This window comes from Pseudomonas sp. KH_024_B2 (assembly GCF_057839965.1).
This window is the reverse complement of sequence record NZ_CM174502.1, coordinates 1858618-1916288: the sequence shown is the minus strand read 5'-3', so window position 1 is coordinate 1916288 and position 57671 is coordinate 1858618. Positions and strand designations below refer to the sequence as shown.

46 protein-coding genes (1 of these 46 running past the window's edge) are annotated in these 57671 nt (G+C 58.7%); 27 read left to right on the top strand and 19 right to left on the bottom strand.

The window, feature by feature from the left end; genetic code table 11:
* The first annotated feature begins 119 nt into the window (after positions 1-119).
* The 5 genes from hutU to AC3I0A_RS09035 all read left to right on the top strand — a co-directional run bounded on the left by hutU (position 120) and on the right by AC3I0A_RS09035 (position 6363).
* Complete coding sequence (hutU, locus tag AC3I0A_RS09055) at positions 120-1799, top strand: urocanate hydratase (RefSeq protein WP_489377352.1); 1680 nt, start codon at positions 120-122, stop codon at positions 1797-1799.
* A 25-nt stretch (positions 1800-1824) separates the two neighbouring features.
* Positions 1825-2991, top strand: coding sequence for a CaiB/BaiF CoA transferase family protein (locus AC3I0A_RS09050; protein ID WP_489377350.1), 1167 nt, complete (start codon positions 1825-1827; stop codon positions 2989-2991).
* Entirely contained in the window at positions 2981-4123 is a 1143-nt protein-coding gene (locus AC3I0A_RS09045; RefSeq protein WP_150802787.1) for an acyl-CoA dehydrogenase family protein, read from the top strand. The genes AC3I0A_RS09050 and AC3I0A_RS09045 overlap by 11 nt, the downstream gene beginning before the upstream one ends.
* Before the next feature lie 95 nt (positions 4124-4218).
* Entirely contained in the window at positions 4219-5646 is a 1428-nt protein-coding gene (locus AC3I0A_RS09040; protein WP_093425600.1) for a purine-cytosine permease family protein, read from the top strand.
* Positions 5647-5748: 102 nt separating this feature from the next.
* A complete protein-coding gene (locus AC3I0A_RS09035) occupies positions 5749-6363 on the top strand; it encodes a TetR/AcrR family transcriptional regulator (RefSeq protein ID WP_489377349.1) in 615 nt (204 codons plus the stop codon).
* A gap of 385 nt (positions 6364-6748) precedes the next feature.
* On the opposite strand, the gene AC3I0A_RS09030 is transcribed toward AC3I0A_RS09035, so the two are convergent.
* The 5 genes from AC3I0A_RS09030 to AC3I0A_RS09010 all read right to left on the bottom strand — a co-directional run bounded on the left by AC3I0A_RS09030 (position 6749) and on the right by AC3I0A_RS09010 (position 14208).
* Positions 6749-8497 carry an acyl-CoA dehydrogenase gene (locus tag AC3I0A_RS09030; RefSeq protein WP_489377348.1) on the bottom strand — a complete coding sequence of 583 codons (1749 nt, stop codon included), beginning with the start codon at positions 8495-8497 and terminating at the stop codon, positions 6749-6751.
* A gap of 42 nt (positions 8498-8539) precedes the next feature.
* Positions 8540-9781, bottom strand: a complete 1242-nt coding sequence (locus AC3I0A_RS09025) for a thiolase family protein (RefSeq protein ID WP_489377347.1) — start codon at positions 9779-9781, stop codon at positions 8540-8542.
* Positions 9778-11661, bottom strand: a complete 1884-nt coding sequence (locus tag AC3I0A_RS09020; RefSeq protein ID WP_489377346.1) for a feruloyl-CoA synthase — start codon at positions 11659-11661, stop codon at positions 9778-9780. The genes AC3I0A_RS09025 and AC3I0A_RS09020 overlap by 4 nt, the downstream gene beginning before the upstream one ends.
* A 158-nt stretch (positions 11662-11819) precedes the next feature.
* On the bottom strand, positions 11820-13268 hold the full coding sequence (locus tag AC3I0A_RS09015; protein ID WP_489377344.1) for an aldehyde dehydrogenase: 1449 nt from the start codon (positions 13266-13268) through the stop codon (positions 11820-11822).
* Between the two features lie 109 nt (positions 13269-13377).
* Positions 13378-14208: a p-hydroxycinnamoyl CoA hydratase/lyase gene (locus tag AC3I0A_RS09010; RefSeq protein ID WP_489377343.1), complete on the bottom strand. Its 831-nt coding sequence runs from the start codon at positions 14206-14208 to the stop codon at positions 13378-13380.
* A 213-nt stretch (positions 14209-14421) separates the two neighbouring features.
* On the opposite strand from AC3I0A_RS09010, the gene AC3I0A_RS09005 reads away from it, so the two are divergent.
* Positions 14422-14910: a MarR family winged helix-turn-helix transcriptional regulator gene (locus AC3I0A_RS09005; protein WP_489377342.1), complete on the top strand. Its 489-nt coding sequence runs from the start codon at positions 14422-14424 to the stop codon at positions 14908-14910.
* Positions 14911-14971: 61 nt separating this feature from the next.
* On the opposite strand, the gene AC3I0A_RS09000 is transcribed toward AC3I0A_RS09005, so the two are convergent.
* Positions 14972-16294, bottom strand: a complete 1323-nt coding sequence (locus AC3I0A_RS09000; RefSeq protein ID WP_489377341.1) for an OprD family porin — start codon at positions 16292-16294, stop codon at positions 14972-14974.
* A 332-nt stretch (positions 16295-16626) separates the two neighbouring features.
* Between AC3I0A_RS09000 and mhpT the strand changes: the two genes are divergently transcribed.
* Positions 16627-17844 carry a 3-(3-hydroxy-phenyl)propionate transporter MhpT gene (gene mhpT, locus AC3I0A_RS08995; RefSeq protein WP_489377340.1) on the top strand — a complete coding sequence of 406 codons (1218 nt, stop codon included), beginning with the start codon at positions 16627-16629 and terminating at the stop codon, positions 17842-17844.
* Between the two features lie 166 nt (positions 17845-18010).
* Here the strand turns inward: mhpT and AC3I0A_RS08990 are convergent, their stop codons facing one another.
* Positions 18011-18436 (bottom strand): ester cyclase, encoded by a 426-nt coding sequence (locus AC3I0A_RS08990; protein WP_448722955.1) that lies wholly within the window; start codon positions 18434-18436, stop codon positions 18011-18013.
* Between the two features lie 238 nt (positions 18437-18674).
* Here AC3I0A_RS08990 and AC3I0A_RS08985 point away from each other — a divergent pair, with 238 nt between their 5' ends.
* Positions 18675-19625 carry a LysR family transcriptional regulator gene (locus AC3I0A_RS08985; protein WP_489377339.1) on the top strand — a complete coding sequence of 317 codons (951 nt, stop codon included), beginning with the start codon at positions 18675-18677 and terminating at the stop codon, positions 19623-19625.
* A 162-nt stretch (positions 19626-19787) separates the two neighbouring features.
* On the opposite strand, the gene AC3I0A_RS08980 is transcribed toward AC3I0A_RS08985, so the two are convergent.
* Positions 19788-20384 carry a TetR/AcrR family transcriptional regulator gene (locus tag AC3I0A_RS08980; RefSeq protein ID WP_489377338.1) on the bottom strand — a complete coding sequence of 199 codons (597 nt, stop codon included), beginning with the start codon at positions 20382-20384 and terminating at the stop codon, positions 19788-19790.
* 158 nt (positions 20385-20542) lie between these two features.
* Between AC3I0A_RS08980 and AC3I0A_RS08975 the strand changes: the two genes are divergently transcribed.
* Both AC3I0A_RS08975 and AC3I0A_RS08970 read left to right on the top strand, forming a co-directional pair.
* Positions 20543-21283: an SDR family NAD(P)-dependent oxidoreductase gene (locus AC3I0A_RS08975; protein WP_217856386.1), complete on the top strand. Its 741-nt coding sequence runs from the start codon at positions 20543-20545 to the stop codon at positions 21281-21283.
* Positions 21280-22473 carry an MFS transporter gene (locus tag AC3I0A_RS08970; RefSeq protein WP_489377337.1) on the top strand — a complete coding sequence of 398 codons (1194 nt, stop codon included), beginning with the start codon at positions 21280-21282 and terminating at the stop codon, positions 22471-22473. Before AC3I0A_RS08975 ends, AC3I0A_RS08970 begins: the two co-directional genes overlap by 4 nt.
* A 233-nt stretch (positions 22474-22706) precedes the next feature.
* Here AC3I0A_RS08970 and istB read toward each other — a convergent pair whose 3' ends face one another.
* A complete protein-coding gene (gene istB / locus AC3I0A_RS08965) occupies positions 22707-23462 on the bottom strand; it encodes an IS21-like element ISPsy14 family helper ATPase IstB (RefSeq protein WP_489374734.1) in 756 nt (251 codons plus the stop codon).
* A 19-nt stretch (positions 23463-23481) separates the two neighbouring features.
* Positions 23482-24996 (bottom strand): IS21 family transposase, encoded by a 1515-nt coding sequence (gene istA / locus AC3I0A_RS08960; protein WP_489374736.1) that lies wholly within the window; start codon positions 24994-24996, stop codon positions 23482-23484.
* A 285-nt stretch (positions 24997-25281) separates the two neighbouring features.
* On the opposite strand from istA, the gene AC3I0A_RS08955 reads away from it, so the two are divergent.
* Complete coding sequence (locus AC3I0A_RS08955) at positions 25282-25542, top strand: hypothetical protein (protein ID WP_489377336.1); 261 nt, start codon at positions 25282-25284, stop codon at positions 25540-25542.
* A gap of 273 nt (positions 25543-25815) precedes the next feature.
* On the opposite strand, the gene AC3I0A_RS08950 is transcribed toward AC3I0A_RS08955, so the two are convergent.
* Positions 25816-27777, bottom strand: a complete 1962-nt coding sequence (locus AC3I0A_RS08950) for a hypothetical protein (protein WP_489377335.1) — start codon at positions 27775-27777, stop codon at positions 25816-25818.
* Positions 27778-28148: 371 nt separating this feature from the next.
* Between AC3I0A_RS08950 and AC3I0A_RS08945 the strand changes: the two genes are divergently transcribed.
* The 3 genes from AC3I0A_RS08945 (at position 28149) to AC3I0A_RS08935 (ending at position 32138) form a co-directional block, all read left to right on the top strand.
* Positions 28149-28472, top strand: coding sequence for an alpha-hydroxy-acid oxidizing protein (locus tag AC3I0A_RS08945; protein ID WP_489377334.1), 324 nt, complete (start codon positions 28149-28151; stop codon positions 28470-28472).
* Between the two features lie 212 nt (positions 28473-28684).
* Positions 28685-29683: a hypothetical protein gene (locus AC3I0A_RS08940; protein ID WP_489377333.1), complete on the top strand. Its 999-nt coding sequence runs from the start codon at positions 28685-28687 to the stop codon at positions 29681-29683.
* A 103-nt stretch (positions 29684-29786) separates the two neighbouring features.
* Positions 29787-32138 carry a hypothetical protein gene (locus AC3I0A_RS08935; protein WP_489377332.1) on the top strand — a complete coding sequence of 784 codons (2352 nt, stop codon included), beginning with the start codon at positions 29787-29789 and terminating at the stop codon, positions 32136-32138.
* Positions 32139-32519: 381 nt separating this feature from the next.
* Here AC3I0A_RS08935 and AC3I0A_RS08930 read toward each other — a convergent pair whose 3' ends face one another.
* On the bottom strand, positions 32520-33695 hold the full coding sequence (locus AC3I0A_RS08930) for a DUF8462 domain-containing protein (RefSeq protein WP_489378458.1): 1176 nt from the start codon (positions 33693-33695) through the stop codon (positions 32520-32522).
* Between the two features lie 538 nt (positions 33696-34233).
* Here AC3I0A_RS08930 and AC3I0A_RS08925 point away from each other — a divergent pair.
* A complete protein-coding gene (locus AC3I0A_RS08925) occupies positions 34234-35190 on the top strand; it encodes a DNA-binding protein (RefSeq protein WP_489377331.1) in 957 nt (318 codons plus the stop codon).
* Here the strand turns inward: AC3I0A_RS08925 and AC3I0A_RS08920 are convergent.
* The gene (locus AC3I0A_RS08920; protein WP_489377330.1) at positions 35171-36028 is read right to left on the bottom strand and encodes a hypothetical protein; all 858 of its coding nucleotides are present in this window, start codon (positions 36026-36028) and stop codon (positions 35171-35173) included. The genes AC3I0A_RS08925 and AC3I0A_RS08920 overlap by 20 nt on opposite strands.
* A gap of 353 nt (positions 36029-36381) precedes the next feature.
* Between AC3I0A_RS08920 and AC3I0A_RS08915 the strand changes: the two genes are divergently transcribed.
* The 6 genes from AC3I0A_RS08915 (at position 36382) to AC3I0A_RS08890 (ending at position 44489) form a co-directional block, all read left to right on the top strand.
* Positions 36382-37425, top strand: a complete 1044-nt coding sequence (locus AC3I0A_RS08915; RefSeq protein ID WP_489377328.1) for a hypothetical protein — start codon at positions 36382-36384, stop codon at positions 37423-37425.
* A 239-nt stretch (positions 37426-37664) separates the two neighbouring features.
* Positions 37665-38327 (top strand): TnsA endonuclease N-terminal domain-containing protein, encoded by a 663-nt coding sequence (locus AC3I0A_RS08910; protein ID WP_489377327.1) that lies wholly within the window; start codon positions 37665-37667, stop codon positions 38325-38327.
* Positions 38320-40209 carry a hypothetical protein gene (locus AC3I0A_RS08905; protein ID WP_489377326.1) on the top strand — a complete coding sequence of 630 codons (1890 nt, stop codon included), beginning with the start codon at positions 38320-38322 and terminating at the stop codon, positions 40207-40209. Before AC3I0A_RS08910 ends, AC3I0A_RS08905 begins: the two co-directional genes overlap by 8 nt.
* Positions 40206-41177: a TniB family NTP-binding protein gene (locus tag AC3I0A_RS08900; protein WP_489377325.1), complete on the top strand. Its 972-nt coding sequence runs from the start codon at positions 40206-40208 to the stop codon at positions 41175-41177. Before AC3I0A_RS08905 ends, AC3I0A_RS08900 begins: the two co-directional genes overlap by 4 nt.
* The gene (locus AC3I0A_RS08895) at positions 41174-43141 is read left to right on the top strand and encodes a hypothetical protein (RefSeq protein WP_489377324.1); all 1968 of its coding nucleotides are present in this window, start codon (positions 41174-41176) and stop codon (positions 43139-43141) included. The genes AC3I0A_RS08900 and AC3I0A_RS08895 overlap by 4 nt, the downstream gene beginning before the upstream one ends.
* Before the next feature lie 601 nt (positions 43142-43742).
* Entirely contained in the window at positions 43743-44489 is a 747-nt protein-coding gene (locus AC3I0A_RS08890; RefSeq protein WP_489377322.1) for a 3-oxoacyl-ACP reductase family protein, read from the top strand.
* Between the two features lie 80 nt (positions 44490-44569).
* Here AC3I0A_RS08890 and AC3I0A_RS08885 read toward each other — a convergent pair whose 3' ends face one another.
* The 4 genes from AC3I0A_RS08885 to AC3I0A_RS08870 all read right to left on the bottom strand — a co-directional run bounded on the left by AC3I0A_RS08885 (position 44570) and on the right by AC3I0A_RS08870 (position 48100).
* Positions 44570-45265, bottom strand: coding sequence for an HAD-IA family hydrolase (locus AC3I0A_RS08885; protein WP_489377321.1), 696 nt, complete (start codon positions 45263-45265; stop codon positions 44570-44572).
* Between the two features lie 221 nt (positions 45266-45486).
* A complete protein-coding gene (locus tag AC3I0A_RS08880; protein WP_489377320.1) occupies positions 45487-45972 on the bottom strand; it encodes a GNAT family N-acetyltransferase in 486 nt (161 codons plus the stop codon).
* Between the two features lie 128 nt (positions 45973-46100).
* On the bottom strand, positions 46101-47423 hold the full coding sequence (locus tag AC3I0A_RS08875; RefSeq protein WP_489377319.1) for an ATP-binding protein: 1323 nt from the start codon (positions 47421-47423) through the stop codon (positions 46101-46103).
* A 2-nt stretch (positions 47424-47425) separates the two neighbouring features.
* On the bottom strand, positions 47426-48100 hold the full coding sequence (locus tag AC3I0A_RS08870) for a response regulator (protein ID WP_489377317.1): 675 nt from the start codon (positions 48098-48100) through the stop codon (positions 47426-47428).
* A gap of 174 nt (positions 48101-48274) precedes the next feature.
* On the opposite strand from AC3I0A_RS08870, the gene dsbD reads away from it, so the two are divergent.
* Genes dsbD through dsbG form a run of 3 tightly spaced genes read left to right on the top strand, consistent with a single transcriptional unit; the run spans position 48275 to position 51627 of the window.
* Positions 48275-50011, top strand: coding sequence for a protein-disulfide reductase DsbD (gene dsbD / locus AC3I0A_RS08865; protein WP_489377316.1), 1737 nt, complete (start codon positions 48275-48277; stop codon positions 50009-50011).
* On the top strand, positions 50012-50884 hold the full coding sequence (locus AC3I0A_RS08860; protein ID WP_489377315.1) for a TlpA family protein disulfide reductase: 873 nt from the start codon (positions 50012-50014) through the stop codon (positions 50882-50884).
* On the top strand, positions 50860-51627 hold the full coding sequence (gene dsbG / locus AC3I0A_RS08855) for a thiol:disulfide interchange protein DsbG (RefSeq protein ID WP_489377313.1): 768 nt from the start codon (positions 50860-50862) through the stop codon (positions 51625-51627). Before AC3I0A_RS08860 ends, dsbG begins: the two co-directional genes overlap by 25 nt.
* A 293-nt stretch (positions 51628-51920) precedes the next feature.
* Here dsbG and AC3I0A_RS08850 read toward each other — a convergent pair whose 3' ends face one another.
* Both AC3I0A_RS08850 and AC3I0A_RS08845 read right to left on the bottom strand, forming a co-directional pair.
* Positions 51921-52721 carry a substrate-binding periplasmic protein gene (locus tag AC3I0A_RS08850; RefSeq protein ID WP_489377311.1) on the bottom strand — a complete coding sequence of 267 codons (801 nt, stop codon included), beginning with the start codon at positions 52719-52721 and terminating at the stop codon, positions 51921-51923.
* Between the two features lie 94 nt (positions 52722-52815).
* Entirely contained in the window at positions 52816-53448 is a 633-nt protein-coding gene (locus AC3I0A_RS08845; protein ID WP_489377310.1) for a TetR/AcrR family transcriptional regulator, read from the bottom strand.
* A gap of 161 nt (positions 53449-53609) precedes the next feature.
* Between AC3I0A_RS08845 and AC3I0A_RS08840 the strand changes: the two genes are divergently transcribed.
* The 3 genes in view from AC3I0A_RS08840 to atuC are tightly spaced (at most 12 nt apart) and all read left to right on the top strand, a layout consistent with a single transcriptional unit that may run on beyond the window.
* A complete protein-coding gene (locus AC3I0A_RS08840; protein WP_489377308.1) occupies positions 53610-55400 on the top strand; it encodes an acyclic terpene utilization AtuA family protein in 1791 nt (596 codons plus the stop codon).
* A gap of 12 nt (positions 55401-55412) precedes the next feature.
* On the top strand, positions 55413-56282 hold the full coding sequence (locus tag AC3I0A_RS08835; RefSeq protein WP_489377307.1) for an SDR family oxidoreductase: 870 nt from the start codon (positions 55413-55415) through the stop codon (positions 56280-56282).
* Between the two features lie 3 nt (positions 56283-56285).
* Positions 56286-57671, top strand: the 5' portion of a protein-coding gene (gene atuC / locus AC3I0A_RS08830) for a geranyl-CoA carboxylase subunit beta (protein WP_489377306.1). The gene runs 231 nt beyond the window's last position; only the first 1386 of its 1617 coding nucleotides appear in the window; it begins with the start codon at positions 56286-56288; its stop codon lies beyond the right edge, outside the window.

Below are 57671 nucleotides of genomic sequence, written 5' to 3'. Positions count from 1 at the left end.
AACAAAACCTGTTTTGGCCCTTCGCTTGCATTCACTTGTACATACAGGCTGGTATAAGCATATATGTACATCACAAACTGCGACTGCCAACCCGCTAGCCACTGAATGAGGAGATGACCATGACCGCCAAGACCACCCGCCTGCGCGATGTCGAAATTCGCGCCGCCCGCGGCAACCAGTTGACCGCCAAGAGCTGGTTGACCGAAGCGCCGCTGCGCATGTTGATGAACAACCTCGACCCGGAAGTCGCCGAGAACCCAAAAGAACTGGTGGTATACGGTGGCATCGGGCGTGCCGCGCGTAACTGGGAATGCTACGACAAGATCGTCGAAAGCCTGACCAACCTGAATGACGACGAGACCCTGCTGGTGCAATCCGGCAAGCCGGTCGGCGTGTTCAAGACTCACAGCAACGCTCCGCGCGTACTGATCGCCAACTCCAACCTGGTGCCACACTGGGCGAACTGGGAGCACTTCAATGAGCTGGATGCCAAAGGCCTGGCCATGTACGGCCAGATGACTGCCGGCAGCTGGATCTACATCGGCAGCCAGGGCATCGTTCAGGGCACCTACGAAACCTTCGTCGAAGCTGGTCGCCAGCACTACAACGACAACCTCAAGGGCAAGTGGGTACTGACCGCCGGCCTGGGCGGCATGGGTGGCGCCCAGCCATTGGCGGCCACTCTGGCCGGCGCCTGCTCGCTGAACATCGAATGCCAGCAGAGCCGTATCGACTTCCGCCTGAGCAGCCGTTACGTCGACGAACAGGCCACTGACCTCGACGACGCGCTGGCCCGTATCGCCAGGTACACCGCTGAAGGCCAAGCGATTTCCATCGCCCTGCTCGGTAACGCCGCTGAAATCCTCCCGGAAATGGTTCGTCGCGGTGTGCGTCCGGACATGGTCACCGACCAGACCAGCGCCCACGATCCGCTCAACGGTTACCTGCCGGCCGGCTGGACCTGGGACGAGTACCGCGCCCGCGCCAAGACCGAGCCGGCTGCCGTGGTGAAAGCCGCCAAACAATCGATGGCCATCCACGTCAAAGCCATGCTGGACTTCCAGAAGATGGGCGTTCCGACCTTCGACTACGGCAACAACATCCGTCAGATGGCGCAAGAAGAAGGCGTCGAGAACGCATTCGACTTCCCGGGTTTCGTACCGGCCTACATCCGTCCGCTGTTCTGTCGTGGCATCGGCCCGTTCCGCTGGGCTGCGCTGTCGGGTAACGCTGAAGACATCTACAAAACCGACGCCAAGGTCAAAGAGCTGATTCCGGACGACGCCCACCTGCACAACTGGCTGGACATGGCGCGCGAGCGCATCAGCTTCCAGGGTCTGCCGGCGCGTATCTGCTGGGTTGGTCTGGGTCTGCGCGCCAAGCTGGGCCTGGCGTTCAACGAAATGGTCCGCAGCGGCGAACTGTCGGCACCGATCGTGATTGGTCGCGACCACCTGGACTCCGGTTCCGTGGCCAGCCCGAACCGCGAAACCGAATCCATGCAGGACGGTTCCGATGCCGTGTCCGACTGGCCACTGCTCAACGCCTTGCTCAACACCGCCAGCGGCGCGACCTGGGTTTCCCTGCACCACGGCGGCGGCGTCGGCATGGGCTTCTCCCAGCACTCGGGCATGGTGATTGTCTGCGACGGTACTGACGAAGCGGCCGAGCGTATCGCTCGCGTGCTGCACAACGATCCGGCCACTGGCGTTATGCGTCACGCCGATGCCGGTTACCAGATCGCGATTGATTGTGCCCATGAACAAGGCCTCAACCTGCCGATGATCGGCAAGGCGTAAGCCCTACCCTCGAGGAGCCTGCAACATGACCAGCAGCCCGTTTACCCAGCAGCTACAGGGCGTTCGCGTTCTGGACCTGAGCCGCGTATTGGCCGGTCCGCATTGCACCGCCATGCTCGCGGATCTTGGCGCCGACGTCATCAAATTCGAAGTTCCCGGGCACGGCGATGACAGCCGCCACCTGGGTCCATTCAAGGATGGCGAAAGCGTCTATTTTGGCCTGATCAATCGCGGCAAGCGCAGTGTCGAGATGGATTTCAAGTCCACCGCCGAACGTGCGCGCTTATATGAACTGGTGCGTGACGCCGACGTCGTCGTGGAGAACTTCCGCCCTGGCGTAACACGTCGCCTGGGCATCGACTTCGACACCCTCAAGCAATACAACCCCAAGCTGATCTATGCGAGCATTTCTGGCTTCGGCCAGCACGGTCCGCTGTCGTGCAACCCAGCCTATGACATCGTCGCCCAGGCGATGTCCGGGCTGATGAGCGTCACCGGCTTTGCCGAGACAGGACCAACCCGCAGCGGCGAGGCTATCGGCGATCTATGTGCTGGCGTTTATGCCGCCTGGGCGATCAGCTCGGCGCTATTCGCTCGCGAGCGGCATGCGCCAGGAGCGCAATACATCGACGTCGCCATGTTCGATGTATTGTTCAGCCTGCAAATGACCGGCCTGTCCAATCTCTTTGCCAATGGCGTAGCGCCGGGGCTGGTCGGCAACCGTCACCCGGTTTCGACACCCTTTGATACTTACCGCGCCGCCGATGGCCAGGTGGTCATCGCAGTGGCGAGCAACAAGCTGTTCCAGCGCTTATGCGAATGCTTGGGCAAGCCTGAGCTGGGCAACGACACGCGCTTTGCCGATGACCCGCAACGTACGTTGAACGAACCCGCGCTGCGCGCTGAAATCGAAACCTGGACGCGCCAGCTGAGCGTCGACCAGGTCTGCGACATCCTGCTCGATGCCGGCGTGCCGTCCTCCCCAGTGTGGAACCTCGCCCAGGCCGCCGAAAGCGAACAAGCAGAAGTCCGTCAGCTGCTGATTCGACCCGAGGGCTCAGCGCAGCCGCTAGTACCGCAACCGGTTTTTTTCAATGGTCACAAACCCCATACCCTTACCCTCGCCCCACGCTTAGGCGCAGATAACGAGGCATTCGGACTGCACAAACAGGAGCTCTCCCATGAACTTTGAATTGGATCTGGTCGAACTGGCCGTTGTCGAAACCGTCGAAAAACTTGCCCGTGAGGTGATCCAACCACGCGCCCAACATTACGATGAAACCGAGACCTTCTGCGCCGAGAGCCTGCAGGCTTTGGCCGAGTTGGGTGGCATGAGTATCAACCTGCCAGAGGAATACGGAGGACTGGGTATTGGCAGCCTGGCCATGAGCCGCGTGGTTGAAGCCGTGGCGGGTGCTTGTGCCTCGACTGCATCGGCCTTGACCGCGCATTTCCTGGCGACCGATTCGATCCTGATCGGCGGCACCGAGGCGCAGAAACAACACTGGCTGCCTCGTGCCGCCAGCGGCGAATTGCTCGGCGCCTTCGCCCTGACCGAGCCGGCAGCCGGCTCCAATCCGGCCGACATGCGTTGCCGGGCGCACCGTGAAGAGGGCGGTTGGCGAGTGCGCGGCAGCAAACATTACATCACCAACGCCCGCGAGGCCGGCTTCATCGTGCTCTATGCCAAGACGGACGCAGACGCCGGGCACAAGGGCATCAGCGCCTTCATGATTCCCCAGGGCACCGCAGGCATCAGCTTCTCCAGCCCGGAAAAGACCATGGGGCTGCGTGGCAGTACGATCTATGAACTGGCCCTGGACTGCTGGTTGCCCGATTCGGCATTGCTCGGCAGCGAAGGCGCCGGCTTCAACACCGCCATGGCCGTGCTCGACCGCGGTCGGGTCGAAGTGGCAGCCATGTCATTGGGCATCGCCAATGCCGCCTTGCAGGCGAGCCTGAACTGGGTCCGCGAACGGCAGATCGGACCCAAGCCGCTTGCCGCCTATCAAGGCACCCAATGGCGCCTCGCCGATATGTACGCGCAGCTGGAAGCGGCCCGCATGCTGACCTGGAAAGCCGCCGCCCGCCGCGACAGCGGTGAGCGCTTCAGCCTGGATTCGGCGACCGCGAAACTGGTCGCTGCCGAATGTGCCGGCTTCGTCACCGATGCCGCGCTACAGCTCCATGGCGGCTATGGCTACATTCGCGACCTGCCGCTGGAGCGCTACGTGCGCGACGCACGCATCCTGCGGATTTTTGAAGGGACCTCGGAAGTGCAGAAAATCATTATTTCGCGAAGTCTGCTCGACGCCCAGCGCTAACCGAGCGAAAAACCGGGGCCTGTCCTACAGGCCTCCTCCTTAGTGTCTCAACCCGAGAAGGCTGTCGTATCCAACGACACCCGAGAGGAACCGCCATGTCCGCCTCCAAAGAAAGTGCGCAGCGCAAGACGTATATAGAACGGCGATCAATCGATTACATCCCCGAGTCGGAGCGCCATGGCCGACTGCTCAGCCAGTTCACGCTCTGGTTCGGTGCCAACCTGCAAGTCACCGCGATCGTCACCGGGGCGCTGGCCGTGGTGTTGGGCGGTGATGTGTTCTGGTCGCTGATCGGTCTGCTGATCGGGCAACTGCTGGGCGGCGCGATCATGGCGCTGCACGCTGCCCAAGGCCCGCAGCTGGGCCTGCCACAAATGATCTCCAGTCGCGTGCAATTCGGGGTCTACGGCGCCGTCATCCCCATCGTCCTGGTCTGCATGATGTATGTGGGGTTTTCGGCCAGCGGTTCGGTGCTCGCCGGCCAGGCCATCAGCCAACTGGTCAACGTCAGTGACGCCACCGGCATTCTCATTTTTGCGGCGATGATCGTCGTGCTGACGGTGCTGGGCTATCGGACCATCCATTGGATCGGACGGTTGTCGAGCCTGATTGGCGTGGTGTCGTTCTTCTATCTGTTCTACCGGTTGCTGTCAGCCCATGACATCAGTGAGCTGCTCGGCAACCGACACTTTTCGCTGAGTAGTTTTCTGCTGGCGATCTCATTGTCGGCGTCTTGGCAAATCGCATTCGGCCCTTACGTAGCGGACTATTCGCGCTACCTGCCGCGAAAAACCTCTGCCTGGAAGACCTTTCTCGCCGTGGGCCTGGGCTCAGTCATCGGCACACAAATCTCCATGGTCTTCGGCGTCTTCGTCGCGGCCCTGGCAGGTGACCAGTTTGCTGGCCACGAGGTTTCCTACATCGTCGGAATGGGTGCCAGTGGCATCGTGGCTTCCCTGCTGTTTTTCAGCATTGTGTTCGGCAAGGTGACCATTACCACTCTCAACGCTTACGGCAGCTTCATGTCGTTGGCGACGATCGTCAGCGGCTTTCGCGGGAACCAGGAAATTTCCAAAACCTTGCGCATGATCTATATCCTGGTCATGGTCGGGCTCGCGACGGCACTGGCACTTCTGGGAAGGCACTCGTTCCTTCACGATTTTTCCGCCTTCATCCTGTTCCTGCTGGCCTTTTTCACCCCTTGGAGCGCCATCAACCTGGTGGACTTCTACCTGGTGACCAAGGAGCGCTATGACATACCCGCGCTCTCCGATCCGGATGGCCGCTATGGACGCTGGAATGTGCCGGGTATTGCGGTCTATGTCCTCGGCGTGCTGATACAGATGCCGTTCATTGCCACCAGTTTCTACACCGGTCCTTTGGTAGAAACCCTGGGCGGGACCGATATTTCATGGCTGATCGGGCTGACGGTACCTGCCCTGATTTACTACCTGGTGGCACGCGGCTCGCGGCAACGGATCCCCGCACAACTGATTCTTCCGCAAGAGACCAGCCCGGCCTGATTCACCCTCACCACAGGGCGGCCTGCCAGGGCCGCCACTGCTCATCTGACTGACCAACGCCGAATGATCGCTCGCTCATTTTCCCTCATTGATGGATCCACCATGCTTGCAGCCATCGCATCAGCCAATCCGGCACTCAGCGCTCGCGACCGTCTTCTTGACGCCGCGATCGAGCTTTTCGCAACACACGGCTTTCAGGCAATCGGCTTGCGCGATCTGGCGGGCCACGTGGGACTGCATGCCGGGTCCTTGTACCATCACATCGAAAACAAACAAGGCTTGCTGTTCGAGCTCATTGAGTCAGCCTTGTCGGACTTGTTGGTCGATACCAAGCGTCGGATGAAAGGCGCCAGGACCGCCTCTGAACGTGTACGCCGCTTTGTCCACGCCTTCGTAACCTTCAATCTGAATGAAAAGCACCGATTGGTCCTGGTAACCCGCGAGTTCGTGAATCTCAACGAAGAACACAAGTACCAGGCTAACCAACTGAAAAATGCCTACTGGTCTCTATTGAGCGCAATTATCGCCGATGAGTACGAGGAGAAAGGCAAGCTCGATGGTGAGATCGGCCTGATCACCAATGCAGCCATTGGAATGCTGTACGGCCAGTCACAGTGGAATGATGTGGAGATAACCGAACAGCACCTGACAGAAGTACTCACAAGCTGTGTCATGTGCATTATCGCAAGTGGCAAGAAAACTACGGACCAGACATGACTATCATGCATCGTCAACGACAAGTCATCATATGGCGTCCCCTACGCTGTCTCAGAGGCAGTCATCAAGGCCGCTAGTTGCCGTTCGAAAAAGACAGTTATGGGTCGATTTCGGTCAGTCGCGACTGGCAGAAAACGGCCAATAGTGGACAGTCACGCAATTGCCCTCCCTACTTCATAGCGCAAGTGCTCTGCACTGGATAACGTGCTTCGGACCAAGGTGGCGGCCAGTCTTCATCTGCGAGAGAGCGGGACAACTCGCCATAAGCGTTAGCTTGATCCAACAGCGTCTTAGCTTTTGTTTCGAATACTTGAATATGCTCTACGGTTGATGTCGCGCGGGGGGGCAGACGCAACTCACCCTCGTTCCTGGCGCTAACTAGAACTCACCTCAGAAACGGCAGGGGGGCCTTGGCCGCACGAATGGCAGCGATCCGGTGATCCGCTTCCGGCAGCAAGTAGGCAAAGAAAAAGCCGGCTGTTTCCAGTTTACTGGCGCGCAGTGGATCGCTGTCGGGTAACAACCGAGAGACACGCGCCGCTCGAGCCCAGGAATAAGCCAAGAGGGCCACGCCACACAGACGCAGAAAATCGCCAGCGGCCCGATAGGGGTATTCGCCCTCCTCGACGGCCAGGTCACGTATTTCTATTTGCAAACACTCGAGTTTATTGCAAAGCAGCGCCAGCTCAGCGCAAAAGCTGGCGGTTTCGCAGGTCTGCCCGGCTTCTTCGCGCATAACCGCCAACAATTGACCGAAGGCGCGGCCTTCATCACCCAGCACTTTGCGTAGCAGCAGATCATTGGCCTGAATTTCGTTACTACCCTCATAAATCATTGCGATACGGCTGTCGCGCAGGGTCTGCTCAATGGCGAATTCGGCGACGTAGCCGTAGCCTCCGAATACCTGCAAGGCGTTGCTGGCCAGACGAAAACCCTGTTCGGTGAAAAAAGCCTTGATCACCGGAGTCAAGAGCTCCGCCAGTTGCAAGGCACCCTGCCGAGAGGCCAGGTCCGTGGCGTGCTCGGCCTGATCGAGCAAATGCGCAGCCCAATAACCGACGGCGCGCATGCCCTCGGCGTAGGCCTGTAACTCCAGCAACACGCGGCGCATGGCCGGATGATAGTGAATGGGGTCGACAGTTTCGGCCGCAACACCGACAGGGCGATTGGGCGCACGCATTTGTTTGCGCTCCTGCACATACGCATAGGCGTTCTGCCACGCGGCCTCGGCATGCCCCAGCCCCTGGAGGGCAACATGCAATCGCGCCGAATTCATCATCACGAACATCGCGGCCAAACCAAGATTCGCCTCGCCAATCAGCCAACCCTGAGCGCCGTCGAAGACCAGCGAGCAGGTGGCACTGCCTTTGATGCCCATCTTGTGTTCAATACCATCGCAGCGCACCGCGTTGGCATGAGCGTCATCCAGGCGTTTGGGTACCAGAAACAGCGAAACACCACGACTACCGGTGGGCGCCCCGGGCAATCGAGCCAGCACCAGATGCAGGATGTCCTCGGTCAGGTCATGTTCGCCTCCGGAAATGAATAGCTTGCTGCCGCTCAGCCGATAACTGCCGTCGCTCTGCGGTTCGGCGCGGCAGCGCAGCAGACCGACGTCGCTGCCAGCTTGGGGTTCGGTCAGGCACATGGTAGGCAGCGCCTCACCACTGACGATCTGAGGCAGATAACGGTCCTTGATCCACTGCGGTGCGTGGGTCTTGAGGCACAGGTAAGCGCCATGGGCGATCCCCGTGTACATGGCCCAACCGTGGTTGCTGGCGTATAGCATTTCCTGCAATGCGGCATCGAGCAGTTGCGGCAGCCCCTGGCCACCGAAGGCTTCATCACAGGCCAATGCCGGCCAGCCACCTTCGGCGAAAGCTCGGTATGCCTGTACAAAACCATCCGGAGTACTGACCCGGCCATTGTGGAAGCGGCAACCTTGGCGATCGCCACTGCTATTGAGCGGCGCCAATACATCCGAGCTGAAACGTCCGGCCTCTCCCAGCACCTGGAGTGCCAGCGGCAAGTCCAGAGCCTGAAATGCAGACATTTGACTCCATGCCCGGGGTGCCTGCAGCCAATGTTCAAAGATAAATTGCATGTCGCGCAACGGCGCCTGGTAGTACCACATGGCAAACCTCGTATCGTCCAAAGGGAACAACACCGCAACGGTTCAGCCGCGAAATCCTGGATTTTCGATCAGCACGGCCATGCCCTGCCCGCCGCCGACACAGGCAGCGGCGATCCCGTAACGCAGATGTTGCTCGCGCAACTGCCGCGCCAAGGTCATTACCAAACGCAGGCCGGTGGCTGCCAATGGATGTCCGAGCGCGATCGAACCACCTCTGCGGTTAAGCCGATGGCTATCCATCTCCAGCATCTGAGCCACAGCCAGCACCTGCGCGCCTTGAGCCTCGTTGACTTCAAACAGAGCGATATCTTCCTGGACCAGCCCACTGCGCTGCAGCAACAACTGGATTGCCGGAACCGGACCGATCCCCATGAACTCCGGCGCCACACCGACCACAGCAGTCGCCAATAAGTGTGCCAATACCGGACGCGTACTCACTGACGCTCGGCCGACCAGTGCGGCCGCTGCGCCGTCCACCACCGCACAGCTGTTGCCGGCGGTTTGCACACCCTCGACGTGAATCGCCTGCAGCTTGGCCAGCGCGTGGGAATCGGTGGGTCGAGGATGGCTGTCCAGGGTGACCCCGTCACATCGACGCGGCAGGGCAATACCCCGAGGCTGATAGCCTTCCAGTTCAAACAACTCATTACGCACCGGGACGATTTCATCGCTGAACCAGCCGGAGGTTTGCGCGTCCAGCGCTCGTTGGTGACTGTTGAGGGCATAGGTATCCACCGCCTCGCGACTCAGGCCGTGACGCCTGGCGAGATTTTCTGCTGTAGCGATCATGTCCAGTCCCGGAGCCGGGTCGTACAGCGCTTCCCAAAGAAAATCTTTGAAATCCACCGGTGCCCCGAGGCGAAACCCGCCCCGATGTGTGTAGGCGGCAATCGGGTTGCGCGACATGGATTCGGCGCCCACACACAAAGCCAGTTCCGCGCCACCGCTAAGTTGCTCGCCGGCCTGGCGCAACAGTTCGAAACCGGTCGCGCAAATGCGCTGCACCGCCAGTGCCGGTACCTGTTGCGGCACACCGCAGTAAAGACCGATATGGCGTGGCAGCATGTAAGCGTCAAAGCTGGCCTGGGCCATGGAGCCGGCCAGCACAGTGTCAACTACCCCCGGATCAAGCCCGGCACGGGCCAACACTTCACGACCAACCTTTATGCCCAGATCGATGGGAGAGACCTGGGCCAGCGCGCCGCCGATATCAACCCAAGGCGTTCGTACGGCTTCAAGAATCGCCACATCCCTGAATGACGAATATTGCCCCGCGCAACTCAAGACCGTGGACCGGCGCGCAGGATCGAGTGGTCGTCACCGCGATACATCGCCTCGACTTTGGCCGCACGCCATTGCAAGACCGCGCGCTGGTTGATCGAGCCTTTGTCGGTGATTTCACCGCGATCAATGGACGCGGCCTCGTCGAGCAACGCGATCCACTCCAGACGACTGGCATTGCCGCTGGCTTCGCGATTGAGCCGCTGCAACCAGTCGGCGAACCACTCGCGCACCGGCGCGCTGTCAAGCACTTCGGCATCGCTGGCACTGGCCGCGAGCCCCGCCAGACGTCGGCATTCGTACAATCGCGGGAACACCAGCCCCCCCAGGCATTCACGATCCGGCGCAGTCACTACCAAGTCCTGGACATAAGGCGAGCCCTCCAGCACCGCACGATTGCGCAGCGGGCCAACACTGACGAACACCCCGGAAGACAGTTTGAAGTCTTCGGCGATGCGCCCATCAAACATCAGCCCCAGTTGCGGATCACGCGGGTCAGCAAGCTTGAGCGCATCACCGGAACAGTAAAAGCCCTGCTCGTCGAACACCTCGGCGGTCTGCTGCGGAGACCGCCAGTAGCCAGGCATGATGTGCGGCCCACGAAAGCGCCCTTCCAGCTTGCCGTCCTTCGGCACCAACCGGACCTCGCAACCTGGCGCCGGCAAGCCGATGTAACCGGCCATGGACAATGGCCCGGTAGTAAAGGTGCAGGATGGCGCTGCCTCGGTCATGCCGAGCCCGGCCATCATCCGAATACGTTCGCCGCAGTGTTGTTCGGCGATCCGGTCAAGGCGATCCCAGACACTTTGCGATAACCCGGCAGCGGCGAAGAAAAACAGGCTGATGCGCTTGAAAAAACACTCCCGTAGCTCCGCGTCCTGTTCCAGGGCCGAGACCAGTTCTTCCCAGCCCTTGGGCACAGTCAAGTAGGCGGTGGGGGACACTTCCTTGAGGTTGCGCAGGGTTTGGGTAAATCCCTGCGCAGTAGGTTTTCCGTCGTCCAAATAAAAACTGCCGCCATTGTAGAGCACAATGCCGAGGTTGTGGCTGCCGCCGAAAGTGTGGTTCCACGGCAGCCAGTCCACCAGCACCGGAGGCTCTTCGCCGAACACCGGAAAAGTCTGCAACAGCATCTGCTGATTGGCGCAGAGCATGCGTTGGGTGGTGATCACTGCCTTGGGCAACTTGGTCGAGCCGGAGGTGAAAAGAAACTTGGCGATGCTGTCGGGGCCGGTGGCGGCAAAAGCGGCTTCAGCCTCGGCACCGCCCGGTCGCTCAAGCAGGCTGGCAAAGCTCGCCTGGCTACGTCCCGCGACTTGGCCACGCACGGTAATCAGTGGCGTATCGGCCGGTAACACGGCGTCGATGGCACGCTGGTACGCTGAGGCGTCACTGACGAAAACCAAGCCTGGTTGCAGCAGGTCGCAAACGTGGCGCAGCTTGGAGAAATCCTGGGAGAGCAGCGAATAGGCCGGCGACACCGGGCAGTAAGGAATGCCCGCATACATGGCGCCAAAAGCTACTTGCAAATGCTCGATGTCATTGCCCGAGAGAAGCGCCAGGGGTTTGTCTGCCGACAGACCATAGCTCAGCAAGCTTTGAGCAATAGCCCGAACACTGTCGAGCATTTCGGCGTAACTCACCCGACGCCAATCACCGTCGTCCTGGCGGGCGGCGATAAAGGTCTGCTCGGGACGCACTTGGGCCCAATGCACCAGACGGTCGAGCAACCGTTTGGGCATCTCGGCCAACGGTTCCAGGGAGCGCATGTGCAGTACGCCCTGCTGCTCGGTGACCTCGACCGCCGTGCAACCGATGGACACGTGGCGATAGCGCGGTGCGCTGGCTGGGGCATGGGATTGCAAACTGAATTCGGAACTCAAGTGCTTGTTCTCCGTCGAGGCACGCTAAGACCAAGCCACACACAGATGACTCACGATAGCGTGGCAGCCGTTGGCTGCAGCCTTGTTATTGTTATTTCGGCCTTGCACACGGGCGACTCGCTTCCAGGGAAGTCGATGCCCGACGTGGCGACGCCTGTTCAGATCGGGTAGTGCCGCGGTCCATTCTGCAAGGTGACCCAACGCAATTGGGTGAAGTGTTCAATGGATGCCTTGCCACCAAAACTCCCGTAGCCGCTGGACTTGACCCCGCCGAAGGGCATTTGCGCCTCGTCGTGCACGGTCGGGCCATTGATATGACAGATGCCCGACTCGACCCGTTGGGCCAAAGCCAGGGCACGCCCGGTATCGCGACTGAAAATCGCGGCAGACAAACCGAACTCAGAGTCGTTGGCCAGGTGCAACAGCGCTTCATCCCCCTCACCGCGCAGCAACACGGCCACCGGACCGAAGGACTCCTCGCGGTACAGACGCATGCTCTCGTTGACGCCGTCGAGCAGGGTCGGCTGTAAAATGCTGCCGTCCAGTTGCCCGCCAACCACCAGTCGCGCCCCGTTGGCCAAGGCATCGTCGATCAATCCCTTAATGCGCATACCGGCGCTAGCGTCCACCAGCGAACCGAGCACCGATCCGGCGTCCGCAGGGTCACCCGCGCGCAGCGTTGCAACCTTGGCCGCCAACTTGGCGACAAAAGCGTCGGCAACCTTGGCATCGACGATCAGACGCTCGGTGGACATGCAGATCTGCCCCTGATTGAAGTAGGCGCCAAAGGCGGCCGCTTCTACCGCAGCATCCAGGTCGGCATCATCGAGAACTAACAACGGCGCCTTGCCACCCAGTTCCAGCAATGCCGGTTTGAGGTGGCGCGCCGAGAGTTCACCAACAATGCGCCCGACATGTGTCGAGCCAGTGAAATTGACCCGTCGCACTGCAGGGTTGGCAATCAACCGCTCGACAATCGCCGCGGCATCCACCGGAGCGTTGCTGATGACATTGACGACGCCATCGCCCAAGCCTGCGTCTTGTAATACCTGACCGATCAAGCGGTGCACCGCTGGACTAATCTCGGAGGCCTTGAGCACGACGGTGTTGCCGCAAGCTAATGGCATGGCGATAGCGCGGGTGGCGAGAATCACCGGTGCGTTCCATGGAGCGATGCCCAACACTACGCCGCAGGGTTGGCGCAGGGCCATGGCGAAACTGCCAGGCACATCCGAGGGGATGACTTCGCCATTGATCTGAGTGGTCATCGACGCCGCCTCACGCAGCATATTGGCCGCCAGCTGCACGTTGAAACCGTACCAGTTGGCCATGGCCCCGGTCTCGCCGGCAGCCTCAATGAACTCGGCGCTACGCGCTCGCAATTGCTCCGACGCTTTGAGCAAACGGGTCCGACGTTCATTGGGCGCCAGGGCAGCCCAAACGGGAAACGCCTTCTGAGCAGCGGCCACCGCAGCGTCGGCATCTTCCAGGGTGGCGGCGGCAACCCGCGACACCAACTCGCCAGTCACCGGGTTACGGCGTTCGAAGGTTCGACCGTCGCGAGCGGGGCACGACTGGCCGCCAATCAGCAGGGGCACGTCCAGCATGGTGATTCCTCTTTATTGTCTTTATCGGGAATGCATAAGAGCGATGTAACCGCAGCACCAGGGCGCAACCGCCAGTAGCGGGATGCGCCCGGTTACTGGCCGCAGCACCTCAGCGTTTGTACGCTTGCAGGCCGGGTTTGATGCTTTTGTCGTCGAGGAATTGTTTCATGCCCTGCTCACGGCCGCCTTCGGTGTCAAGCAGGCGTGACTGATCGAGCTTGGCGTACAGGTAATCCTCGTTTTGCTCCCACGTCAGTTCACGGCAGCGTTTGAAACCATGCTTGGCCGCACGCAGCACCACCGGGTTTTTCTCCAGCAGGTTACGCGCCAGCTCCACAGTGACTTCACGCAGATGCGCCAGGGGTACGCTTTCATTGACCAAGCCCATCTCGGCGGCTTTCTGCCCACCAAAGGTCTTGCCGGTCATGATGTAGTACAGCGACTGGCGATGGCCCACGGTGTCGGCCATGGCTTTGCTTACCAGGTTGCCCGGCGGGATACCCCAGTTGATTTCCGAAAGGCCGAAGGTCGCTTCGTCGGCGCAGATCGCCAGGTCGCAGGCCACCAACGGACTGAAGCCACCACCGAAGCACCAGCCGTTAACCATGGCAATGGTCGGCTTGGCGTACATGCGCAGCAGTTTCCATTGCCATTGCGACGCTTCGCGGCGGATTTTTTCCTGAAGGATCTCCGGGCCGGCGTCCACTTCGCGGAAATACTCCTTGAGGTCCATCCCTGCGGTCCAGGCCTCACCGGCACCTGTCAGCACCAACACGCCAGCGGCCGGGTCTTGCTCCAGGGTTTCCAGTACATCGATCATTTCCCGGTTCAGCGTCGGGCTCATCGCGTTACGTTTTTCAGGACGATTGAGGATGACCCAGGCGATGCCCTCGTCGATTTCAACCTTGACCGTTGTCCAGCGACCTTCGTAGTTACTCATGACGATGCTCTCTTGTTCTTGGTTTGAAGTTGACTGAAAATTAAACCAGAAAATTAGTTATGTCAATTAACTATTAATAAAATTAACCAATTCGCTAACTCTTTGAAAAAACCTTCGTTGCTACCTGAAATCAACATTGACCATAGCTATCAGCGACCTACATCGGCAAAATAGATAGCCTTGTTAACCTCCACTCTTCAGGACTTACCTGTAATGGCCAAGCATTCCCCCCTCGCCGACCTGAACGAGTCCGCGTCGACCAACGCCGAGATGCAGGCGCCACTGGACTCGGCGCTGGACGACCTGATCGGCTATGCCATGCGGCGCGCGCAGCTCAAACTATTCCAGAACCTGATTAGCCACCTCTCTGCCCACGATCTACGCCCCGCGCAATTCTCGGCCCTGGCGATCATCGATCAGAACCCCGGATTGATGCAGGCCGATCTGGCCCGGGCACTGGCCATCGAGCCACCCCAAGTGGTACCGCTGCTCAATAAACTGGAAAACCGTGCACTGGCAGTGCGCGTGCGTTGCAAGCCGGACAAGCGCTCTTATGGGATCTTCCTCAGCAAGACCGGCGAGACCCTGCTCAAGGAGCTGAATCAGATTGCCGCGCAAAGCGACCTGGACGCCACTGCTGCATTGGACAGCAAGGAACGCGAAGAGCTGCTGCGCTTGCTGAAGAAGGTTTATCAAGATTGAATGCGGTTCGCCGGCACGCCCCAAAAGGGGCGGCCGGTGAGAAGTCTGGATGATCCTGGAGTTACCAGATCGGCAAGGTGTAGATCACCAGGAACCGAGTCTGGTTTTCATCGCGGAATGCGGCGCCGGCCGGGAAATCATTGCGGTAGATCGACTTGCGCGCCAAAAGTGCAACGTTTTTCAGTGGACCGCTCTGCACTACGTAGCCCATTTCCATCTGGAACTCGCGCTCTTTGCGGTCCTCGGCGTTGAAGGCTGTCAGCTCAATATTGTCGCCGCGCAAATAACGCAGCCGGCCCCTCAGCCCCGGCACCCCGGACGCTACAAAGTCATAGTCATAGATAGCTTGCCACGTGTGCTCTTTGGCATTGAGAAAGTCCGAACTCATCGTCAGCTCACTCATACCCATCAACTCCGTTCCGGAGATGTAGGGTGTCGCCGTGTCGCCACTGGAGTGCATATAGCCGACGCCAAAACGGTGCCCACCATAGCGGTAGCTGAACAATCCAGAGACGTTGCTATTGTCCACTTCACCGGCCTTGGCACTGCCATCCTCTCGGCTAAAAAAACTGCGCAGGTCGCTGGTTAATACCCCCCCTCCGAGCGGCAGGTCATGCAGCAACGCAAAAGTGTCCTGTTGGTACAAGTCGGTGACTTCGGCGTGGTAGGCACGCAGGCTCAGCTCCTTGTTGACTTGATAATCGCCCCCCAGATAGTCCAAGTGCGAGGTCGTGGCGGCACCGTTGAATCGCCGGTTGGGCGAAGCGATGGTCATCGCCTGATAACTTGTGGAGTCACGCTTGTTGATGCGATCGATATACCCGGTATTCAGCGTCAGACCGTCAATATCCTTGGAGCTGAGGGTGGTACCGCGAAAGGTTTGTGGCAGCAGTCGCGAGGGGCTGGCAAAAGCGAACGGCAGGAAGATCGACACATCCCCTGACTTCACCGTGGTTTGGGCAAAACGCAGTTTACCGGTCGGGGCCAGACGGGAGTAATCATCCGCCGCACGCTTGTCGCTGGCCGACACCGGCAACAGCTCGGTGCCGCTGCGATCCGGCGAGGAATCGAGCTTGACCCCTAACAGCCCCCGAACATCCAGCCCAAAACCTAGCGGTCCCTCGGTAAACCCCGACTCCATGTTCATGATGAAACCCTGGGCCCATTCCTGCGCGGCCGTCTTGGCCCCATCGTCCTTGTATTGGCGGTCCAGGTAGTAATTGCGCAGGGTCAAGGTGCCATGGCTGTCGTCGATAAAGCCCGCAGCTCGAAGCTGGGTGGGCAGAACGCTCAAGCCGAGCAGCGCCAGGACCAAGCCTCGGTTGACACTGGGCACACAGGTGGCTGACGCCGTCGCAACAGCGTCCACGGGGAGTTTTGGCATGTTCAATATCCCATTTTTTATTGTTGTTTGTGCTACCGGGTGAGCGCAGTGCAGCCGGCTTCGCGAACAAAGAATGGGAACCACCAATGGTCCTTGTCAATCGCAAGTGTCCGATAATCGGACATTAATATTATTATCTAATTTAATACATGATTCTTAATTCATATATAACTTATTGATTTAAATAGTTAATTTTATGTTTTTTTCTATTTAAATGGATTGCTTTATTTTTTAGTTATATTTGTTATCTTAATAATCAGTAGCCACCCTCAGCGTACCCAGTGCGATGGGACGGCTCGACGCCACAACAAAAACAACAATGAGGTTTACCCATGGACAGCCCATCGCGTCGTTCGACGCTGACAATCGCTTTGTGCTTTATCGTTGCGCTGATCGAGGGTTTCGATCTGCAGGCCGCCGGCACCGCTGCCGCCGGACTGCGCCAGAGTTTTGCCCTGGACCCGAAGATGATGGGTTGGGTGTTCAGTGCCGGGATCATCGGCCTGCTGCCCGGGGCGTTTTTCGGCGGCTGGGTCGCCGATCGCATCGGCCGCAAGAAAATCCTCGTCAGTGCTGTGCTGCTGTTTGGCTTGTTTTCCCTTTGCACAGCCTATGTCGAGAGCTACTCCAGCCTGTTGCTGGTGCGTTTCATGACCGGCTTGGGCCTGGGTGCTGCACTGCCCAACTTGATCGCGTTGTGCGCCGAGGCTGTGAGCGAACGCAATCGCGGCACCGCCATCAGTGTCATGTACTGCGGCGTGCCCTTGGGCGGTGCGCTCGCGGCGGTGGTGGCGATGTTTTCAAGTGAACACTGGCAAACCACTTTTATCATCGGCGGCCTGGTGCCCTTGTTGGTAGTACCACTGATGGCTTTGCTGCTGCCAGAATCCACTGCCTTTCGCCTGCAACATTCAGCAACTGGCAGCCTACGGCCATCCACAGCACAGGCGCTGTTCGGCGAAGGCCGCACACGCAACACCTTGGCCTTATGGCTGAGCTACTTCTTCACCTTGACCGTGATGTACATGCTGCTCAACTGGCTACCTTCATTACTGCTGGAACAGGGCTTCAGCAAACCCCAGGCGGGCATGATCCAGATGCTGTTCAACATTGGTGGCGCTCTCGGTTCGCTGCTCGGCGGCCTGCTTCTGGATCGTTGCAACGGCCTCAAGGTCGTGCTGTTCGTGTATGCCGGGTTGCTGACGGCGCTGGCTGGGGTCGGCTTGTCGATCGGTATCGTGCCGATGGCGATCGCCGGTTTTGCCGCCGGGTTGTTCGTCATGGCTGCACAACTGGTGCTCTACGCCCTGGCACCGCCGTCCTACCCGACCGCAGTGCGCGCCACCGGTGTCGGAGCGGCCGTGGCGATCGGCCGCCTGGGCTCGGTGGCAGGCCCCTTGGCCGCAGGGCAGATCCTTGCTGCCGGTGCGGGCACCACTGGCGTGCTGCTGGCGACCTCACCAGGTCTGGTGATCGCCGCCCTGTCGATCCTCACTGTAATCGCCCGCTCCAGATCGACCGCCGAAGTGCAACTGAAGACCGCCAACTAAGCGGCTTATCCCCACACAAAGAGGCAGCTGAGCAGAAGGAGGTATAAATCCCCCAGGCGACGGTCGTAACTAAACCGTCGCTTTCCGGCCAATAGCGGCCTCTGACCACCGTAGAGAAAATAATTTCACCACGGTGGATTTAGCTCCCTTGAGAATTAACTAAGGGTTACTCGTAACTGATGATTCCGAGTTGCTTTGCCATGAACAGTTCGTTCCGTTCAACGATCTCCTCGATCACTTTACCCTCTTTGTTGAAACGGAAATACGTCAGGGCCGTCCACGTCAAGCTCTTGCCTTCTACGTTAAAGCCGTGCCATGTATTGGAGCCAGTTGCACAGTGTGTCAACGCGACTACAACAACGTCATCTGTGACAACTTCCTTGCTGAACGTAGTTTTAATTGTCTTATATCGTTCGAGAACATTTGCGCTCAAGGCTCGCTTGAAATTTTCCAAACCACCTATCGGAGCATCGCAGTCCGGCCGATGCACGACCACGTCGACATCGAAATACTCGGAAACTCGCTCAACATCCTTACCATCCACACAGTATTTAAAGTAGCTCTTCACCGCTTCTAGATTTTTGACGTTCATACGAACCTTACTCCTCTCACATTGATAACAGGCAATAAATTCAAAGATTTTATAAAAGGCCGCCCCGCTTAAAAGGAGTCGTATCCCAGAGATGTTAAATCAATACGGACAAGACCTTCTGCACACTTCGCAAGTGTTTAATTGGAACGACCCAGCGCGTCAGGCTCATTCTAGGAGGGCTTATGGTATTCGTAAATCTATAATATAGTTGGTGTGATATCGATTATAGGAATACCACATGAGTCTGGACCGGTTGGAAAAATGGGCGACAGTCAGGCATTTCCGCTTGGCGATTGCATTGTTTGAATATGGCAGTGTTTTGCACGCTGCACGCTCGCTGAACCTCTCACAGCCTACAGCGAGCAAGCTGCTACAAGATCTGGAAGAGGCTGTAGAAGCTCAGCTCTACACTCGGAATCGCAGGGGGGTTACGCCTACAGAGCTTGGTCGGGACTTTGTGCAGCGCAGCCGGATGATCCTTGCCCAGCTGGATCATGTATCCCAAGCAATCGACGCTCTTGGAAAAGGGCATGCCGGGCGTGTTGCCATAGGAAGCGTGTTAACAGGGTCAAGTTATCTTGTGCCTGCAGCCATCGCGCGACTCTGGGCCAGCCGACCAAGCATCCGCATCAAAATCGTCGATGGTGTGAGCGGAGAACTGATACCTCGGCTTATCTCAGGCGAATTGGACTTCTTGATTGGGAGACTTTCCGATGTCAGCTCAAGCGTCGTTGTCGCTCAGGAAGCGCTCTTTAGCGAAAACGCCATCATCGTTGCGCGCCGTGACCACCCTCTTGCTCAGCAACCTGGGGTTAAACTGGAAGAGCTCGCGCGCGAAGCATGGATTCTGCCGCCAATAGAAACTACTTTACGGAAGCAGTTCGATAACATTTTTCATCGAAAGGACATTGACCCACCACATGCAACTATAGAAACAGTATCATTCTTTAATATACTTTGGTTATTAAAGCAGACCGATCTTCTTGGAATTTTACCTCAATCAGTTATTTCTGACCCAGCACATAGTAATGAGCTAGTTCGCCTCCCGGCTTTCGAACCTCTAATTCTGGAGCAAATCGGTGTTTCCCGACTAGGAGACGCTACATTGTCACCTGCCGCTTCCGCTTTATTGGACGCACTAAGAGAGGTTATGCACAGCCCCCCAAAAACGGGGGAGCACCTTGTGTAAGAGAAGGAGTTCTAATCTTTGCAATAGCCCATCGTATGGATGGATAGCCTTGAGAACAGGAAGCAATCGGCCATTAGCGGACACTCTCCGGCGGCGCCCCCCTGTTGGCAGAGCCGTCCCCCACTCCAGTCGTACTCTGCTGTCCAAATAATGCGAACACTGTCATGAGTGCGTTCGAAGAACAGTGGTGTCACGGTTTTGTGCCAATGAATCATCCCTCGTCAGTGCCTGCCACGCGACGAGCGCGCTGTGGGCGATTTCCTCGAGTTTTTGACGCCTCGCGCCATCGCGCGCTTGAATCGACATACCTTGTTGAACCGTGATGAGAAAACGCGCTACCGCCTCAACGTTTACCCCTTCGTCAATCTCACCACTCTGCACACCTTGAGCGAGCTTTTCGGCAAGGATCTCGACGTTGCGCGCTCTTTTGGCTGATACCTCGGCTCCGACAGCGGCGCTGGCCTGCGTCGAGTGCAAGGCTGAAAGGATGATGAAGCACCCGCTTGGCTTGTCGATCCTGCTGAATTCGCGGGCTGAAGACATCAGGAACGCCTCAACAGCGCCATATGCCGAGGTCGCGGCAAGTGTCTCTTGCCAAACCGCGGCTCCATCGGTCGCGCGATAAAGATCCACTGCTTCCCTGAAGAGTCCTTCCTTGGAGCCGAACGCTGCATACAAGCTCGGCGAGCCGATGCCCATTGTGGCAGTCAATTCCGCCATCGAAGCGCCTTCGTAACCCTTCTCCCAGAAAAGTTCCATTGCCTTGGCAAGACTTTTCTCTCTATCGAAATTCCGGGGCCGTCCACGATCCGCCATGTGTTTTCACCATTTATGTGTTGATCGTTATATTAATTGTTGACGCATGTTTTCGGAGAATTATATTCTGTATCGATCATCACATAAATAGAGGACTCACCATGTTGTCACTTATCGGTAAGCGCGCATTTGTCACCGGTGGAAGCCGCGGTATCGGTGCGGCCATCGCTCGCAGGCTCGCAGCAGAGGGCGCTGACGTTGCGATTGCTTATGAGCAATCAGCGGATGCCGCCCAGGTCATCGTCGAAGAGCTAAACAACGCCGGCCGCCGCGCGGTCGCGATCCAAATGGACGCAGCATCGCCAGATTCGATCCGACAGGCAGTCGATCGCGCAGCTGCTGAACTGGGTGGGCTCGATATCCTGGTCAATAACGCGGGCATCATCCGTGGTGGCCCGGTTGAAACTATGAGCGTTAAAGACATCGATGACACCCTTGCAGTCAACGTAAGAGCGGTGCTGCTGGCCTCGCAAGCAGCACTGGTTTATCTGCCAAAAGGAGGCAGAATCATTTCCACCGGCAGTAACCTCGCCGAACGAGTGCCTGACGCGGGTATGAGCTTGTACTCGATGAGCAAGGCGGCATTGATCGGTTGGACCAAAGGTTTGGCACGAGACCTCGGGCCCCGAGGCATCACCGTCAATATTGTGCACCCTGGCTCTACTGACACGGACATGAACCCCGCCAATGGTCCGCGTTCTGAAGCCCAGCTTAATCGCATGGCGATCAAGAGTTACGGCCGAGTGGAGGATGTTGCAGCGCTGGTTGCATTTGTTGCTCGAGACGAAGCTCGCTCGATCAACGGCAGTGGTTTGACCATCGATGGCGGTGCCAACGCGTGAACGTCGCCACCATCTCTGCCGATGCACGGCTCAAGCAAGTGCTCTGGGTACTTGTGCCCGCCATCAGCGTGGTGGTGGCAACTGAGTTCATTGTGGTCGGTTTGCTGCCACTGATCGCCAACGATCTAGGCGTTTCGCTTGCAGAGGCGGGACGCCTGACAGGATTGTTCGCGCTATCCGCGGCGGTGGCCGGCCCTGGACTCATGCTGCTGAGCAGTCGTTGGTCTCCACGCTCCGTGCTGGTGTTCACGTTGTTGCTTTACAGCGTCGGCAACACAGTGATGGCATCTTCATCAAATTTGAGTGTTCTGCTGACCACACGCATTATTCAGGGCGCAATGCTTCCGGCATTCGTCAGCGTGGGTGCTGCGGCCGTGGCATCACTCGCCATGCCGGATCAAAGAGGTCGAGCGCTGGCAAATGCCAACCTGGGCTTTGTCATTGGAGTATTGGTCGCCCTGCCTGCGGGTGTTGCACTGGCGAAATGGGGCAATTGGCGACTGCCATTCGTGCTGCTGTCGTTGTTTTCCTTGGTGGCAGCCGCAGTGACATGGGGTCGCTATCCCAACTATCGAGTCCCGGAGATTCCCAGCATCGCTTTGCCGCTTAACTTGCTACGAAACGCCCTGTTCCTGGGACATCTGCTGCTCTCCGTCCTGCTCTTCGCCTCCATGTTTGCCGCGTACACCTTTCTCGCCGCCTGGCTGGACGGGTATCTGAATCTCAGTGGCTCACAGATTGCACTGACGCTATTGCTGTTCAGCGCCATTGGGCTGGTGGGTAACAGTGTCGCAGCTCGGGTAGCTGATCGTGCACCCGTTATCGCGACTGTGGCGAGTGCGGCCGCCCTTGTCGTGGCAGTCAACCTGGCCGGAGCGTTTCATAATGTATTGCCGGTCATAGCCGTGCTGCTCGTGATCTGGAGTGTCGCCCACACTGCCGGAGTCACGCTTAGCCAAGTGCGGGTAACGATGGCCGGAGGACAGGCGCCAGCGTTCGCCATGACTATGAACTTATCCTGCGCGAACCTGGGGATAGCGATTGGAGCTTTTTGCGGCGGATGGGCCATAGATCGTGGGGGAGTTGCTGCAATCGGCTGGGTACCAGCCATTTTTGGGGCGCTGGCGACAATACTATGCATCGTACTCGCCCGAGCTGGCCTAGTAAGAAATCACCGTTGCATTGAATGAGACGATTCAATTTCACCTGTTGTTGTATTAACCAGGATTGTCATCATTGCGTTTAGTGGGCGCTGGAAAGTCCGATCCTGTTGATTTTTTGCCATTCCCAACGACAGCTATGGGTCGTTCTCTGCCGATTGCGGATTCCACGACACTTGGACACTCAGCCCACGATCATTTGGACACTCATTCCACGCTCACTTGGACAGGCAGTCGGAGCGCAGCGACGCAGGTTCGCATTGTTAGTCTGAAGTCCCGGTTGCAGTCAATTTCGTTGCGCGCCTGCGCATCGATTCGCCCTTCAGTTCGATGCGGTAAGCGTTGTGCACCAGCCGGTCGAGGATCGCATCGCCCAAGGTCGGATCACCGATTAGCGCATGCCATTTATCCACCGGCATCTGGCTGGTCACCAGCGTCGAGCGGTTTCCGTAACGGTCGTCCAGCAGTTCCAGCATGTCGCGCCGCTGCGCGGCGGTAAACGGTGCAAGGCCCCAGTCGTCCAGGATCAGCAGATCGGTCTTGGCATAACCCGCCATGAGTTTGGCGAAGCGACCGTCGCCGTGGGCCAGGCCCAGTTCTTCCATCAAGCGAGGCAGACGCAGATAACGCACGCTGTAACCGTCCCGGCAGGCCTTATGGGCCAGCGCGCAGGCGAGCCACGTTTTGCCTACGCCTGTCGGGCCGCCGATGATCAGATTCAGGCCGTCGCGCAGCCATTGGCCGCTACCGAGTTGCAGGATCAGGGCCTTGTCCAGGCCGCGCGGGCTGCGGTAATCGATATCTTCCAGGCAGGCGTTGTGGCGTAGTCTCGCGGCTTTGAGGCGAGTGGTCAGCCGAGCATCTTCACGCTCGGTCACTTCGCGGTCGACCATCAGGCCGAGGCGTTCGTCGAAGCTGAGATCGCTGATGTCGGGCGTTGCGTGTTGCTCGCTCAGCGCTTTGATCATGCCGTGCAGCCGCAGGGTTTGCAGCTTGTCCAGAGTCGGGTTGGGTAGCATCTTGATGCTCCTTTTCAGGTCAGTGGTAGTAGTCGGGGCCACGCAGGTTGATGTGTTCTTCGGGCAGCAGTGGCAGGTTTTGCTGGGTCAGCGGCAGCCGTTCCAAGCCTTGGCGCAGGATCGATTCGAGGCTTTTGTAACTGCATGCGCCGAGTGCCAGCGCACGCTGGCAAGCGGCTTCCAGCCGCTCTTCGCTGTGCTGTTTACTCAGGCGCAGGATGCCCAGACAGGCACGGAAGCCGTGCTGCGGATGAATTCGGCGCTCGAGGATGTAGGCGATGACGCCGGCCGTGTTCGGGCCGGTCTGCTCTGCCCAACGGATCAGCCGTTGTGGCGTCCACTCGGCATGTTCGCGGTGGCTCTTGGGCATGTGCTCGGTGTGGGTGGTGTGGCGACCTTTGTGCTGCGAGCGCAGATGACTGGCCACGCGCTGATTGGCGTGGAAGCACTCGACAGTCTGCGCGGTCAGCCGCACTTCGAGTTGGTGCTTCACCAGCTGGTACGGCACCGAGTAGTAATGGCCGTCGACTTCGACGTGGTAGTCGATGTGTACCCGCACTTTTTTCCACTCGGCGTAAACGTAAGGATGTTCCGGCAGCGGTTGCAGCACGGGCCGGTCGATGTTCTCGAAGGCCGACCGGCGCGAGCCGGGCAGCTTCTTGAAGGGCTTTTGATTGAGGCGATCCAGCAGCAGTCCGATTGCTATGTTGAGTTCGCCGAGAGAGAAGAACTGGCGGTCGCGCAAGACCGCTAGGATCCAGCGCTCGACCACTTGCACACCAACTTCAACCTTGGCTTTGTCCTTGGGTTTTCGGGATCTCGCGGGCAGCACCGCTACGCCGTAATGCTCGGCCAGATCACGGTAGCTGGGGTTGATGTCGGGCTCGTAGCGATGTGCTTTGGTGACGCCACTGCGTAGATTGTCCGGCACCAGAATCTGTGAGGTGCCGCCCAGAAAAGCGAAGCACCGAGTGTGCGAGCCCAGCCAGTCTGGGAGTTTTTGCGACCAGGTGGCCTCGGCGAAGGTGTAGCTTGAGGCGCCCAGGACGGCGACGAAGATCTGCGTCTGACGGATTTCGCCGGTTTTCCGGTCGATAACTGGCACGGTTTGGCCAGCGTAATCGACGAACAGTTTTTCGCCAGCTCGGTGCTCCTGACGCATGACCACATCGACCTTGGCGGCCCAGAGGCGGTAGTGCTCGCAGAACCAGCTGTACTGGAAGCCTTGCGAATGGCTGAGCCGATACTCTTGCCAGAGCAGAGCCAGAGTCACGCCGGGGCGGCGCAGTTCTGCGTGAACATGAGCCCAGTCGGGCATCGGCCGTTGATCGCTGGGAACCGTCGGCGCTGGCGGGAACAGACAGCGTTCCAGTTCAGCATCCGACAACGCCGTCGGCCAGGTCAGCCCGCAAGCGTTGAAGCGATGCAGGTAGTTGCCGGCGCTGCCACTGCTGATGCGAAGGCTGGTGGCGATCTTGCGCACGGACAGGCCGGCGTCGAACTTTAGGCGTAGTACCTCTCGGATTTTACGCATGGATATACGCTCCACGACGACCTCTTCGCTTCGAGAAAAGAGGTCGATGGTAGTGAATAATCCTGCGTCGCTGCCTGCCTGAGCATGGGTTGGGTCAGTGGAAAATCACTGTCCAAGTGCTCGTGGAATGAGTGTCCAAGTCAGCGTGGAATCACTGTCCAAGTGTTCGTGGAATGGGTGTCCAAGTGCGCGTGGAATCCCCAGGGTCAGAAGCGGACTGCACCCGTAGCGTTTCCCCGCCACGATCCGGCTTACGCCCTGTTGAAAGACGCTGGAGGAGAGAAAGTGATCCAGGCTCAGTTCTCCGTTCGGGGCCTGGAAGACGGGAGTCGGAGTGCCTGGAAGATGCAGGAGGTGGGCCGGTTGCCCCATCGGGTGCTCCGCCAGTTTGGCCCAAAGGCCGTCCTCGCCTACCACGACGGTTTCATGGTCGTCCTGCAAGGTCTGCAGGAATACTGCTGCGGAAACACCGGCACCGATGATCAGTCTGGTGGGCATGTCATCCTTTCCATCGCTCGAAATCCAGTGCTGGAGCGAGCGCAATGAGTGTCCATGCCGCGCTCGCGTTCATTGACCCACTCCATCCATTTCCCCATCGCTGGGGCGTTGGTGCATTCGCGATATCTCGCTTGCGTAGCGTTGCACCTGGCCAACATCTCTTTACGCTTGCCGGAGCGAAACCGAACTGTCTATTCCGCCGTGTGACGACCGTGACGCTTCTCCAGCCTGGACGAGACGATGCCTTCCGGCATCGTCTCGTCCAATGACCGTTCTGGAAACGTTTCCGCGTCCTCCGGAAGCCCGTTTTCGAGCCGTTCTCTATGGCGCACTGCGGGTTTGAGCCGCCTTGGCCTGCTGCCACATGGGAATGGCCTTGAACGCCGTGACCATGTCGTAATCCAGTGCCACCGGGGCCTTTCCGTTCGCGCTCGGACCCATCGGCGTCTTGCCGTTGCGGCTCTGGAACCATTGCATCCACAGTTGCGAGCCAGGATCGGCCATGACCAGCGCAGCGGCACTGTCGTTGCTCGAGAGCGGTGGGTCGATGGCCTGCGGCGGCTGGCTGCTGGTCGGTAGCAGGAAGGAGGTCATCGGGTACTGAGCGCTGCTATGACATCCCAGGCAACCCGCGCTGGCCAGACCGGCTGGGTAGTAATGCGTGGCGGTCCAGGCCGGAGTGACCACGGCACCGTCATTGGGGCCCGAAAGGCGTCCGTCCCAGCCCAGCGTGGATGTCGAGTAGGGAGGCGCTTTCGGGTTGATCCAGTTTTCGCTGAGCTTCGGATTGACGGTGACCGGCGGTGTCAGCGCTTGCGGATCGGTGTTGATGACGTCCGGGTTGCCGCCCCAGGTCGCTCCCAGCGGGATCATCTTGTCCCAGGCATCCTTGCCGGGGGCGTTCTTGTCGTAGATCAGCGTCGAGAACACCCAGCCCGTCTGGGGAGCGGCAACGCTGTCCTTGACGATGATGTCGAACTGCATCAGATAGACATTGGTCATGGAGGATAGGGTGGCACTGCCCTTGGAACCGTTGTCGACGCATTTGGAGTTCGGGTCCTGGGCGCTGCCGTTGCTGATATTCGTTGGCGCGTAGATCTGCCATTGCGCGGCGTTTTCCATCGGCGCCCAATCAGCGCCACAGGCGGTGACCAGGGCGAACTTGACGATGACACTGCCTTCCGCGAACTGTGCCGCCTCGGTGGTCAGTACGGGATTCATCGCTCGTTCGGCGGTCGTTCCCCAGATGTTGCCCAGGGTCTTCGCGGCTCGGGTGTCGTAGAGCGTCAGCACATAGGTGGTCAGAGGTTGCTTCTGATCGGTCAGGGTGCCGGCCGGGAAGCCTGATCCGACATAGACGCCACGAATAGGCTCGCGCTCGACGCCTAGCCATATGGAGTCATACCAGCCGCTGTTCTGGTAGTTCCAGTTGGCATAGTCGAAGACGATCTTGCGCATGTCCGGAGAGACATAGTCCTTGAGGGCTTGAACGTAGGCATTGGCATTGGCCTGGGTGATCCTGCCGTTGTTGGTCGTCTTGCTCCAGGGGAAGGAAGTGGCTGCGGGCAACTGGCTTGGATAGTCGTGGCTGAGGGTGAACAGTGGCCCTTTGTAGTTGGCCGGAGGTGAAATGGCGGAGGGTAGAAAGGGATCTATCTTGAGCTTGGAGTCGCTCAGCTTTTCAGCGGTGGAGGTGAGGAAGGGGACCTTGCCCACCAGTGATCTGTCGGCGAATGGGGTTTCCGCCTGGGCCGTCAGGGACGGTAGTGTTGCAGCTATCAACAGACTCATCGGGTAAATCAGGGTTTTTTTCATGACGTGCTCCTTGTATGTAGCGGAAGTGACTTCCGGCTGGTACGTCCTTGGCGCGCAAGTGCTCCAGGGATTCAGGGTCTCGCCGCCCCGGCTGCGCGCGGTTGTGATCGGGTCCAGGGTGGCGATGTGCAAGGCGACGGTGTTGCGCGCCGGCACCCGGAGCTTTTGCGCTTTGCACGCCTGCGTGACTTCGCGATAAAGCGCCGCCAGGCTGCGCTTCTGCCGGGACAGGAAACGCTTGTGCAACAACTCGCGAATGATGCGCTCTACCGACTCCGGCAAGCGGCCCTTGCCTTTGCCGCCGTTCGATTGGCCTGGCGCGAGGTCCGTGACCAGGCCGGAGCCCTGCCGAGCACGCCGGATCAGGACGTAAATCTGTCGCCGGGACAGGCTCAGTGTGTGGGCGGCGGCATCGGCGGCCTGGTGGCCGACGATCTCAAGCGCCGCCAGCCGCCCTATGACCTCCATTCGTTGCCGTGCCGCTCCCAGGCCGCATCGGGCAAGGTCAAGATCCCCTGCTCGGCAACGCGCTGCACTTCCGCCGTCATGCCTGCACCTCACTTTTGTGCACAGGAGTTTTGAGCATAGACGACGATGGTGCAGGCAACTACTGATCATCCGGTAATCAGAAGTCCTGTGCACATCAGGTGTTTCAGCCAGCAAGACGGTGCAATTGTCTTCTGAAAATGACAGCTTCCGTTGGGCGGGTGGCCATCGTCCAGCAAACCAGTGTTTGCCGGTGATGGCGTAGTTAGGTCGAAAACCGCCGGCTTGAGCCCCCTAAATCTTGCCCGAAAAACCCTGTCGGGTAGCGGAAATAGCCGAAAACCATCCTGCCAATGTTTTCCGGCGGAGTTTTCGGCGGTTCCGGCTTACAACCCCTGATTCTGGACAGCGGCATTTGCCGCGGCACCGACGTGGTGAAGGCGCTGGCGCTGGGCGCCAACGCGGTAGCAATCGGCCGACCGGTCATGTTCGGTTTGGCCCTGGGCGGTGCGAGCGGCGTCGACAGCGTGATTGACTACTTGCGTAGCGAAACCGTGAACACTCTCCTACACTTGGGTGCCAACGGCCTCGGCGAGCTGCGCAGCGAGCACGTACGCCAGTCCGCTGCGCCGGGTACGCATGGGCCGGTAAGCGTTGGAGCGGAGCGGCTGGGCTGACGAAACAGCGTGCGGCGGGACTGACCGTGCGCCCGCGTGTCCTTTACGGCCCCGCGCGGCACAGTCTCGCTGCGCGTAGCGATTCAGCGGAGGCGAAGTGCCCAGAAAATGCTGCGCGGCGGCTGCGCGCTGAGCCGAGCGGTGCTGGCACGGCGCTCTTCGCTCGCTCCTACGTGTTGTGTCAGCCTCAACGGTTAAAAAGGAATGACGCGATGCCTGATCGTGACACGCTCGCCCGATTGCTTGTCAGCCGGAGCGCCGGGCTCAGCCCCGGACCCGGCTCCACCCGCCAGACTCTCGAAGCGCTGCGCTTCGCTATCGCGAACAGCCTCTCTGGGGAGACGGTTCTCGAGGACGCACCACAAGTCAGCAAAGAGCAGCTCGCCTCTGCTCAAGCCTACTTCGATGCTGAGGGCGCGAAGCCAGCGTTGAACGCGCTCGGCATCGAAGGCAGCTTCACCCTCGAGCGCACAGACCCGCTGCAGTTCCTCACCAGCCCGCAACAATCCGTGTTCCAGGGCCAGAAGAAAGCAAGCAGCGTCGGCCCCTTCCTGGATGCAGACGGACGCGAGATCTGGTTCAACATCTACGGGTCGGCGCAGGGGCGAACGGTATACGTGCCTGGGGTCGCGCGCCCCGTGCTCGTCATGACTTCCGCACGTCTCCCAAACGTGGCGCTTGCGCGATTCCGCCTCACACTCGATCCGGGAACGGTCTGGGTGCTCGCGCGATTGCTCGACCCCGCCGCGCCCGAGGACGGTTACGTCGGGTTCAATGTCACGAGCGGCTCAGTGGGATTGCCCGCCGTGCCAACCATCGCCGGCGACCGCTTGACGCTCGCAGCGCCAGGCGTCATCGACCTGTCGCTCACTCTCGCTGCTCCTCCTCCGCCTCCAGCAAACCCCGAATGCGCTTTCGGATCGCTCACCGCGCCGGTGGAGATCACGATAACGCTGTCCCTCCCACCAACTTTCACCGGAATCCAGGGCAAGCTCGTCCTCTCCGAATCGACATTCGATATCGCAGCGGGCGAAGGCATCGCGTTCGACAGCACGTGGAACATGATCGCGTTTCGCGGCCGGCCGCAGCCCGAGTGGCTGGATCTTGCCGACATCGCTCACGCGATCGCACAGTTCAGCGGCGAGGTGGAGATCGAGCGCGCCGCGTGGGCTGCCCCTGTCACGCGTCGCCGATCCAAATGCGCTGGGTGAGGCAGACCCGGCAAGCTCGGGATGCCTTCTCTACCTGGGCGCGGGAGGTTTCGTCAGCTGGCCAGAGAGCAACGTCGGGCCCGTTCGCCTCGATAGCCTGTCGATGCTGGCCAGCCCCGCGCGTCTTCTCGTCCGTGCGACCAGCAACGATCCCCTCGCGTCCCAGGCGAAACACCAGTTCGGACTTTGGAGTCTGGAGCAAAGCGGCCTGCCGCTCCCCGTCACCGTACACACGGTGGTGCCACTCGAGATCGCGTTTGTGTGCGACGCGCAGATGGGCGAAGCCCTTTCGCTCACCGCGCAGGCATCGATCTCACTTGATCGGCCGCTCTCGGCCGTAGGCAATCCGCTTCCCGCGCTGGATGCGCCGGTGCATCTGATTTTCACCGAGAAAGACGCGCTCCGGAAGGTGACGCTGCTCACGCGAGGGCTCCCGGCAGCGCCGGTCGCAGCACCCTGGCCGCTTGCGCTGGAGAACGGCTTCTTCCACGTGCGCTCGCCGAAGCTCGTTCTCCTCACTGGAGCGCTGCAGAACGGCGGCGCGCTGCGCGACGGACGAGTCTCGATCCATCTCGATGTGCACGGCTTCCTGCCGACACTGCCGGATCCGTATGTCGCGAACGTGCAGGCGCACGGCGAGTTCGGGCGTGGCGGCGCGAGTGGTGCGCTGATTGCCACAATCGACTGGACCGCGAACGAAGCTCCTCGCCTCTCTTTTCGCGGCTCCACCGGAACGGGCGGCCTCGCACTAACAAACTCTTCGCAGCAAGGGTCGCGTCCTGCGCCAGGTGCAACGCCGCCCGACCCCTGGTCCGCCACGGATCGGAGCGTGGCGTTGGCCACCGCCCGGCGCAAGCGCGAGGCAACTCTCGGACATGTTGTCGAAGAAGCACGCGCAAAGGATGCGCGGAACCTGGAGGTGCTGGGCAGGCACGCAACGGAAGCCGGCATCACGTTCGGCGCCGGAATCCGCCTGCTCGACGTGTCGACGAACCGCCATCAGGTTGGCGTTCAGATTCGAGGCGCAGGGCGCGCCGTTTCGGCGAGCACCGCCGCACTCACCGTCGATGGCCTGCACGTCACCACTTCGCTCGCCGGCGTGCAGGTGTTCATGCTGCCGCAGGTGCAGTGGGAACCGGTAGCGACGCTCGACCGCGACCAGGATCTCACGAAGTTCGGCTACTTTCCGACCCCGCTGGCGTCCGCGAACGACGGTGGCGCAACGCTCATCGGCTCGCGCTCCCTGAAGCTCGCCCCGGTGATCCCGGATCTGGCACTCGACCGCTTTATTGAGACGTTCTCCGCCGGCGAGCGCCTGGGTCTCGTAACCACGTTGCCGTTCGGCATTCGCGCGGTGATGGCACTGCGGTCCGGACCCGGCGGTGACACTCTGGCTCTCAACAACGCGAGCTACAGCGGCCCACTGCCGCTTCAGAACGCACTTCAGCTCAGCGCGCGCGCCCTCGGCGGCACGAGCGTTCCGGGCCTCGAGAGCCCGAGTTTCGAAGGCGCAGCGGTCCAGCTCCTCAATGGCGTAAATCTCGTTTCGGGTGCACCGGAAGGGATCAGCGTGCTCGGCTCGCCGAACGACCCGGATGAATGCGTCGAGGGTATGTTCAACAACGAGTTCGCCCTCGCGAGGCCACGCGTCCCCGTTAGCCGACTGGACCTTTCAGGCTATGGCGCTTCGACGTTCAGCGACTGGGCCAATCCCTACGCGGCGTTCGCCGAAGCCAGCAAGGTGCACTTCAACGTGCTCGTGGGGCGCACGGCCCTGGAGATCGTGAAGTTCAACAGCGTGCTCTATCCGTGGGGCATTCGCGTCACACGCATGGTGACGGTTGAGCGGGGACGAAACGCAGGCGTGATTCGCCGCGACACCGGTTGGCAACCCGAGTCCAACGGCATCTTCGATTTCCGCTACAAAGACAAGACAGGAACGCCGAAAGACTCACCGTACGTAGTGCATCCCGGCGTGTTCCGCGGCCTGTTTGCTATCCGGAACATCCGGCCCGCGCCTGGAGCGACGCCCATCTCGTTCACTTCATCGAAGGGCCCCGCGCAGGTACTCGCCTATCACTTCGACTGCGAAGCGATCATCGAGAGTGCAGCGGGCGAAGTTCGCACGCCCGCGAATGGAATGACCGGCTTCCTTCACATCCTTCCGGTAGGCGAGCCGCTGGCGGACAAAGATCTGGCCGCACTGCTTGCCCAGCAATCTGCGGTGGGCGGTCCGGTGGACGCGGAGATTGTCGTGGCCGCATCGGGGCTGCGCGTCCGCGCACTTCGTGTCGAGGTCGATACAGCCGGAAGCGGCGTCGTCATAGGAAAGACCACAAAACGACCCGGTGATGGTTTTTTTGAAATGGCAAAAAAGTGCGGTGAAGACATCCGCGATCGCGAGACGTTTTACCAGTCAGCCAAGCAACACGTTCTCGCTTGCTGGCGGGATTGACTGGCTTCTTGAGGTATCTGAAAGCCCTCTTCAGCCTGAGTTTTTGCAGACGTAATCGTCAATGGCCGGTGAAAGGTGACAGTATACCGATGGCGCAAACGACCACTGTTTACCCTCGCGTCCACTCCCGCTAGACTTTACGCAGGGTGGCTACAGGGGTCATTTGACAGCGCCCCGCTGACCAGTAAGCGAATCAATCGGCTGCACAGCCGCTTAGCGAAGTGACTGGTTCGTCCATGACGAGTTGCCAGCGACCTGCCCCATCGCCAACAAGCGCGCAACGGCGATGGCTGAGGCCGCTTCCCCTGAGTTGGGGGGAGAGGTCGTCTCACAGATGTCCTACCTTGATTCGATTTCCAACTCTTTTGGAAAAAACGCTCATTAGCTGATTCTATGCCAGTCATTGTTCGGCATGATCCGCTTCATGAACTCGTCAAAAAACGGCACCGTGAATGCGGTGTCCCCATGATTGGGACTCCAGATCAGCCCTTTGCCGATCAAGCTATTCCGGACCGGCGCGACGGCTTGGACTCGACGGCCTTGACGCTCGGCAATCTCGCCCGAGCGGTGCGGACCCGGGCCAAGCTCAGCCATCGCTCGCAGGTACTGCTTTTCCATCGGCGTTAGGCGCTCAAAGCGGCCCCGAAAAAAACGCTCGTCGAGTGTCTTGATGGCTGCAGTCGAAGCCCGCTCCACGTCGGCCAGCGTAATCGGATTGGCTACGGCTACGTCCCACGCGTGGCTGGCCAACGCCTGAAGAAAAAACGGACTGCCTCGTGTCTTCTCGACGATAAGGTCGACCGCCTCCGCGTCGAAGGCCACCCCCTCCTCTGCAGCCGGCTGCACAATGGCCAAGGCAGCCTCGACCTCAGACAGTGGGCTAATAGCCGGATAGTCAAACAGCCGTTCAGCGTACGCCTTGGCGTTGCCCACTCGAGCCCGAAGCTGGGGCAGGCCAGCGCCAACCACGATTATGGGCAAACGGGATTGTGCGCAGCGATGTAAGACTACGATCAGACCGGAGAGTTGGGCCGCTTCGATACAGTGAAACTCATCGATAAACAGCACCACCGCGGAGCCGGCCTGCTTAGCCGCCAAGCCGGCGCGTTCCAGCAATGTGGTGAAACCGCCCTCCAGGTGGCCGTGGTCAGCCAAGCCCGCCGCTTCGGTGTCAAAATCCAGGTCAATCAGCCTGTCGTTGAACGGGCCCTCCAGTGCCTTGGTAAACCCCGCCAGTGCGCTTAACGCGCGCAGGGCAGTGTCCTTCGCCGCCCCGATTTGACTGAGGTGCAGCAGCACCAGTCGTAACTGGGGCGCCAGTAAGGCCGGCAGCGACCTCTGTTCAGGGTCTTCAATACAGAGGGTGTGCACGCCCTCGCCTTCCGCATCGAGGCGCATTTGCTCGAGCAGTACGGTTTTACCGACGCCGCGCAGTCCGACCATTAGTACGCTCTTAACCGATCGGCCCAGCCGCAGTCGTGCCATGCCAATCCGCACCCGCTCACGCAAGGCCTCACGCCCCGCCAGTACCGGGGGTGGCAGGCCTGAACCTGACATGTAGGGGTTGCTAATGGGGTTCATAAGCCCGACCCAAGTTAGTGAAATTATGCTGACAACATAAACTAACTAACATCTTTATAAATTCGTAATTTTTGAACATCAAAAGAGCAGACAGGCCCCATAAAACCAGGTCAATATTTGTCTCTACCAGTCGAAACTCGACATATCCAATCAGTCGACTAACGTTGTACCGCCAGCAGATTGTTTGGCTAGGAACTCCGTCATTCTAGCCGGCAACTCCGGTAGTCGTCTGTGCCTACTCGAGCGATGGACAAATAACAAATACCGGAGAAACGTCCTCAGCAAAGACAACTACGCTAATACGAAGCAGCTCATCTTATTTAGCTCAATTGGGCGGTTAATACGCGGTGCCGTACCGAGCTTAACGGCAAAAACGCTAAATAAATTCGCTGGCACGGGGTAACTCCGGCTTACCCCGTGTGAGCAATCACCTGCGAAACAACCACCAGGGAAGGTTTGATAGCGCGTAATTACATGACTCATGACACAGTACGAAATCGTCGGGAGGGCGAGCATGGCCCGGGGTGGGATTAACAAGGCGCTGGTGCAAGCCGCCTGCACGGCCTTGCTTCAGCGTGGGCGCCATCCCAGCATCGACGCCGTGCGCATCGAGCTCGGCAACACCGGCTCGAAAACCACCATCGCCCGCTACCTCAAAGAGCTGCAGCTGGCGCCGACCACCGCCGTGCTCAACCCACAGGAACGCCTCAGCGCGCCGCTGCTGGCGGTGGTCAACAATCTGGTCGAGCAGCTGGCGGGCGAGGCCGAAGTGACGGTGACGCGGGTGCGTGAGCAATTTGACGCAGAACGGACGGCGTTGCGCGCGAGTCTGTCCCAAAGCACCAGCGAGCTGGAACAGGCGCAGACGCAAACACATGGCGTGACGGCAGAACTGGGGCAGGCACGAAGCCAAAGCGAGGCGCTGCGCACACAGTTGACGGCTGAGCAGCAGCTGACGGCGACACTGCAGGCCAAAGTGCAGGAGTTGCTCACGCAACTGGCCGAAAAGCAGAGCCAGCTGCAAACCCTGAATGAGACCAGCGCCCATGCCCGGGAGTCCTTGCTGCATTTTCGCGATGCGAGCAAGGAGCAACGCGACACCCTGGTGCGCCAACAGGAACAGCAAGTCCAGCAGGTCGAGCAGCAGCTGCGGGTGTTGGCCCGGACACTGGACAGCAAGCAGGACGCGGTCATTGGCCTTAACCGGGACAATGAACGCTTAACCAGTGAGCTGGCGGCCAGCCGCAAGCAGACCCAGCACGGGGAGCGGCAAGTGGAACGCCTAAACCAGCAATTGGCCGAACGCACCCACGCCCAGGATCAGATGCATGCCCAAGTCATCAGCCTCACCTCGCAGCTAGAACGTGCGAGCGCCCGAAACGAAGCGTTGCAACACACGCACACCAGCACCTTGCTCGATAATGAACGATTGAAGCAGCGTCTGATGGAACTCACGCCGGTGCAACCTTGAGCTTCGACTTGTGTAAGGCGCGGCGGATCGCCACGTCGACGCGGTGCAGCTCCGCGCAGTTCCCAGGGCGTTTGAGCGCGCGCATGGCTGCCACCATCTTTTGCCGTTCCTCCAGATGATAGCTTTGGAAGAGTTGAGAAAAAATCGCCCGTTGTGGGCTATACACCTGCGGAATCACATGACTGTTAACGGCCAGAACGGACAAGTCATGCCAGGCCATCATCGACTCATCGACAGCGACCACCGTACGCGGCCACGGGTCAACATCAGCTTCGTCCGCATCGTCACCAAACATCTCCCAGACTAGCGACCACAACTCATAACGCACAAAGCACAAAGGTCGGTTGCAGCACGCCAATGCCATCAATCTCGGCAGCATGCGCGCGCAGCGTTGGACCAGCCAGGGATTGAATGGCCTCAGTGCACCGCGTCCCAGAGCAATGACCAAGGCCAGGTCCACGTCGTCCGATACTACGGGCAGCGCGTCAAGGATCGCCCACGGGTCAGCGAGGGACACACTAAATCTCGCGAACAGCGTGTCCATGCGCTGTCGCTGCGCTCGTGCGTTGGCCAACTCAGGTGCCAAGACGAGGGGCAGTGGATGCTCAATCCAGTGCGTCAACTGTGGATAGGTTCGCGATGGCCCCTGCAGCCGTTGCTTTCCGAGTACACGACCGTGGAGCGCAGCGCGCCATGGCTCTTCATGCTCGGGCAAGCCGTTGCCACGCCAACCTGCCAACCCTGAAGACGTATGCTTGACGTTGGCAGCGTCGGCGACGGCATGCACAATCAGCATACCCTTGAACTGTTGGCTGGCAGCACGAGTACTTGTCAACATAGAAATATCCTATCAGCAATGGCTGATGATCTATCCCCCGTTCACCACCTTAGCACCAGTTCGTTACATGCCATCTTTATCTACACAGATGCACAAACTTTTTTTTCGACAGAAGTCTTGAGTTAGAGCCCTAATACGGGCACTAACCGATCGGCCGGGTGTGCGTATTAATTACGGCCCACCCGGGAAACAATACACGTGAGAGCACAGCATATTTTCGTTAGCGAACATGTTTAAAGCGCTACACATCGAACACATTCAACACTCAGAGATTGTCAACTTGAGTGAGACAGTGCTCCAGCGGTGCACTCAACGTTCACCGCGTTTTCACTCTCCTCGAGGAGGGTTCTGTCATGTGGAACAAACACCATTGGTTGAACCGCGGGCGGGCACCGGCGGACTCAATCCGTCACGGCCATGCGGGGTATCAGCAGATCGATGATCCTTCGCGGCATAGACATGCCCCCATGCTGTACAAAGGTGCGCTGGAAGCCGCTTATTGCCTGCGGAGCGGGTGGGACGCCGACTTCACCGCGCATTGCGCACCACCGCACTCCTTCGGCTGCCAGGCTACTGCTCGGGAACGCAGCAAAGCCTTCCCGCCAGTATCGGTAACGACAGCCCACCTCACGGACGGTCAACGGTATCAGGGGATGAAAACCATCCCGGGGCTGATTTCCGTTAGAGACCGGGAGAGCAAATTTTATCTGTGTCTTTCCCCCACAGACTTTCAAACAACGCCGCGTCAGAAAAAAACTGGTCTCATCAGCAACGCCCTGACGAAAAGCGCCAAGATCAGAGAGTTTCTAAACTCGAAAGACCCGCAGGTGATTGCTGCGCAGCGCAAGTACCATTATGTCGAGGGTATTAGAGACGCATTGCGGGGTGCGCTGCCGAGGCAACGGTGCCTCGCAGAGTTGCAATGGCTAGCGCGCGAAATTGAAGATCCCTGCCCTCCTAGTTATACCTCCTTGTGGCAATGGACCCAGCGCTGCAAACGGGAGAACTGGTCGCCATGGGCGTTGATCAAACAAAAACCCAGGAGCCGTGAGAACACTCCTATGAGGTTTAAAAAACCTTTGGACTTCAACGGTCACATGGGAGAAATGCAGAATCGGGTACTCACTCAGGCCTTAGCTGCAATGGATACCCACGCACATTCAGGCGTGTGCCAGTGGTATGTCCATGCGTTACCTCTTGACGTATTGGTTGTTGATACAACCGGTAAACCGCTTGGTACTGCTCTTTTTCTCCAGACCATCAGCGATGCTCAAAGCCGGACAATTGTTGCTCATGGCTTAACGCCGGCAGTCGCCAAATCGGACAGGCGCCACGACCAATCCGCGCCTGACAACCGGAGTTCCAAGCCGCGGCGCCCGCGCGTAGACAGACACTGAGATACAACCGAAAGCCCTGCGGTCGGCGATCTGGCCGCAAGGCTCCGAGGGGGAAAATCTCTCACTGAATGCTGTCTCCCAAGATCAATACTGCTGGGTGGGAGTGGGAATCCCCTAAGCACGACTCAGGCAATGCTTATGGGCCTGTCAGGGAGCGTCTATGGGTAGCAGACGGGAATTGCGCGCCCATCGGCCATCGCGAAGGCACCACTGTCAGCAGTGCAACAGGAGGACTCCAGATGATCATCACGTCTGGTGAAATGAAACTTGATGAGGGACCTGCACGGCAATGGCCACGCCGGCGACATCAAAATTTCATCGTGGATTTTCCATCGCTGAAGAATGGTCACTCGATGGAGTGCGACGCGGTGCTGGAGTCCGCGTACTGCATCTGGTTAGAGCACGATCCAGAGGTCGTCAGGTACTACACACAACCTCATACGTTTACCTGGGTGGACGACGGTCAGAGCTATCGCTACACACCGGATTTCCTTGTGGTACTGACGCACGGTGAAAGTTACTTCACTGAGGTGAAGCACGACTTCAGCACACAACGGTCGAATCGTCTGGCCAAGCTAGACAGCTTCGATGCCCTCTGCTTTCAAGAGGGGTGGTGTCTTCAACGCCGCGACCAGCAGAGCATCACTGGATCAACCAAATTTCATACATTGAAAGCGCTGTACAGCCGGTCGCGACCGTACAACGAACAACGGCAAATGTATTTCTATCACTACCTGCAGCAACGTGATTGGCCTGCGACGCTGGGCGATCTGGTGCAGGATCGCGACGCGCCGGACATTGGAACGATCTGCTACAACCTGTTCACGGGACGCTTGGTCGCTGACCTGGCCCAACGCTTGACGCTAGACCTCATGGTCGATCGGGGTCGGCCGTATGAATAAGAAACCTTCAGCCGCTACGGTTGGCAGTCAATACCTGATCAATGGCCGGACGATGCAGGTCATTCATGTCGACGAGGAACTGGTGACACTCAGGAGTTTGGAGCGGCTGCATACGCTCTCCATGACTGTTGATGTGCTGATGACGGGAGTGGCCAAACAAACCATCGTGCAAGTCGCGCGCTCGCCCGGAGCCGGAACAAAAGCCTTGGCCTTTCTCGAGCCAGATAATCCCCACGTCATCGCTGCCGAGCGTAAACTCCGTTACGTCAATGCTGCGCTTCAGCAATTTGGCGGGCCATTGCCCGAAGCCGCAACCATAGCCCTGATATCCAAGCTTGCGGTTGAAACAAACGACCCTTCCCCGCCCTGCTACAACTCGGTGTACAAATGGTCAAAGTTCTATCGAGAACACAATTGCGACCGTTTCTGTTTATTGAAAGATCAGAGTATTGCCCTGCGTGGTAAACGCCTAGATCCGGACGTTGAAAAACTCATCCAGGAAATGATTGAGCAGTATTATCTCGCGCAGCCGCCTGCAACCGTAAAAAGCATTCATAGTTTTATCCACGGCCAAATCATTTTGATTAATCGCGGCCGTGTTGGTTACTCGACCCTACTGCTGAAAAGTCCATCGCTGTCTACGATCCGGCGCAAGATAGCCAAGTTGTGCTCGCAGTCCACCGATAAAGCGCGGTACGGCTCGGACTATGTAAAAAAGCATTACCACTCAAGCAAACACACTGCTGAGCCCGCCGAGGTGCTGGATTTAGCCGAAATTGACTCTCACCTGCTGAACATCAACATCATCGATGAGGATGGCAAGCTGCTAGGACATATCCTCTGGTGGGTCGTCATTCTGGAGATTAAGACGCGGAGCGTGATCGGCTGGGAGCTCTCGGCAACCTACCCCTGTGCAGAAAAAACCATCCGCGCCCTGAAGACGGCGGTGCAAGCAGAGCCCGGAGAAGAACGCCGGCGCGGTAAACCCATTGCAGTGAGTGGTGATAATGGGTCCGAAATCAAAAACGCGCGAGTCCGCGACACTCTGGATCGGCTTGGCATTATTCTTAGCCGGGGCCCGCCCTACGCACCTAATGCGCGGGCGCGCATCGAACGTTTTTTCGAAACGTTTGAGCTGTGGTGCAATCAACAGGCGGGAACGACGATGACCTCCCCTATCGAGCGTCAGTACTACGACGCGGTCGGCGAAGCGGCCTTTACCGCAGCAAATATGAATGAATACGTCAAGGACTGGATTGAGAACATTTATCATCAAAAAAAACATCGCGCACTGAACATGCCCCCGGCTGTGGCTTGGGAAAGGGCGATGAAAAACCGCTTGCCACCGGAAAAATTCACTGCAGAAGAGCTGGACATCCTGTGCCGAGGCGTTGAATTCGCCTGCGTCAGCGCCGCAGGACGAGTTCAATTTTTGTGTTTGAGCTGGTGGGGCCCAGGCCTGCAAGAAATCGGAGCGAAACTGAAGGCTGGACAAAGGGCAAAATGCTATTACAACCCCTTAGACCTCGGTGAAATCTTAGTCGTCCATCCTGATCAAAAATGTCCACCCCAGCGGGCATACGCTACCCGTCCCGAGTATCAAAACGGCCTGACCCTAACTGAACACGAAGAATTGCACAAAGCCTACCTAGCAGAGGGTCGACTGTTCGATGACAGCGAGGCTGACCTCGCTTTATTAATGCTTCGACAACGCATGGCCAAAGAGTACGAGGACTCTCGAACGCTTCGTCACAAGGCGAAGTCGAAGAGCACCGGCAAATCCAAAAAGCCCGCTGTGGACAACCCACTCGAAACCGCCGTGCCGGAGGAAAGGCCGTCTGGAGATGAAGATATTCCGACGTTCAGGGTGGACAGGTTATGAACATCTCCCCTAATGGGATCAATATCGACGAGGCTCTTGAAACGCTTGCCGCTTGCACAGTTTGCTACCCAGACTATCAGGAAGCCATGCGCCTCATTACCAAATGCTTCGCCGCCACGCACAACCGCAAAGATCCGTCATCGGCCATGCTCATAGGCCCTACTGGGGTGGGCAAAACCCGATTGTGCCACATGATCGAAAAGCAGTTGGGGCCAATCACAATTACTCAACGCCCTGAATGCGTAAAGGAAATACGTCCTTGCGTGTATGTCGAACTACCAGAGTCCGCCACAATAAAAAGTTTGTCCATGGTCATGGCCAGAACTCTCAACGAATACCCGTACGACAAGCAAAGCGTTACCACTTTGGAAACCCTGATCATCGAGAGACTGATTACGATGGAAGTCCAACTGGTGATCCTTGACGACTTCCACCATGTGGCTGAAAAAGGCAGATCCATAACAAAAAGCTCATTATGCAACTGGCTGATGAAACTTCTAAACAACTCCGGAATCCCATTTTTAATATCAGGATCACCTCAAGCGGAAACCCTCATCGACCGAGTTCAGGAATTAGGTGATCGTTTTCCCTATCGTGCCCACCTGAAGCCTCTTCCATTAGCGGAAGCGCAACCCACCCCCGTCCTGCTGGGCGTAATCGCGGGTTTGCAGCAAGAAATGATCCGATTAGGAAAACTAAAGCAATATCCCCACCTGACGGACCCCAATCACTACAAAGCCGTGTATCTGGCTACACAAGGAAACTTCAGAAGACTAAGCAACTTGCTGCACGACACCTTCTACATTGCTCTGACTCGAGGCGATCACACCCTTACCATAAACGATTTTTCGAGCGCTGCTGATGACCTCGCATTCTGCTGCAGCCCAAATTATTTTCGCATGACACCGAAACAGCTGACTAACGCTCTAAAGGCTAAAACGAATAAATTAGCGGAAGCGGCAAGATGAACAAGATTTGTTACGTCGCAACACCGCGGGATTGGGAAAGTCCCAAAGGGGTAGTGATGCGAACCGCACTTCATAATGGCTATGGCAATGTGGCTGGCATGTGCGCATCCCTGGAAGTTCCTTGCAGCGAAGACGGGCTTGATCTGTTAACGGAGCAATCGTTGCTATTTAGCACCCTCACCACGGCAACGCCGCAAATTGCGCATTCGTTATTGGCCAACTCCTATACCGTGGACAGCACAGACGCAGCCGGCTGGATCATCGACGAACTCAGGCTCCACCGTTCGCAATTTGCCCATCACTTCAAGTATTGCCCCGAATGTTTGCATGACGAGCTGATCAGTGTATTTCAAGACTTAAATATTTTGGCGATTTGTCCTCTTCATCGAACACAGATGGTCACGTACTGTCCTGACTGTCACGAGAGTGAGCACTGGACTACGGCTCATCTACTTTTTTGCAAATGCGGATCCGATCGGCGGCGCACACCCAGCCAAATTGGCGCACTGCTCAACGGAAAACACGTCGAAACATTCGGCCCCTCCGCGGACGTCAGCGTACTCTCGAACATGGTTGGCGTCGCCCTGACGGGCGAGGCGGTTTGGCATTCGAGAAAGCCTAACGCAGAGAAAAGAGCATGTTGTTTAATGGATGAAGTGCGAAGTCACGCATCAAAAATGTTCACCACACAGCTATCGAGGTACCCGGGATTCACGCGTTCACTGCACCTATCACCCTGGCGCTCAAGCCACCCGACGTTAGCCTCGCTCGCAGATGACGCGTTTAAGGAACCAAGCACGCTCAATGCAAACTGTATTGCCGGACTATGCTGTGCTGATGTCGAATTTACAGTGGACCAGCTTATTTCCTCATTGGGCGACTGGAAAGACTGGACAGAAGAGAAAAAATTCATCTCAAAAAACTTTAACACCCATCGCCACGGCACCGCAGTGCACTATTACCGTTGCCACATCCCCATTTGCAGGCTGGCTCGCGGCATAGGAGACCGCGCGCTGTTTCTAAGAACCGCAGAAGAGGCGCTTGAATCCAACTACTTATCCACCCTCGACGCTGCCGCGCTCCTCCAGTGCAGCAGCGGTGAGGTTTTACAGTTGGTAGAACTGGGGTATTTGCGAAAACTCACAAAAAAGAAAAAATCCGGACGCGGATACCCCGCACTGATCAACAGACGCTCGGTTGAACGTTTTAACAATACGTTTATTCTAGTCGGAAGAATAGCAAAATCACTGAGCACAACACCGACAATAGCGGTCCGCCTACTCAATCAACTTGGCATTTCTTCGGACCACAAGAAGCTAGGCCCCTACGTTTATGAACAACATAAAGTTCACGCCGTTCAGGAGGAATTAGAAAAAGCATTGGCAAGTCCTTCGCTGCTTTACCCGATAGCGCTACCGCCAACACAGCGTGTACACAACACTTTTAATATTTCTAATGCGAGCCTGGATCAGGTCGAGCCAATCTTCCCCACCCTACCGAACCTGATTGAAGAATCAGCAACCGAAAACAATACATGTTGCTTTACAACCCACCAAGCAGCCACCTTCCTAAACATCACCGGACGACTTCTGCATTACCGCTTCGTACTGACAGGCCTAATAAGACCCGAGATCATTGATGGCGCTCCATTTTATTCACTAACGCATATTCAGTTCATGAGTCAACACCTGCAGCACCACATATCAATAGAGCAAGCAACCAAGACACTGAACTGCGGACGAAAAAAAGCTTCTCACCTGATAAACACCCTAAAACTTCAACCCTCCTGCACGCTGGCTTACTCAAACGGAGACAGACAGTTATTATTTAACAAAAATGATATCGACCTACTAAACAATTGTGAAGAAACCAAAAGAAGAAAGGGAACATTGCGACAACGCCAGGGCACACGCAAAAAACCGTCCTCTAACAGGGTTACACCTGTCGTGACACCCACTGTCTAGCCAACAACTTTGAGGCGAAACTGTATCGATTTAGCGTTACCCAAACTGCCAGACACAATCGCAAACAACTCAGGCGCCTTTTGCAAGCATACAACGATATTTTTCAATACATTTTCTAACGGACTCATTTACGCGGGATAAATCAGCATCTTAGAACAATGGTGGAAATCCTCTATACCAATCTGCCTTTGGAACGTCTGAAAATAATCTCATCGCGCTTGTGAATATCAAAATTATCCCTACACGCCTCCCTCCAAAATTATTCCGAGTCAGCAATCGCGCCAGAGTAGTGCTACCCTTTTCACAGCCTGCGCCCGAGAAGGCATTTTGACCTCAACGCAACATTCGAACAAACCCCTACCATCGCAAAACGTACGAAAGAAAATTTCTTTGTAAATTGTTACATTCAATTGATCAAAAGTTCTTTTTTTTAAAATCAAATGCCATTTTCTTTTATTTTCAAATGACCTACGGATCGTAACCTCTTGATCTGCAATGAAGTGATTTTATTTTCTAATGAATACTGATGTCAGCCGGTAATCCTAAGTCGATACTCGACTCCAACAACAAGGCAGCCCGCCTTGAACTTTTGGAGAACGACATGACCACTCAGAACCTCAGCGGCAAAGTAGCTCTAGTCCAGGGCGGCTCACGCGGCATCGGCGCCGCTATCGTCAAACGTCTGGCCGCTCAAGGCGCAGCCGTTGCCTTCACCTACGTCAACTCGACGGCCAAGGCTGAAGAATTGCAGAACAGCATCACCGCGAACGGCGGTAAAGCCCTGGCGATCAAGGCCGACAGCGCTGATGCCGTCGCCATCCGCAACGCCGTCAACAACACCGTCGAAACCTTTGGTCGGCTGGACATTCTGGTCAACAACGCCGGAGTGCTGGCTGTCGCACCGCTGGAAGACTTCAAACTGGAAGATTTCGATCAAACCCTGGCCATCAACGTGCGCAGCGTGTTCATTGCCACTCAGGAAGCCGCCAGACACATGAGCGAAGGCGGCCGCATCATCAATATCGGCAGCACCAACGCCGACCGCATGCCCTTCGCCGGTGGTGGTCCGTATGCGATGAGCAAAGCCGCGCTGGTCGGCCTGACCAAAGGCCTGGCCCGCGACCTCGGCCCTCGGGGCATCACCATCAACAACGTGCAGCCCGGCCCGGTAGACACCGACATGAACCCGGCCCACGGTGATTTCGCCGACAGCCTGATCCCGCTGATGGCGGTAGGTCGTTACGGCAAGGCCGAAGAGATCGCCAGCTTCGTCGCTTACCTGGCGGGTCCGGAAACCGGCTACATCACCGGTGCCAGCCTGACCATCGACGGTGGCTTCGGCGCCTGATTCACAACCACAAAAAACGCCGGGCAATGTTTGATAACGTTGCCCGGCGTTTTACTGTGTCAGTGACTATCCGTTCCCGATCATGCCCACGCAAGCGCCGGCAACCCGCACGCCCCAGGCTGGAACGCCTTCAGCGTCCGAATAATCCGGTCAGCGTGGGCATACTTTGCGTCCGCCATTGCCGCGTCAGGCACTGCAATCGCCGTCATCCCCGCGGCTTTTGCCGCCGTGACGCCAAAGGGCGAGTCTTCGAACACCAGGCAATCCTGCGGCGCCACACCCAGACGTCGCGCAGCCGTCAGGAAGATATCCGGTGCCGGTTTGGCAGCGCCCACCTGCGGATCATCTGCCGTGACGATGGTGTCGAACAGCGCAAACCAGTCGCCATGTAAGGTGGTTTTCTGCGCAAAAGACTGCCGCGAAGAACTGGTGCCCACCGCAATCGGGACGTTATGGGCCTTCAAATGTCGAACCAGTTCCTGCGCACCCGGCATTGCCAATGCCCCCGGAAAACGTTCGCGCATCAACGGCTCACGCACCCGCAGAAACTCCTCGGCGGTAATCGGCAGATCCAGCGCCTGGACCACATACCGCGCCAGATCACCCGCCCCACGGCCGATGATGTTCTGCTTGATGCTCCAGTCGAAGGTCCGGCCATAACGGTCGGCAATGATCTGCGTGACCTCGGTGTAAATCCCCTCGGTATCAAGCAACAAACCATCCATATCGAAAATCACGGCCTTGATCGGGCCCAACGCATTCAACTGTGTATTCATCGCATCTGATCCGTTCTCAAAATACATCCCAGGGGCGGCTCAGACGGCCAGTGTGTTGATCGATTAAAGGATTCAGCAGGATAACGAGCACGGTCCACATGCGGCAACAGTTTGGGGCGACTGAGCGCAGTGCCGACGTGATGACAGTCAGTTAAGCGAACGCAGCTTCGTGTAGGACATCTATAGTTACTCCTTTTCTTAACTGACTGGCATTAGGCTTTCTATGAGGGAGGTGCCAATGGCTTGTGCATAGGCGTCGCCGTGAGCCCGGCGACGATGAAGGTTTGCGCCGATTGTCGATACCCCAGCCGTGCATAAAAATCCAGGCTGGTGCGGGTACTGCTGAGGGTTACTTGTGTCCATCCCAGCCCCGACAACCAGACTTCGAGATCACGTACCAGGGCCAGCCCGGCACCGCGACGAAACCATTCGGGCTGGACATAACAGAAGGTTATACGGCCCGAATCCAGCGCCATGCCGACCCCGACCGGTTTGTCGTGAAGCAGTGCGACATTCAGGTATCGCCGTCGGTCGGTCAGCCAGGGCAGCACATGCTCGATGGTTTTGTTGCGAGTCCAGGCGGCGACGATTTTCGGGTCATTGCGGTGATCGACCGCACAACCCAGCTTGATCGAACGCTCGAGTATCCGGCTGATAATCCCGGCGTCGGCGGGTTTGGCCTTGCAGATTTCTATCGGTACATCCATAGCGCTATAACCTCAATCCATTGAGTCAGGCTGCGAGGACAATAACGCCGCGCGGACCGCGATAGCCAATGCCGAGAAGTTACATTTCTTGTGCGGCGAAAATCGCCACAGAATGAGGCACCCACAAATTAGACCGGCTGCAACGGCATGGTCAGCTCGACCCGCAGGCCGTCAGGTCGGCTGTCGAAATGCAGCACGCAACCGCAGCGCTGAACAATCGCCTGCACAATCGCCAGACCAAGGCCGCAACCGGTGCTCTTGCCGTTGCGCCAGAAGCGTTGGGTCAGGTGCGGCAGGTCCTCCTGAGCAATGCCGGGGCCATGGTCGCGCACGTGAAAACGCACGCGATTGCCGATGGTTTCCAGCGTCAGCTCGACCGAAGCATCGCCCGGGGTATGGCGCAAAGCGTTATCCAACAAGTTGCGCAAGGCGGCAATCGACAATACGGACGGCATTTCTACCGGTGCTGCAGAGCAATCATCGGGCAAATTCAATTTGATCCGCTGGCGATCACCGCTGGCCGCATCCTGAATGGCCAGCCGCGCCACCTGCTCGGCGTTGCACTGCACACCGTCGTCGAACGACAGGCTGCCTTCGACACGGGCCAGCAGCAACAGCTGCTCAAGGGTTCGATGCAAGCGATCAGCGCCTTCCTCGGCCCGGGCCAGCGACTGATCCCGTGCCGCGCCCTCGGTCATCCGCGCCACTTGCAGGTGGGTCTTGATCGCCGTCAACGGGCTGCGCAGTTCATGGGCGGCATCACCGGTGAGACGGCGTTCGCGTTCGATGGTTTTACCGATCCGCTGAAACAGCTGATTCTGGGTCTCGAGCAAAGGTTGCAGCTCGCTGGGCAGCTGGATCTGCAAGGGTTCGAGAGAATCGGCACTGCGCCGCATCAAGGCATCGCGCATGCGATTCAGCGGCGCCAGGCCCTGACCGATGCCCAGCCAGAGCAGGCACAGACAACCCAGCAACGCCACACCCACCGGCACCGACGCTGCCAGCAGTACAGAAAGGTTCAGCGCCTCACGTTCGACCTGACGGTCCGCCGTGGTAATCCGCAGATCGCCCCTGGCCAGGGTGAAACTGCGCCAACGTGCGCCGTCGATCATTTGATCGTGGAAACCCATTTTCTCGGCTTCCAGCTTTTTCTCGGGAGTGCTGTGGCTGCGGGCAAGAATCTCGCCGCGCAAGGAGCTGACCTGACAGGCCATACCGCCGGGGATACTCAGTTGTTCTGCACTGAAATGCGTGCCCTCGCCTTTGCTCGGCAATGCCGGCAGCTGTTCCAGCAACCCGGCGACCATGCGCGCCGAGGCCACCAGACGCTGGTCCAGGGAAAACATCATCTGATTGCGCAGGTCACTGAGCATCCAGGCGGCGGCCAGGGCCCAGATCAGGGCGAAGGCCACGCCGAGGGTCAGGCTCAGGCGCAAACGCAAACTCATCACGGCTACTGCTCCCCGCCATCCGCCGGCCCCAGGCGATAGCCCAGACCGCGTACGGTTTCAACGATACCGTTGCCGAGTTTGCGCCGCAGGTGGTGGATATGCACGTTCAGGGCATTGCTTTCCAGTTCATCGTTGAAACCGTAGACGCTGTCTTTCAACTGCTCGCTGGACAGCACGCGCCCGCGGTTGTGCAGCAATGCCTGCAACAGCGATTGCTCGCGTCGCGACAGATCCACCGGCTGACCGCCGAGCTGGGTTTCGCGGCTGCTGGGGTTGTAGGTCAGGCGCCCATGTTCGATCAGATTGACGCTGCGCCCGGCGACCCGGCGCAACAGGGTGTGCAGGCGAGCGGCCAGTTCGCGCAGGTCGAAGGGCTTGAGCAGGTAGTCATCGGCGCCTGCCTGCAAACCGTCGACGCGGTCGGTGACCGAGTCGCGCGCGGTCAGAATCAGTACCGGAATCTCCAGTCCGTGATGGCGCAACTGCTGAAGCAGCTTCAAGCCATCTTCGTCCGGCAGCCCCAGGTCGAGCACCATGACATCGAACTCGGCGACTTTGAGCATCGCGCGGGCAGCCGAGGCCGTGGCGACATGCTCCACGGTCAGACCCTGGGCCGTGAGGCCGGCAACGATGCCACTGGCGATCAGCTCATCATCTTCACAGACAAGTACGTGCATGGTGAGACCTGTAGAAAAGCATTGATTAAGACGGTAGCGGATTAAGCGGGCATTATGCCCTGCCCCTGCAAACATCAGGAAAAGTCCTGCAAGCCAGCGATAGACGGGTTAATCACCGGTTAATCGCCGCCCGACATTGTGCTCATCAACTGCACTGCCCTAAGGCTTTATTTCATGCGTCGACTATTTATTTTATTTTTTGTGCTTATCTCGGGCCTGGCTCAGGCGGGACCGAATCCGTTCGAGACCAAGCCTGACTTTCTGCCGGTCGGCCAAGCTTTCATGTTCACCTCCGAACGACTCGAGTCAGGTGAAACCCAACTCTTCTGGCAAATTGCCGACGGCTACTACCTGTACCAGCAACGCCTGAAATTCGATGGTCTGGCCGACGCCGGCAGACCGTCGTTGCCTGAGGGTGAGGCCCACAGCGATGAGTTCTTTGGTGAACAACAGGTTTATCGCCAAGGCCTGGAACTACGGATCCCGGCCGGAGCCAGTGGCCAGATCAAGGTCAGCTTTCAGGGTTGCGCCGATGCCGGCTTGTGTTATCCGCCGCAAACCGAGGTCGTCGATCTGGGTGGCAGCACAACGGTAGCAAACGCAATGCAAGCACCGGATCAAGCACTCGCCAGCGGCCTGCAACAACGCGCCCTGGGCTGGAGCCTGCTGGTGTTTTTCGGTCTGGGCCTGCTGCTGGCGTTCACCCCGTGCTCACTGCCGATGTTGCCGATTCTCGCCGGTTTGATCGTTGGTAGTGGCGCCAGTCCCAAGCGTGGTTTTGTTCTGGCCAGCAGTTACGTGGTCAGCATGGCGCTGGTGTACGCCGCGATGGGCGTTCTCGCCGCTCTGCTCGGCGCCAACCTGTCGGCGCTGTTGCAGCAACCCTGGATATTGGGCAGTTTCGCGGCGGTGTTCGTGCTGTTGTCTTTGCCGATGTTCGGCCTCTTTGAACTGCAACTGCCTGTCGCCGTGCGTGATCGTCTGGAGAGCATCGGCCGCACACGTCGCGGCGGCAGCCTGATCGGTGCCGGAGTGCTGGGGGCCTTGTCCGGCCTGTTGGTGGGCCCGTGCATGACCGCGCCGCTGGCCGGTGCCTTGCTGTATATCGCCCAGAGCGGCAATGCGCTGCATGGCGGGTTGATCCTGTTCGCCATGGGCATCGGCATTGGTGTGCCGCTGTTGCTGCTGGTCACTGTCGGCAATCGCTTCCTGCCCAAGCCCGGCACCTGGATGAACCTGCTCAAGGGGATCTTCGGCTTCCTGTTCCTGGGCACCGCCATCTTGATGCTTCGCCCGGTGCTCGATGAGTCGCTGTGGATCGGTTTGTGGGGCGCGTTGTTGCTGGTCATGGCCTATGCCGGCTGGCGGCAAACCGGTGGCTTCGGGCGCGCCGCCCATGTGTTCGGCGCAAGTTCGGTGCTGTCTGGATTGTGGGGCTGTGTTTTGTTGATCGGTGCCGCTGGCGGCAGTGATGATCCTTGGAAACCGTTGCAGGTCTACAGTGCTTCACGTTCAGTCAGCGTTGTCGGCGCGACGGCACACGACGCCTTTACCACCGTCAAAGACTCTGCCGCGCTGCAATACGAACTGGACACCGCCAAGGCTCAAGGTCAATGGGTATTGCTGGACTACTACGCTGACTGGTGCGTGTCGTGCAAAATCATGGAAAAACAGGTATTCGCCAAAGCTCACGTACTGGAAGCACTGAAAGACGTGCACCTGTTGCGTCTGGACGTTACCGCCGACAACGCCGCCAGCCGCCAATTGCTCAGTCGCTATAAGGTGCCGGGGCCACCGAGCCTGCTGTGGATCGGCCCGAATGGCGAAGAACGTCGCAGTCAGCGCATCACCGGCGAAGTCAATGCCGAGGTTTTCCTGCAACGCTGGACGATCACCCGGGAAGCCCTTTAAATGCTGACCTTTACCCTCGGCACCTTTGCCATCGCGCTCAACCATCTGTTGCTGATCAGTGCCCTGGCACTGGCCACGCTGGTGGGTTGGCGTGTCGCCAAACGCGGTGGCGAGAATCCCGAATCGGTGCTGTTCAGCCTGTTTCTGTTGGGGATGTTGGCGGCTCGCGTGGGGTTCGTCGTCGCCTACTGGCCCCACTACCGTAATGACCCGTGGCAGATCATCGACCTTCGTGACGGCGGTTTCCTGGCCTGGCCGGGGGTCATCGTCCTGCTGCTCGGCGCGGTGATTTGGTGCTGGCGACGGCCCGCACTTCGGCGGCCACTGGGCGCAGGTGTGGGCAGCGGGTTGCTGTTCTGGCTGCTGGCGAGTTTTTCCCTGAATATCTACGAGCAAGGCACTCGTCTGCCCGACGTCGCCCTGCGCAATGTCAGCGGTGAAACCGTGCAACTGACCGGTTATCAGGGCAGGCCATTGGTGATCAACCTCTGGGCCACCTGGTGCCCGCCCTGTCGGCGGGAAATGCCGGTGCTGGAGAACGCCCAGCAGCAACGCCCGGACCTGACCTTCCTGTTCGTCAATCAGGCCGAAAGCATGCAAAGCGTCAGCACCTTCCTCGCCACCCAGGGCCTGAGCCTGACGAATGTGCTGTTCGATGGCGGCGGCCGTTTGGGCCAGGCAGTCGGTTCCATGGCATTGCCGACTACGCTGTTCTACAGCGCCGACGGACGCTTGCTCGCCAGCCATTTGGGTGAGCTGTCCGAAGCCAGCCTGGCTCGCGCCCTGGAAAATTTTGATAACCCGAATTCGACGTCGGCCACGCAGGCCGCCCCTTCAAGGAAACTGCCATGCCCCGCATCCGCCACCTGCTGACCCTGACGCTGGGCGCAGCGTTGCTGCAAATCCCGCTGCTTCAGGCCGAAGAGCTGCCAGCACCAATCCGCATGATCGAAGCAAAAGGCGCAAAAATCATCGGCAGCTTCGACGCCCCCGATGGCTTGCGTGGCTATGCCGCGCAATACCAGAACCGTGGCATGGCCTTGTACCTGACCCCGGACGGCAAACATGTGGTGGTCGGCAACCTGTTCGACGCCGACGGCAACGACTTGAGTCAGGCACCGCTGCATAAACTGGTCTATGCACCGATGGCCAAGGAAGTCTGGGCCAAAATGGAAAACAGCAACTGGATCGCCGATGGCAGCAAGGATGCACCACGCATCGTCTACCTCTTCAGCGACCCCAACTGCCGCTACTGCAATATGTTCTGGAAACAGGCCAGGCCCTGGGTGCAAGCCGGCAAGGTCCAGCTACGGCACATCATGGTCGGCATCATCCGCGAAGACAGCCCGGCGAAATCCGCTGCACTGTTGGCCAGTAAAGACCCGCAGAAAGCCCTGGAAGACCACGAGAAATCCGGCCAGGGCAGTGCACTGAAACCACTGACCACCATCCCCGCCGAGATCCAGGCCAAGCTCGCCGCCAACATGCAGTTGATGGAAGACCTGGAACTGTCAGCGACCCCGGCGATTTTTTACATGGACGACAAGGGCGAGTTGCAACAACAGCAAGGCGCGCCGTCGCCGGACAAGCTGGTGAAGATTCTGGGGCCGAAGTGACGATCTGTGTCGCCTGAGCGGACGCCTTCGCGGGCTTGCCCGCGAAGAGGCCAGTGCAGTCACCCGCAATCTTTCAACCGTTCTTACAACCCTCCAGCTCCGCCATCGGATCATTCAATCGATCTATCTTCTCTTCGCTCATGTCGGTTGCGGCAAGCCCGTCGATGTAGCCCGCCAGTTCTTCCACCGTGCTGCACAACGCCTCAGAGGGCTGCCCATCAAGGTGCCAGGTCAGGCGCTGACATTCCGGGTCGCGAGCAGGAGGCGATGCAACGCAATCAGCGGGCGCTATTTCAGGTTTTCGGCACCGGCACGACGGCGATCCTGTACGGTTCGAAAATCTTCAGCATCTGGCCGTTTTCCCGCAGACGCTGAAGCAGCTTGCCAAACGCCTCACCGGTAATCGCAGCTTGCGGTCGAATCAGCGCGTAGTGGTGATACACCTGATCAATACGCTGGGACACCAGCAACTGATCCGCCACTTTGTCATTGCGCAGCAGGTAGTCGCTCAAATACGAACGCGTCACCAGCGCAACGTCCGCCCTGTTGCGCAGGACCATCAGCAGGTTACTGTCGTGGGAATAGGTCAGCGTCGCTTTGTAGTTTTCGGCGAGGAACTTGGGATCGGCATTGAAATTGGCAAAGGCGTAGTGATAACCGCTATACAACGCCAGACGCTTGCCCTTCAAGTCAGCGAAATAGTTCTGCTGACGATCGGGTTCGCGCTGTGCGACAAAAACCTCGGCATCTTCCAGGCCCATATCGACGGTGGTATGGGCGATATCCTTCCAGCCCCAGTCCGGGTTCTCGAAAATCGCCATGTCGGTCCGACCTTCCTTGAAGTCATCGAAACGTCGAGGAATCGAAGTCGGCACCAGCTTGAACAGATAGTCTTTTTGCACTGCGTTCAAGGCTTCCACCAACTGCGGCAGCAAGCCTGTATCATCGCCTTTCTCCGGGCGAACGGTGTATGGCGGGAAATGCGCAGCCCCCACCTTGACCTCGACCGGGTCCGCAGCCCAGGTCGGCAGAATGAAAAGCGCACCCAGCGCCACCAGGACAACTCGCGAAGCCTTCCGCATTGGCGAAAACATCAAGGCCATACACCTCAGGAAATACAGTCGATACAACAAGCTAGGCGGTTTCGCCCACTTAGACAATGTTGCGCAGCCTATTTAATTAATTGCGTTACAACCGCTGGTGGTCTTCAAGCACCAGAATCAGCGCCTCATCCGCCAATTGATCGAGGCTCATGCTGCCCTCGGCACGAAACCAGGTGGTGGTCCAGGACAAGGCACCGGTCAAAAAGCGCCGGGTGATGAAGACATCGCCTCGAATATAACCAGCGTCCTTGGCCTCACCCAGCACCTGCAGCCAGATCTGTTCGTAAATATCGCGCAACGCCAGCACCTGGGCCTGGCCTTCTTCGGACAACGAGCGCCACTCATACACCAGCACCGCCATCGCCTCGCCGCTGCCGCCCATGATCGATTGCAGTTCACAGCGGATCAGCGCCAGCACCCGCTCGCGCACGCTGCTCGCCTCAGCCAACGAAGCACGCATCAACGCGGTGTTGTAGCGGATGGTTTCCTCCATCACCGCGCGCAGGATTTCGTCCTTGCTTTTGAAGTGATGAAAAATGCTCCCGGACTGAATGCCCACGGCGCTGGCCAGATCACGCACGGTGGTGCGCTCGTAGCCCTTGTTGCGAAACAGGTGAGCGGCCATTTGCAGCAGTTTGCCGCGGGCACTTTCCGGGTCGGTCAGTTGCCCGTTATCGACCAGGTCGCGCATTACCAGCAGGGCTTTTTGCTCGTCCACGCGTTCACTCCTACATGCACTTCAATAAACCGGGGTTGCGCGGGCAATTTAAGCTGGCGAGGACAACCAAGCAAGCGCTCGGGGAGAAGAATTTCCGGCATTTACAAACCAAGCGCTTGCTTGGTAATCTCGATACAATTCTTTCGCAGAAGGTCTCTGTCATGAGCAAGACCGTGCGCATCGGTTGCGCCAGCGCGTTCTGGGGCGACACCTCTACCGCCGCAGGGCAATTGGTGGAGGGTGGCCGTCTGGACTACCTGGTGTTCGACTATCTGGCCGAGATCACCCTGTCGCTGTTGGCCGGTGCGCGAATGAAGGATCCCCGGGCCGGTTACGCCAACGACTTCGTCGAAGTCCTCAGCCCGTTACTGTCAGAAATTTCCCGGCAACATATCCGGGTCATCAGCAATGCCGGCGGGATCAATCCCCACGCTTGCGCCGCAGCCCTGCAAGCGGCCTGCGATCAAGCGGGGGTCAAGCTGAAGATTGCCGTGCTGCTCGGCGATGACCTGCAACCGCAGTTCAAACAGCTGAGCAGCAGCGGCATTCATGAAATGTTCAACGGTACACCGCTGCCTGCGATGTGCGTCTCGACCAATGCCTATCTCGGCGCTCCGGGTATCGTCGAAGCGTTGCGGCTGGGGGCGGATATCGTCATTACCGGGCGAGTGGTCGACAGCGCCGTGGTCAGCGCCGCGCTGGTGCTCGAGTTCGGCTGGTCCTGGCACGACTACGACAAACTGGCCCAGGCCGCACTGGCCGGGCATATCATCGAATGCGGTGCCCACTGCACCGGCGGCAACTTCACCGACTGGCGCGACGTGCCGGACTACGAACACATCGGTTTCCCCATCGTCGAAGTCAGTGCCGACAGCCAGTTCATTGTCACTAAACCCGAAGGTTCCGGCGGACTGGTCACGCCACTGACCGTGGGCGAACAGTTGCTCTACGAAATCGGCGACCCGCGGGCCTATCTGTTGCCCGATGTGGTCTGTGATTTCACCCAGGTCAAACTCCAGCAGCAAGGCAAAAACACCGTACAGGTTCACGGTGCCAAAGGCCTGCCGCCCACCGACCAGTACAAAGTCAGCGCCACCTTCCCGGATGGCTTTCGCTGCACCGCCAGTTGTCTGATTGCCGGGATCGATGCGGTTGCCAAGGCGCGGCGGGTCAGCCAGGCGATCATCGACAAAACCTCGGAAATGTTCAGCCTGCGCGGTTGGGCGCCTTACAGCGAAGTGAATATCGAACTGCTTGGCAGCGAGGCCACCTATGGTCCTCATGGCCAGCGCCAGGACAGTCGCGAAGTGGTGATCAAACTGGCGGTGCGTCATCCGGATAAGCAGGCACTGACCCTGTTCTCCCGGGAAATCGCCCAGGCCGCCACTGGCATGGCGCCGGGTTTGACCGGGATAGTCGGCGGGCGGCCAACGGTGTATCCGCTGATCCGGCTGTTTTCGTTTCTGATCGACAAATCCGCCTGCGAGCTCAAAATTGAAATGGCCGGGAAACGTCATGCCTGTGCCCTGCCTGAGCTCGATCACCTCGACGCTACCGCCCTGCCCGTCCCGTTCGAGCCACCCAACGCCGAAGGACGCGCCGACGCCAGCGTGGCACTGGTCAAGCTGGCGGTCGCACGCTCCGGCGACAAGGGCAATCACAGCAATATCGGGGTTATGGCGCGCCAGCCCGAATACCTGCCCTGGATCGCCGAAGCGCTGACGCCGGCAGTGATCGTCGACTGGATGAGCCACGTCCTCGATCCACTGCACGGGCGCGTCGAACGCTGGTATTTGCCGGGCACTCACAGCCTGAATTTTCTGCTGGAAAACGCCCTTGGCGGCGGCGGTGTCGCCAGCCTGCGGATCGACCCGCAAGGCAAGGCCTTCGCCCAGCAGCTGCTGGAGATCCAGATTCCGGTGCCGCAACGCATCGCCGACCAAGTCAACTAGAGGACTGTCGCCATGGCTTACAACTCCATCTTCAAAGCCGATTTGTTCGCCGACCAGACCATCATCGTCACCGGCGGCGGCAGCGGTATCGGCCGTTGCACCGCCCACGAGCTGGCCTTCCTCGGTGCCCATGTACTGTTGGTCGGGCGCAAGGCCGACAAGTTGAAAACCGTCGCCGCGGAAATTCTCGAAGACGGCGGTAAAGCCAGTTACCAGACCTGCGATATCCGCGACGAAGACGCGGTCACGGTGCTGATCAGGCAACTCATCAGCAAACATGGACCGATTCACGGCCTGGTCAACAATGCCGGCGGTCAGTACCCGGCACCCCTGGCAACGATCAGCCAGAAGGGCTTCGAAACCGTGCTGCGGACCAATCTGGTGGGCGGCTTCCTGATGGCCCGGGAAGTGTTCAATCAGTCCATGAGCGAGCACGGTGGCGCCATCGTCAATATGGTCGCCGACATGTGGGGCGGCATGCCCGGCATGGGCCACTCCGGCGCCGCGCGTTCGGGCATGGACAACTTCACCAAAACCGCCGCTTTCGAATGGGGTTACGCCGGGGTGCGAGTCAACGCCGTGGCACCGGGCTGGGTCGCTTCCAGCGGCATGGACACCTATGAAGGTGCCTACAAAGCAGTGATTCCGACCTTGCGCGAACATGTGCCGCTCAAGCGCATCGGCACTGAGTCGGAGGTCAGCGCGGCGATAGTCTTCCTGCTCAGTCCGGCGGCGGCCTTCATCAGCGGCAGTACCTTGCGCATCGATGGCGCTGCCAGCCTCGGCGGTCGCGCATGGCCAATACACAAGGCGCAACACAGTGAGTCCTTCAATGGTTTTCACCGTGCTGAATTACCGGACGTGCTCAAGGGTAAGGAATAGTCCATGCCGGCGATTCAGTCCCTGCTCGACCCGCACAGCGCGCAATTCGCCAAGAACCGCGAAGCCATGCTGGCTGCTGTCGCGCAGGTTCGCCAGCTGGAGCACAACCTGCTGAGCAAAGCGGCCGCGGCCAAAGCGAAATTCGCTAAACGCGGGCAGCTGTTGCCCCGCGAACGGCTGAACCTGCTGCTTGATCCCGGCGCGCCGTTTCTCGAACTGGCGAGCCTGGCCGGCTACACGCTGCACGACGACAAGGACGGCAGCCAGGCCGGTGGCGGGCTGATCGCCGGGATTGGTTATGTGTCCGGAGTGCGGGTCCTGGTGGTCGCCAACAACAGCGCGATCAAGGGTGGGACCATCTCCCCCAGCGGCCTGAAAAAGTCCCTGCGCCTGCAGCAGATCGCCATGGAAAACAAACTGCCGATTGTGACGTTGGCGCAAAGCGGCGGTGCCAACCTCAATTACGCTGCGGAGATTTTCGTCGAGGGCGCCCGCAGCTTTGCCAACCAGGCACGGATGTCGGCCATGGGTCTGCCGCAGATCACCGTGGTGCACGGCTCGGCGACGGCCGGCGGGGCTTATCAACCGGGGCTGTCGGACTACGTGGTGGTGGTGCGCGGCAAGGCCAGGCTGTTTCTGGCAGGTCCGCCGCTGCTCAAGGCGGCCACCGGCGAAGTGGCCACTGACGAAGAGCTGGGCGGCGCCGAGATGCACGCGCAAATCGCCGGCACTGCCGAGTACCTGGCCGAGAATGATGCCGATGGTCTGCGCATCGTCCGCGAAATTGTCAGCCTGCTGGCGTGGAATGCGCAGTTGCCCGGGCCGTCGGCCAGGACCTGGGCCGAGCCGCTCTATCCGATCGACGAGTTACTCGGTTTGATCCCCGACGATCCGAAAAAGCCCTATGACGTTCGGGAAATCATCGCCCGGCTGGCAGACGGTTCGAGCTTCCTCGAATTCAAGGGCGAGTACGACCGACAAACGATCTGCGGCCACCTGCAGATCCAGGGTCGGCCCTGTGGTTTTATCGGCAACAACGGCCCGATCACGCCCAAAGGCGCGAGCAAAGCTGCACAGTTCATTCAGCTCTGTGACCAGAGCCAGACGCCGCTGCTGTTCTTCCACAACACCACCGGATTCATGGTCGGCACCGAGTCGGAACAACAGGGCGTGATCAAGCACGGCGCGAAGATGATCCAGGCGGTGGCCAATGCCCGCGTACCGAAACTGACCATCATCGTCGGCGGCTCCTACGGCGCCGGTAATTACGCGATGTGCGGCCGCGGCCTCGACCCACGCTTCATCTTCGCCTGGCCCAACAGCCGCACCGCCGTGATGGGCGGCGCCCAGGCCGGCAAGGTGCTGCGCATCGTCACCGAGGCCAAACAG

Coding starts and splice junctions, on each gene's coding strand:
- AC3I0A_RS08870 (WP_489377317.1), bottom strand. CDS start 48,100: ATGCACGTACTTGTCTGTGAAGATGATGAGCTGATCGCCAGTGGCATC.
- AC3I0A_RS09030 (WP_489377348.1), bottom strand. CDS start 8,497: ATGTGGTACTACCAGGCGCCGTTGCGCGACATGCAATTTATCTTTGAA.
- AC3I0A_RS08910 (WP_489377327.1), top strand. CDS start 37,665: ATGATCATCACGTCTGGTGAAATGAAACTTGATGAGGGACCTGCACGG.
- AC3I0A_RS08885 (WP_489377321.1), bottom strand. CDS start 45,265: ATGAATACACAGTTGAATGCGTTGGGCCCGATCAAGGCCGTGATTTTC.
- AC3I0A_RS08945 (WP_489377334.1), top strand. CDS start 28,149: ATGTTTTCCGGCGGAGTTTTCGGCGGTTCCGGCTTACAACCCCTGATT.
- AC3I0A_RS08905 (WP_489377326.1), top strand. CDS start 38,320: ATGAATAAGAAACCTTCAGCCGCTACGGTTGGCAGTCAATACCTGATC.
- AC3I0A_RS08975 (WP_217856386.1), top strand. CDS start 20,543: ATGTTGTCACTTATCGGTAAGCGCGCATTTGTCACCGGTGGAAGCCGC.
- AC3I0A_RS08990 (WP_448722955.1), bottom strand. CDS start 18,436: ATGAACGTCAAAAATCTAGAAGCGGTGAAGAGCTACTTTAAATACTGT.
- AC3I0A_RS08940 (WP_489377333.1), top strand. CDS start 28,685: ATGCCTGATCGTGACACGCTCGCCCGATTGCTTGTCAGCCGGAGCGCC.
- AC3I0A_RS08915 (WP_489377328.1), top strand. CDS start 36,382: ATGTGGAACAAACACCATTGGTTGAACCGCGGGCGGGCACCGGCGGAC.
- AC3I0A_RS09010 (WP_489377343.1), bottom strand. CDS start 14,208: ATGAGTAACTACGAAGGTCGCTGGACAACGGTCAAGGTTGAAATCGAC.
- AC3I0A_RS08920 (WP_489377330.1), bottom strand. CDS start 36,028: ATGTTGACAAGTACTCGTGCTGCCAGCCAACAGTTCAAGGGTATGCTG.
- AC3I0A_RS08895 (WP_489377324.1), top strand. CDS start 41,174: ATGAACAAGATTTGTTACGTCGCAACACCGCGGGATTGGGAAAGTCCC.
- AC3I0A_RS08925 (WP_489377331.1), top strand. CDS start 34,234: ATGGCCCGGGGTGGGATTAACAAGGCGCTGGTGCAAGCCGCCTGCACG.
- AC3I0A_RS08840 (WP_489377308.1), top strand. CDS start 53,610: ATGAGCAAGACCGTGCGCATCGGTTGCGCCAGCGCGTTCTGGGGCGAC.
- AC3I0A_RS09045 (WP_150802787.1), top strand. CDS start 2,981: ATGAACTTTGAATTGGATCTGGTCGAACTGGCCGTTGTCGAAACCGTC.
- AC3I0A_RS09015 (WP_489377344.1), bottom strand. CDS start 13,268: ATGCTGGACGTGCCCCTGCTGATTGGCGGCCAGTCGTGCCCCGCTCGC.
- dsbG (WP_489377313.1), top strand. CDS start 50,860: ATGCCCCGCATCCGCCACCTGCTGACCCTGACGCTGGGCGCAGCGTTG.
- AC3I0A_RS08835 (WP_489377307.1), top strand. CDS start 55,413: ATGGCTTACAACTCCATCTTCAAAGCCGATTTGTTCGCCGACCAGACC.
- AC3I0A_RS08900 (WP_489377325.1), top strand. CDS start 40,206: ATGAACATCTCCCCTAATGGGATCAATATCGACGAGGCTCTTGAAACG.
- AC3I0A_RS09005 (WP_489377342.1), top strand. CDS start 14,422: ATGGCCAAGCATTCCCCCCTCGCCGACCTGAACGAGTCCGCGTCGACC.
- AC3I0A_RS08985 (WP_489377339.1), top strand. CDS start 18,675: ATGAGTCTGGACCGGTTGGAAAAATGGGCGACAGTCAGGCATTTCCGC.
- AC3I0A_RS09035 (WP_489377349.1), top strand. CDS start 5,749: ATGCTTGCAGCCATCGCATCAGCCAATCCGGCACTCAGCGCTCGCGAC.
- AC3I0A_RS08950 (WP_489377335.1), bottom strand. CDS start 27,777: ATGGAGGTCATAGGGCGGCTGGCGGCGCTTGAGATCGTCGGCCACCAG.
- AC3I0A_RS08890 (WP_489377322.1), top strand. CDS start 43,743: ATGACCACTCAGAACCTCAGCGGCAAAGTAGCTCTAGTCCAGGGCGGC.
- istB (WP_489374734.1), bottom strand. CDS start 23,462: ATGCTACCCAACCCGACTCTGGACAAGCTGCAAACCCTGCGGCTGCAC.
- hutU (WP_489377352.1), top strand. CDS start 120: ATGACCGCCAAGACCACCCGCCTGCGCGATGTCGAAATTCGCGCCGCC.
- AC3I0A_RS08935 (WP_489377332.1), top strand. CDS start 29,787: ATGCTGGCCAGCCCCGCGCGTCTTCTCGTCCGTGCGACCAGCAACGAT.
- AC3I0A_RS08850 (WP_489377311.1), bottom strand. CDS start 52,721: ATGTTTTCGCCAATGCGGAAGGCTTCGCGAGTTGTCCTGGTGGCGCTG.
- AC3I0A_RS08880 (WP_489377320.1), bottom strand. CDS start 45,972: ATGGATGTACCGATAGAAATCTGCAAGGCCAAACCCGCCGACGCCGGG.
- mhpT (WP_489377340.1), top strand. CDS start 16,627: ATGGACAGCCCATCGCGTCGTTCGACGCTGACAATCGCTTTGTGCTTT.
- AC3I0A_RS08860 (WP_489377315.1), top strand. CDS start 50,012: ATGCTGACCTTTACCCTCGGCACCTTTGCCATCGCGCTCAACCATCTG.
- istA (WP_489374736.1), bottom strand. CDS start 24,996: ATGCGTAAAATCCGAGAGGTACTACGCCTAAAGTTCGACGCCGGCCTG.
- AC3I0A_RS08930 (WP_489378458.1), bottom strand. CDS start 33,695: ATGTCAGGTTCAGGCCTGCCACCCCCGGTACTGGCGGGGCGTGAGGCC.
- AC3I0A_RS09000 (WP_489377341.1), bottom strand. CDS start 16,294: ATGCCAAAACTCCCCGTGGACGCTGTTGCGACGGCGTCAGCCACCTGT.
- AC3I0A_RS09040 (WP_093425600.1), top strand. CDS start 4,219: ATGTCCGCCTCCAAAGAAAGTGCGCAGCGCAAGACGTATATAGAACGG.
- dsbD (WP_489377316.1), top strand. CDS start 48,275: ATGCGTCGACTATTTATTTTATTTTTTGTGCTTATCTCGGGCCTGGCT.
- AC3I0A_RS09050 (WP_489377350.1), top strand. CDS start 1,825: ATGACCAGCAGCCCGTTTACCCAGCAGCTACAGGGCGTTCGCGTTCTG.
- AC3I0A_RS08980 (WP_489377338.1), bottom strand. CDS start 20,384: ATGGAACTTTTCTGGGAGAAGGGTTACGAAGGCGCTTCGATGGCGGAA.